The organism is Paenarthrobacter sp. CAP02, from assembly GCF_040137855.1.
In the GTDB taxonomy this organism is placed as follows: domain Bacteria; phylum Actinomycetota; class Actinomycetes; order Actinomycetales; family Micrococcaceae; genus Arthrobacter.
In genome coordinates, this window is the sequence record NZ_JBEEII010000005.1 from 115344 (window position 1) to 173014 (window position 57671).

41 protein-coding genes and 1 pseudogene (2 of these 42 cut by a window edge) are annotated in these 57671 nt (G+C 63.9%); 24 read left to right on the top strand and 18 right to left on the bottom strand.

Going from position 1 to position 57671, the window contains the following annotated elements; genetic code table 11:
• From ABHM97_RS10455 to ABHM97_RS10480, 6 genes are all read right to left on the bottom strand, one after another.
• Nucleotides 1-402, bottom strand: partial view of a DUF805 domain-containing protein gene (locus ABHM97_RS10455; protein WP_349470612.1) — the 5' portion only. It extends 159 nt beyond the left edge of the window; 402 of the gene's 561 nt are visible here — the first part of the coding sequence; its start codon is at nt 400-402; the stop codon falls past the left edge of the window.
• Nucleotides 403-675: 273 nt separating this feature from the next.
• Nucleotides 676-1026 carry a hypothetical protein gene (locus ABHM97_RS10460; protein WP_235519960.1) on the bottom strand — a complete coding sequence of 117 codons (351 nt, stop codon included), beginning with the start codon at nt 1024-1026 and terminating at the stop codon, nt 676-678.
• 79 nt (nt 1027-1105) lie between these two features.
• Nucleotides 1106-1483: a hypothetical protein gene (locus ABHM97_RS10465; RefSeq protein ID WP_235519959.1), complete on the bottom strand. Its 378-nt coding sequence runs from the start codon at nt 1481-1483 to the stop codon at nt 1106-1108.
• 889 nt (nt 1484-2372) lie between these two features.
• Nucleotides 2373-3107, bottom strand: coding sequence for a hypothetical protein (locus ABHM97_RS10470; protein WP_349470613.1), 735 nt, complete (start codon nt 3105-3107; stop codon nt 2373-2375).
• Nucleotides 3108-3183: 76 nt separating this feature from the next.
• The gene (locus tag ABHM97_RS10475) at nt 3184-8820 is read right to left on the bottom strand and encodes a DUF6531 domain-containing protein (RefSeq protein WP_349470614.1); all 5637 of its coding nucleotides are present in this window, start codon (nt 8818-8820) and stop codon (nt 3184-3186) included.
• Nucleotides 8821-8973: 153 nt separating this feature from the next.
• Complete coding sequence (locus ABHM97_RS10480) at nt 8974-9255, bottom strand: hypothetical protein (protein ID WP_026547649.1); 282 nt, start codon at nt 9253-9255, stop codon at nt 8974-8976.
• A 235-nt stretch (nt 9256-9490) separates the two neighbouring features.
• Between ABHM97_RS10480 and ABHM97_RS10485 the strand changes: the two genes are divergently transcribed.
• From ABHM97_RS10485 to ABHM97_RS10530, 10 genes are all read left to right on the top strand, one after another.
• The gene (locus ABHM97_RS10485; RefSeq protein WP_349470615.1) at nt 9491-12352 is read left to right on the top strand and encodes a hypothetical protein; all 2862 of its coding nucleotides are present in this window, start codon (nt 9491-9493) and stop codon (nt 12350-12352) included.
• Nucleotides 12349-13692 (top strand): type 1 periplasmic-binding domain-containing protein, encoded by a 1344-nt coding sequence (locus ABHM97_RS10490; RefSeq protein ID WP_349470616.1) that lies wholly within the window; start codon nt 12349-12351, stop codon nt 13690-13692. Before ABHM97_RS10485 ends, ABHM97_RS10490 begins: the two co-directional genes overlap by 4 nt.
• 25 nt (nt 13693-13717) lie before the next feature.
• Complete coding sequence (locus ABHM97_RS10495) at nt 13718-18010, top strand: type VII secretion EssC family protein (RefSeq protein ID WP_349470617.1); 4293 nt, start codon at nt 13718-13720, stop codon at nt 18008-18010.
• A 19-nt stretch (nt 18011-18029) separates the two neighbouring features.
• A complete protein-coding gene (locus ABHM97_RS10500; protein ID WP_349470618.1) occupies nt 18030-20009 on the top strand; it encodes a serine/threonine-protein kinase in 1980 nt (659 codons plus the stop codon).
• An 89-nt stretch (nt 20010-20098) separates the two neighbouring features.
• Nucleotides 20099-20656, top strand: a complete 558-nt coding sequence (locus ABHM97_RS10505) for an SRPBCC family protein (protein WP_235519949.1) — start codon at nt 20099-20101, stop codon at nt 20654-20656.
• 154 nt (nt 20657-20810) lie between these two features.
• Nucleotides 20811-21431 (top strand): hypothetical protein, encoded by a 621-nt coding sequence (locus tag ABHM97_RS10510; RefSeq protein WP_349470619.1) that lies wholly within the window; start codon nt 20811-20813, stop codon nt 21429-21431.
• A 104-nt stretch (nt 21432-21535) separates the two neighbouring features.
• Nucleotides 21536-22273: a YcnI family copper-binding membrane protein gene (locus ABHM97_RS10515; RefSeq protein ID WP_349470620.1), complete on the top strand. Its 738-nt coding sequence runs from the start codon at nt 21536-21538 to the stop codon at nt 22271-22273.
• A 105-nt stretch (nt 22274-22378) separates the two neighbouring features.
• Entirely contained in the window at nt 22379-23017 is a 639-nt protein-coding gene (locus tag ABHM97_RS10520) for a DUF4232 domain-containing protein (RefSeq protein ID WP_349470764.1), read from the top strand.
• A gap of 55 nt (nt 23018-23072) precedes the next feature.
• Nucleotides 23073-28046 carry an Lhr family helicase gene (locus tag ABHM97_RS10525; RefSeq protein ID WP_349470622.1) on the top strand — a complete coding sequence of 1658 codons (4974 nt, stop codon included), beginning with the start codon at nt 23073-23075 and terminating at the stop codon, nt 28044-28046.
• Nucleotides 28039-28869: a DNA-formamidopyrimidine glycosylase family protein gene (locus ABHM97_RS10530; protein WP_349470624.1), complete on the top strand. Its 831-nt coding sequence runs from the start codon at nt 28039-28041 to the stop codon at nt 28867-28869. Before ABHM97_RS10525 ends, ABHM97_RS10530 begins: the two co-directional genes overlap by 8 nt.
• A gap of 188 nt (nt 28870-29057) precedes the next feature.
• Here the strand turns inward: ABHM97_RS10530 and ABHM97_RS10535 are convergent, their stop codons facing one another.
• Nucleotides 29058-30320 (bottom strand): ricin-type beta-trefoil lectin domain protein, encoded by a 1263-nt coding sequence (locus ABHM97_RS10535; RefSeq protein WP_349470625.1) that lies wholly within the window; start codon nt 30318-30320, stop codon nt 29058-29060.
• 335 nt (nt 30321-30655) lie between these two features.
• Between ABHM97_RS10535 and ABHM97_RS10540 the strand changes: the two genes are divergently transcribed.
• The 3 genes from ABHM97_RS10540 to ABHM97_RS10550 are packed head-to-tail and all read left to right on the top strand — an operon-like array spanning nt 30656 to nt 34288.
• Nucleotides 30656-32551: a glycosyltransferase family 2 protein gene (locus tag ABHM97_RS10540; RefSeq protein WP_349470626.1), complete on the top strand. Its 1896-nt coding sequence runs from the start codon at nt 30656-30658 to the stop codon at nt 32549-32551.
• A 50-nt stretch (nt 32552-32601) separates the two neighbouring features.
• Nucleotides 32602-33027 carry an STAS domain-containing protein gene (locus tag ABHM97_RS10545; RefSeq protein ID WP_235519939.1) on the top strand — a complete coding sequence of 142 codons (426 nt, stop codon included), beginning with the start codon at nt 32602-32604 and terminating at the stop codon, nt 33025-33027.
• 1 nt (nt 33028) lies between these two features.
• The gene (locus ABHM97_RS10550) at nt 33029-34288 is read left to right on the top strand and encodes a glycoside hydrolase family 26 protein (RefSeq protein WP_349470627.1); all 1260 of its coding nucleotides are present in this window, start codon (nt 33029-33031) and stop codon (nt 34286-34288) included.
• Here ABHM97_RS10550 and yczE read toward each other — a convergent pair.
• Nucleotides 34285-34929, bottom strand: a complete 645-nt coding sequence (yczE, locus tag ABHM97_RS10555) for a membrane protein YczE (protein WP_349470628.1) — start codon at nt 34927-34929, stop codon at nt 34285-34287. The two genes, ABHM97_RS10550 and yczE, sit on opposite strands and share 4 nt — an antisense overlap.
• 61 nt (nt 34930-34990) lie before the next feature.
• On the opposite strand from yczE, the gene yczR reads away from it, so the two are divergent.
• A complete protein-coding gene (gene yczR, locus ABHM97_RS10560) occupies nt 34991-36445 on the top strand; it encodes a MocR-like transcription factor YczR (protein ID WP_349470629.1) in 1455 nt (484 codons plus the stop codon).
• Here yczR and ABHM97_RS10565 read toward each other — a convergent pair.
• Nucleotides 36442-36954, bottom strand: coding sequence for a DUF4188 domain-containing protein (locus tag ABHM97_RS10565; RefSeq protein ID WP_349470630.1), 513 nt, complete (start codon nt 36952-36954; stop codon nt 36442-36444). The genes yczR and ABHM97_RS10565 overlap by 4 nt on opposite strands.
• 100 nt (nt 36955-37054) lie before the next feature.
• Here ABHM97_RS10565 and ABHM97_RS10570 point away from each other — a divergent pair, with 100 nt between their 5' ends.
• Nucleotides 37055-37630: a TetR-like C-terminal domain-containing protein gene (locus tag ABHM97_RS10570; protein ID WP_349470631.1), complete on the top strand. Its 576-nt coding sequence runs from the start codon at nt 37055-37057 to the stop codon at nt 37628-37630.
• A 7-nt stretch (nt 37631-37637) separates the two neighbouring features.
• Here ABHM97_RS10570 and ABHM97_RS10575 read toward each other — a convergent pair whose 3' ends face one another.
• Together ABHM97_RS10575 and ABHM97_RS10580 are read right to left on the bottom strand one after the other, a co-directional pair.
• Complete coding sequence (locus ABHM97_RS10575) at nt 37638-38330, bottom strand: SRPBCC domain-containing protein (protein WP_349470632.1); 693 nt, start codon at nt 38328-38330, stop codon at nt 37638-37640.
• A 4-nt stretch (nt 38331-38334) separates the two neighbouring features.
• The gene (locus ABHM97_RS10580) at nt 38335-38973 is read right to left on the bottom strand and encodes an ArsR/SmtB family transcription factor (protein ID WP_349470633.1); all 639 of its coding nucleotides are present in this window, start codon (nt 38971-38973) and stop codon (nt 38335-38337) included.
• Between the two features lie 141 nt (nt 38974-39114).
• Here ABHM97_RS10580 and ABHM97_RS10585 point away from each other — a divergent pair, with 141 nt between their 5' ends.
• A complete protein-coding gene (locus ABHM97_RS10585) occupies nt 39115-40044 on the top strand; it encodes an RluA family pseudouridine synthase (protein WP_349470765.1) in 930 nt (309 codons plus the stop codon).
• A 1-nt stretch (nt 40045) separates the two neighbouring features.
• Here ABHM97_RS10585 and ABHM97_RS10590 read toward each other — a convergent pair whose 3' ends face one another.
• Complete coding sequence (locus ABHM97_RS10590) at nt 40046-40525, bottom strand: Lrp/AsnC family transcriptional regulator (RefSeq protein WP_349470634.1); 480 nt, start codon at nt 40523-40525, stop codon at nt 40046-40048.
• A 188-nt stretch (nt 40526-40713) separates the two neighbouring features.
• Between ABHM97_RS10590 and ABHM97_RS10595 the strand changes: the two are divergent.
• Nucleotides 40714-41916 (top strand): annotated as a pseudogene (locus tag ABHM97_RS10595) (amino acid permease); the annotation flags it as partial.
• A gap of 86 nt (nt 41917-42002) precedes the next feature.
• Here the strand turns inward: ABHM97_RS10595 and ABHM97_RS10600 are convergent.
• Complete coding sequence (locus tag ABHM97_RS10600) at nt 42003-42560, bottom strand: O-acetyl-ADP-ribose deacetylase (RefSeq protein ID WP_349470635.1); 558 nt, start codon at nt 42558-42560, stop codon at nt 42003-42005.
• A 53-nt stretch (nt 42561-42613) separates the two neighbouring features.
• Between ABHM97_RS10600 and ABHM97_RS10605 the strand changes: the two genes are divergently transcribed.
• Nucleotides 42614-43261 carry a DedA family protein gene (locus ABHM97_RS10605; protein WP_349470636.1) on the top strand — a complete coding sequence of 216 codons (648 nt, stop codon included), beginning with the start codon at nt 42614-42616 and terminating at the stop codon, nt 43259-43261.
• Nucleotides 43262-43271: 10 nt separating this feature from the next.
• On the opposite strand, the gene ABHM97_RS10610 is transcribed toward ABHM97_RS10605, so the two are convergent.
• The 3 genes from ABHM97_RS10610 to ABHM97_RS10620 all read right to left on the bottom strand — a co-directional run bounded on the left by ABHM97_RS10610 (nt 43272) and on the right by ABHM97_RS10620 (nt 48214).
• A complete protein-coding gene (locus ABHM97_RS10610; protein WP_211714153.1) occupies nt 43272-43577 on the bottom strand; it encodes a hypothetical protein in 306 nt (101 codons plus the stop codon).
• A gap of 106 nt (nt 43578-43683) precedes the next feature.
• Nucleotides 43684-46482: a phosphoenolpyruvate carboxylase gene (ppc, locus tag ABHM97_RS10615; protein WP_349470638.1), complete on the bottom strand. Its 2799-nt coding sequence runs from the start codon at nt 46480-46482 to the stop codon at nt 43684-43686.
• 169 nt (nt 46483-46651) lie between these two features.
• A complete protein-coding gene (locus tag ABHM97_RS10620; protein WP_235519924.1) occupies nt 46652-48214 on the bottom strand; it encodes a sigma-70 family RNA polymerase sigma factor in 1563 nt (520 codons plus the stop codon).
• A gap of 357 nt (nt 48215-48571) precedes the next feature.
• Between ABHM97_RS10620 and ABHM97_RS10625 the strand changes: the two genes are divergently transcribed.
• The 3 genes from ABHM97_RS10625 (at nt 48572) to ABHM97_RS10635 (ending at nt 51615) form a co-directional block, all read left to right on the top strand.
• A complete protein-coding gene (locus tag ABHM97_RS10625; protein ID WP_349470639.1) occupies nt 48572-49168 on the top strand; it encodes a hypothetical protein in 597 nt (198 codons plus the stop codon).
• 59 nt (nt 49169-49227) lie between these two features.
• Complete coding sequence (locus tag ABHM97_RS10630; protein ID WP_349470640.1) at nt 49228-50577, top strand: Ig-like domain-containing protein; 1350 nt, start codon at nt 49228-49230, stop codon at nt 50575-50577.
• 210 nt (nt 50578-50787) lie between these two features.
• Nucleotides 50788-51615 carry a DUF1684 domain-containing protein gene (locus ABHM97_RS10635; protein WP_235519920.1) on the top strand — a complete coding sequence of 276 codons (828 nt, stop codon included), beginning with the start codon at nt 50788-50790 and terminating at the stop codon, nt 51613-51615.
• A 30-nt stretch (nt 51616-51645) separates the two neighbouring features.
• Here the strand turns inward: ABHM97_RS10635 and ABHM97_RS10640 are convergent, their stop codons facing one another.
• Together ABHM97_RS10640 and ABHM97_RS10645 are read right to left on the bottom strand one after the other, a co-directional pair.
• Nucleotides 51646-52911 (bottom strand): acyl-CoA dehydrogenase family protein, encoded by a 1266-nt coding sequence (locus ABHM97_RS10640; protein ID WP_349470642.1) that lies wholly within the window; start codon nt 52909-52911, stop codon nt 51646-51648.
• Nucleotides 52911-53702 carry an SDR family NAD(P)-dependent oxidoreductase gene (locus ABHM97_RS10645; protein WP_349470643.1) on the bottom strand — a complete coding sequence of 264 codons (792 nt, stop codon included), beginning with the start codon at nt 53700-53702 and terminating at the stop codon, nt 52911-52913. The genes ABHM97_RS10640 and ABHM97_RS10645 overlap by 1 nt, the downstream gene beginning before the upstream one ends.
• A gap of 93 nt (nt 53703-53795) precedes the next feature.
• Between ABHM97_RS10645 and ABHM97_RS10650 the strand changes: the two genes are divergently transcribed.
• From ABHM97_RS10650 to ABHM97_RS10660, 3 genes are all read left to right on the top strand, one after another.
• Entirely contained in the window at nt 53796-54983 is a 1188-nt protein-coding gene (locus ABHM97_RS10650; RefSeq protein ID WP_349470644.1) for a glycoside hydrolase family 76 protein, read from the top strand.
• A gap of 153 nt (nt 54984-55136) precedes the next feature.
• Nucleotides 55137-56186, top strand: coding sequence for an iron ABC transporter substrate-binding protein (locus ABHM97_RS10655; protein WP_235519915.1), 1050 nt, complete (start codon nt 55137-55139; stop codon nt 56184-56186).
• 4 nt (nt 56187-56190) lie between these two features.
• Nucleotides 56191-57671, top strand: the 5' portion of a protein-coding gene (locus ABHM97_RS10660; RefSeq protein ID WP_349470645.1) for an ABC transporter permease. It continues 121 nt past the right edge of the window; 1481 of the gene's 1602 nt are visible here — the first part of the coding sequence; its start codon is at nt 56191-56193; its stop codon lies beyond the right edge, outside the window.

The window sequence follows — 57671 nt, forward strand, 5'->3', positions numbered from 1 at the left end:
CACAATGGCCAGCCCCAGAACGACGACGAGAATGAAACCTGCCACCATGAGGCCTCCAGTCGGGGCGTTCACAATACCAGGAGCGGCCTCATAGAACACTTCTTTCCCGGTGGCCGGATCGAAACCCATGGATTGCACCTTAGGGTTCTGCTGAGCCCAGGCAGTGCTCGCCACGAACCCGATGGTCATCATGAGGTATGGGACCACCATCACCAGAAAAACGAAAAGCTGACTCCACCAGAACTCACTCCGCGAGGCGCGACCAGCGAACTTCGCATACTTGGCAAAGAACCGCCTCACCGACTTACCAAACGATGCGCCATATAGAGGACCAACCAGCTCGCCCGAACCTGCAACCTCCGCTACGCCTCCGCCTGCAGAATCAGCAGTCTTAATATCCATCTGTCTTCATGTCCTTCCCAGAAACTATCTATAGAAACCAACAAACAACTATCTTCCACATGCAATCGTTCTGCGCCGCAATAATCTCATCCGTAGAAGATAATTTGAATGAGCAGAACGAATAACCACGGGTCGGAAGTGGAAACCTCACGCATCTTTAGAACTGCCCGGGTGCACCGGTTAGGCACGCCTTGACTCGAGCTATCCCAGCATCGCGTCAGTCGTCAAGGCAAGCCTCCCGACCCTCAAAACTGATGAGCAGCAGCGTGCTACTCACCTAAAATATCCACTCTCATCCAGCACTATCACGGCTAGAAATGCCTGGAAGGAAATACACACCAGAATGGTAGCCGGGCCCGAAATAGAAACCAGCGCACGCGCCTGGCCACGAGTAGGATGGGTCGTCAATAGCCGTTCAGAAATCCAAAACATTAGTATACCCAGTGCGCACAATAGTAGAAGTAGGACTGCGGGAATCGATCCGCCATGATAGGCCACTTCAGCACTCAACGGAGCATTCATGAAAACAAATGTAGTAATACCAGCGCTCACCAAGAAACCAAATAGACACATGATGTCCAGGTAGTTACTTGTCTTTTTCTCCAATCGAATGCTTCCTTCCATTAGACCTCCCCGCCGACCCTCCTTTTGGCAACTCAAGCCATTTGGAGCCCGGAACACAAGTACGGTCACCAGCTGAGCGCTAACGCTCTTCTCCGGCGGTCAGTGTCAGTCCAACCAATAGGCCAAGAGGACAGCCCGTCCACAGCGCGCCCCCCGTCAAGCCAATCACCGGGATAACATTAGAAAGAGCTGCGAAGGCTAAGCTGCCTAAGATGATGGTGGCAGCAAACGACAGCGTGGCGGCGAAGTTGGATTTCCAATACGTTACACATCCAATGCCAAGGGCGCTAGCGATAAGGACAATATTGTTAGCAATCCATACGGATATTCCAAACTCTTCAGTCCTTTTCACGCACAGAACCAGCATGAGAATTCCCGGTATAATGGCGCCGGTCCAGTAATACCATTCAGGAGCGACTCGCTTGCTGGGCACATACACCCTCAACTTCGGGATCATTTAGTTCGCTTCCACAACTTATCAACAACGACATTTGTGCTCAACCCCTCGCTCCCTTCAATACTTCAGTATTCACACCCGCAGCTGCTCCGACCAGGGCCATTCCAATTGGCCCCCACCTCCTGTGAACATCAGAACCACACCCACAGCGATGGCGGCCCCGCGGCGACGTATCCAAACCCGGAAAGCGACCTCAACGAGATGCCGTCTCCACCCAAGGCCGGAAATTCACGCCACCACAAACGAAAAGAAATACTAACTCCCTAAGTAGCCACCAGCAGTGAGGATGGACTGACCCATAACCCACTGGCCAGCAAGACATGCCATGATCATCGCTGTTCCTAGAATGTAGGTCCCGATGCGAGATCCTTTTCTCATCCGGTGCGCATCGGGCTTTCTACCGGACCGCCAAAAGAGGAAGAGCACAAGAAACACAATGAGCATGGCCATCTGCATTGGAATCCCATTGCCGGAGCGATCAAACCTGCCATTGTAGGGCATTCGCGTATCCCAAGAGACGTGAGTGAATACAAACACTGCAATACCTACACAAAGCAATGCGACAATCACGCAGAGAATGTCTATATATCTACAAGCTTTCCTTCCCAATCGCAGATCTTCCTCCGTCAAATCATCCTTTGCCTCCGAATTCCCCTTTGCACCATTCTCATCATCTACCACAGTGGCGCCCCTGTTCCTTGCTTTACGACTTCATTGCACGACAAGACCTGCGCCCCGTTCCCGGTTCCGGTCCCGGTTCCGGCGGACTATCGGTTGAGGAGGCCGCGGCGGCACGTAGAATGAAGTGAGCCGTCCGCGTAATCCTTGAGGATGCATCCCACGCAGCTCGCAAGACGCGGCGCGGACTCCGAGTTCGTTTTCCGCCTTTCTAAAGAAAGCGCAGCTCCTGAGCTTGAGGGCCCCCTTCCCACTCCCATCCGGCTAGAGCTTTTGCCCCTTGGGTCTCGAAGAATCCATCGAGAGCTTGTTCTGCCACCGACGTGGGGACGTTGACGCTCCGGGGCACCCATCCAACCAAGCCCTGCTTGTCCAAGGCCACAGGGATTTCTCCGTTCTGGTGGGGCACACGGGTCAGTACACGCATGGTTGATACATCACGTTCGTCGTCAATTACGTGGACAACATATCCTTCGCTGGCGTCACCCCAGGCCTCGAAGCGCCGGTGGCCCAGAATAACGAGGAATCGACCATCACTAAGACTCTTCCATTCTCCCAGGCGTGCAAGCGCGCTCCTCTTGGCAGCGTTCACATCGGAGATGGACTCGCCCGCAACAATCCACGTGGTCGGCGAAAATTTTTCCCTCATGCCTGCACACAGGAACGCGATCTCCCTGCCCATCGAGTACCCGATAGCCATCACAGGAACACTTACCAGAGCAAGACCCCGCCACGGATCAGGCATCGCGAGCAGAAGTCCCATAGCCAGCGCAATGAGTACATATATAGCCCACCCCGGACCTCTGGCCCCAGTGAAGATCCCAACCCCGCCACTCAACAACAAGCCCAGTGCCACTACCGAAGCCGACGCTGTCACGTTCTGGCCGGGCCAGTATCCGAACAACAAAACCAACAAAAGCACCAGTAGGACAGCGGGGATCGACATCCTCAACCAAAATTCACGGGGCCCACCAGCACCACGCACTTGAGCAGACTCTCCGTTGTTCATAGAACTCCGTCACCTAATTTCCCGTAACCACAAACTTGCCTATATCCAGCCCAGATCCTGTTGTAGCGCCAAATAATGATGAACGAACAAGCGCGAGGGAGTTCGGTCCGCCGCTCATCAGCCCGGTAACAGTACTGACGTTCGTCCGCGCTGCTTGTTGGAGTGTACTGGAGACCGAGGGCCCGCCTGGCAGATGAGTCAGAGCTCCGCCGGTGAGGCCGGACCAGCCGACGTCTCCCCAACTCACCGATTCCCCGGAAATGAACTTGTCGGTGACCGTACCAGCGATCGCGCCTCCGCTTCCGAGGAGTGTAATGGCCCCGGCGGCTTGAAGAGTCGGCCTCGCGCCAGCGGCAGTCAGAGTGTAGGCGCCGTAGCCACCTGCACGCGCCAGCGTTCCACCGGCCGGCCCTGCCAAGCCTCCCACGGCACCGCTAACGGTCCCTCCGACAACAGACCCGGCTAAACCCCTCCAGCTGTCGACTCGACCACCGTGTTTGATGAGATAGGTAGCCCCGCCTCCGACAGCACCGGCGGCACCATTGACACCAGCATTCACGGCAACATAACTTCCCAGCCTGGAAACAGAGGAAGCCGTGGCAGCGGCTGCTCGTCCGGCAGCCAGTGCTCCACCGCCCAGCAAGCCGACGGCCCCCATAGCAGCCGATTGGGCCCAGTTGACCTGGCCGGTGGTTGCTTTTTGGATGACGACGTCGGCGCCAAAGCTCATCAATCCCATGCCCGCGACTTGTCCGCCGGGGACGAACATCAACACGGCCCCACCCACCACAGCGGCACCGCCGACCACGTATTCCCAGTTATCTTTCCACCAGTCTCCTGCTGCGGCGAGGGCGCCGCGGGAGGAGCCGTCGTAGGCTTTCAGGTCCGCGTCCGTGAGGGGTCGCAGGCCGGTGGGGTCGGTGGTGTTGAGGGGGTTGTTTCCGGCGTAGGCGTAGGGGTTCCCGTCCCAGCCCGCGCCGAGGACAGGGGCGAGGGGGTCGGTGGAGAGGAATCCCCGGGTGGCCGGGTCATACGCCCTGGCGCCGAGCCATTCCAGTCCCGCGATGCCGATCCCGCCACCGGCGGTCAAGGAGATCCCGGCGGGCAACACACCACCCAGCCCGGCGCCAACACCGGCACCAGCCGGCCCGGCACCGTTTGTTACCGGGCTACCTGGGGTGGGGGTGGTGGGGGTGCCGAGGACGGCCCAGGGGTCGTGTTGGTCGGTGGGGCGGGCGGCACGCCACCCGGGCGCGGTGAAAGCGTCACCGATGCCGGTGACACCGCCGGGCAGGGACAACACCTGGGTGCTGTTGGCGGCGGCGAGGGTCGGGACGGGTGCTGCGGTGTCCCACCACAACCGGGTTCCGTCCACGGCGGCGAGTTCACCGAGCGCGTCTACGTGCAACCGGTGCCGGGATACCTCGGCCCCGTCACGGTTCTTTGCGAGGGTGCCGGTGAGGTAGCCGGTGGGGCCCCAGGCGTATTCGGTCCAGGACCCGTCCGGCCCGATCACCCTGACCCGGCGCCCCAACCCGTCATACACGTACTCGGTGACAGAACCGTCAGGTTCCGTCACCGCAAGAAGCTGGCCTGCGGCGTCGTACTCAAACGTGCGGGCCCCGGCGGGGGTGGTTTCGCTCAGCAGCCGCCCACCGGCATCGTACTCCCACCCCACCACCGCAGAAGTGGTTCCTGTTTCGGTGGTGGTGACGGTGGTGAGTTGCCCGGCGGTGTCGTACCCGTACCGGGTGGTGACCCCGCCCCGGGACAGGGCAGTGATCCTGCCGCCGTCCTCACGCCCGATCAGGGTCGCGTCCGCAGACCCAGGGTCATCGGTGGTGGTGCGGGTGTGCTCGATCAGTGCCCCGTCCCGGTACACCCACGACTGCGCGTACTTCCCGGCGGTCGCCGAAACGATGCGCCCGGAGGCATCGTGGGTGAACGTGGCATCCCCGAGCAACGGATTCGACACGGCCGTGACCCTGCCGGCGGGGTCACGGGTATAGCGGGTGGTCCCGGCACCGGTGGTGAAACCGGTCCGGTTCCCGTCCCCGTCGTACTCCCACGTCAGTGTCTGGTCACCGGTGGACTTGCGGGTGAGGTGCCCGCGGCGGTCGAAGCACAGTTCGTGTTCGACCGCGTACCCGGCCCCGCCCGTATGGTCGGTGATAACGAGCCTGCGGGCGGGAAGGTCGCGTTCGATGGCGGTGACCAGGGCACCGTCCACCGAGGTGGTCGCTTCCCGCCCGGCCGTGTCATAGGTCCAGGTGGTCGTGTGCCCGTCCGGGTCCGTTTGGGAGATCTGCCGCCCGGCCGGGTCATACCTGGCGGTCGTGACACGGCCGAGCGGGTCAGTGACCGTCTCGACCTGGTCCGTGGCCGTGTACGTCCGAGTGGTGACCCCACCGGTGGGGTCCGTGATTTTTGTGAGGCGGCCGCGGGTGTCGTACTCGAACAGGGTCCTGCCACCCACCCCGTTCGTCGTGGCCACCAGTTCCCCGGCGGTGTTGTAGGTGAAGCGGCGGGTCCCGTACCAGGGATCCTGGGAGAAGGTCAGCCGCCCGCACTTGTCGTACCCATACCGGGCCGTCCCCTCCCCCGGAGTATGCCTCGCGGTCAACCGCCCACACGCGTCGTAGGCGAAAGTTTCGACCTCACCGCCCGGCAGTCTCCTCGCCCTGAGCCGCTGATCGGGGTCGTAGGACAGTTCCGTGACCGCCCCGACCGGGTCAACACTGCGGAACGGCCGGCCGCAATGGTCGTACTCAAACCGGGTCACCGCCCCGGTCGGGGAGGTGATCGAGGTGATCTTCCCGGCAGCGTCGCGGCCCAGGACCGTCAACCCGCCCTCACCATCAACCAACTCGACCGGGTTCCCCGCCGCGTCATAGCTCACCAGCTCCGCGGACCCGTCCACGGACTCCTTCTTGGTGGGGCGGCCGTACTCATCAAAACTGTAGGTATTCGTGGCGAACGCGTCGGTCAGGGACGCCGTCCCGCTGGACCGGTCCGTGACCGCGCCGGTCCGGACCCCGGTCGGATCCACCACGGCGGTGAGGGCACCGACCGTGTCGTACTCCCGCACCCAATGATGCCCGCCCGGGTCCGTGACCGAGACGAGCCGGGAGAGGTTGTCATGGGTGAACCCCCACGACGCCCCGTCCGGCAACACCGCCGCGGTGAGGTTCCCGAGCTCATCAACCACCCGTTCGATACTGCGGCCCAGCGGGTCGGTGGTGCGGGACAGTTCCCCGTTGGGGGCGTACTCGAACACCGTCCTTCCCCCATCCGGGGCAACCATCGCGGTGGTCCGGCCCGCGGTGTCATGCTCGAACGAGACCACTGCCCCGTCCGGGTCCACCCGCCGCACCAACACCCCGGCAGCGTCATAACTGAACCGTGTCTCCGCCCCCGACGGGCTCACCGCGGTAACCGGGCGCCCGGCCTGGTCCCGGATAATCCGGGCCACATCGCCGGCGGCGTTGCGGGTCGCGGTCAGGTCCCCGAAGTCGTCGTACTCGAACCCGATCGTGACCCCGACCGGGTCCGTGACCTGGGTCAGGAGCCCGTCCCGCCACTGAAGCTCGGTCCGGCCACCCAACGGATCCACCACCACCGACGGGTCCCGGGACAACTCATCAGCGTACTCATACGTCACGGTCGCACCGGACGCGGTCACCAAGGTCGTCAGGCGGTCCTGGTCGTCCCACCCATAGCTCAGGTCCGCGCCTTCCGGGGTCACGGTGCGGATCTTCCGTCCGCGGGTGTCGTAGCCGTGGACCGTGACCGCGCCGTCACGTTCAGTCAAGGACACCAGATTCGAATGCGCGTCATAGGACATGGACTGGCGCCGGTCCTCCGCATCCAGCACCCCCACCAGACGGCCCTTGGAATCAGCAACCCAGGAGTTCGACCGGGACCCGTCCTCATCCGAGACCACCGTGACCCGGCCCGGTAAATACGCGAACCGCGTCCGCCGCCCATGCTGTGTGACCTGCATGATGACCCGGCCGTGCTCGTCATACGTGTTCTCGGCCTCCACCACACCCGCAGCAGACACCACCGAGGAGATCAGCCCAGCCTCATTCCACGCATACGTGCGCGTGCCCGTCTCCGTGCCCACACTGGTCAGGCGGCCCTCGGCGTCGTACCCGTACTGGACCCGGCGCCCGTCCGATGAACGCACCACACCAACAACACCGTCGACGTAATCAAACTCCACGAACCGGCCCCGCACATGCACCAACCGGACAACCACACCCGCCCCACCATCGAGACCTTCACCGCGGTCCGCAGCAGAACCTGATGATGTGTGCCGATGGGCGGAGATGGTCCGGCCGGGTCCGGCCCCGGTCCCAAGCCATACCCCGCCGGTCGTGTAAGCCCACCAGGTGCCCTGGTTATCGGTCACGACCAACACCTCGGACACACCCGCAGGGATGGAGGTCAGCTCCGCCAGGCGCGGCGCGCCGGCCGGTTCCCGGGTCAACCAAAAGTTCTCCCCGACCGCGCGGGCCCAGCCGGTCCCCTCGCGGGGGAAGTCCACCGCCCGGCCGTCAGCCAGCACCCACCGGCACCGTTCATCGGAGAAAAGCAGGTGCTGGTCCAGCACCGACACCCACCCCGGACCAAACACCCCCGGGGTCTCCAGGCCGGAGCCCAGGGAGTTATACATCCGGGTCACCGCCAGGTCAGCTCCCGCCCCAGCGAACCCCAAATCGGTTTCGGGTTCAATGAAGTTCCCCGTGGCCGTGTTCACCGGATCATTCGCATACCCGCTGGTGGGCATCGCCCCGGCCGCCGTGGGTGGGTCAATCACCAGCCCGGTCCGGGTCCCCGAAACCCCAGCCGCGGCCAACGCCTCACCCACCGCAGCGTCCGACAGGGTCGAAACCGCGCCCTCACCACCAGCAGCAGCGAACGCGTCCGCGACCACCACCGCCCACGCCGCGTCCGCCTCATTCAACCGCAAATACTCCCGGAACGCCGTCACCACACCCGCAGCATCAATCCGACCCCAGGAACACTGCGCCGCGAACGAAGACAACTCCCCCTCCAAGGACCCCGGCACCGACACGATCCCCTCATCCAGGCCACGCGAACCCGCAGCGAAAGAACGCAACGACTCCGGACGCGCCGAGGACACACCGCCCCCGTACCCGCCGCCCGGGCCCGGGGTGTCCCGGGACCCCGAACCCGGGGACTGAGAAGGGAACGACGGCGCGCTGCCGGGCTCCATGTTCGGCCGGGCTTCCTCACCCCAAAGGTTGTCCCAGCTCTCCTCGAACCAGTTCCGGTTGTTATGCCGACGCACCCACTCGTTGTTCTGCCGACGCCGGTCATCCTCGTCCCGCGCCGCCGAAATCATCGTCCCCACATACCCGGCCACCGTCCGCAACGCCGCGGCCAGGGACTCCGCGTCCCGTGACGCCGTGGCCGCATTGGCCGCGAACACCTCCGAAAAATGCCCCCGGAAATCCTCCCCCGCCCCTGTCACCAACGGGCCCCGCGAACCCGAGTGCTCCAAAACCCGCGACGCTGCGGACTCAAAAGCACCCTTCACCGACTCAGCAACCCCATACACAAACCGGCCACCATGACCAGCCCCGGAATCCGGCAACAACGGCATCTCAACGAACTCGGTCACAACCACAGCCCCCCACAGAACAAGAACGCGAACACAACCAACAAACCCACCAAAACCAGCACAACAACCACACAGCGCAACGGCCAGGTGACCGTGCCGCACCCTCAGCGCAGCACGATCACCCGGCCCCCACTCTCACACCAACAAGAACAGCTACGCCCCGCCACCAGCAGAGAAAATATCCTGCGAAATCTTCTGCAACTGACCCCGCAACTGCTCCAGCTCTTCCTTGGCCTTATCCAACGCAGCCTTCGTCTCCGGCCACGTCGAACCACGGAACTCAGCAGCCAACGGACCATCCCACACATTCGGATCCGACAACACACGACCCTGCGCATCCAACGCCGAAATCTGATCCGTAAAACCACCAGTAATAATCGACTGCACCTGACCAATAGCAGCCTTGGCCTGCTCAGTAGACAACACACGCGACATAGAACTTCCCTCCCAATAAGAACAATCGCAACACCCAAGCCAAAAAACCCAGGCAACCGAACGCCCCTTAAACTACCAACACCTTCCAATAAATCCAACAAACAGACAAACAACCTGTGGAAAACAACAGAGACCCGTGACCTGCAGTGATGACCAAAAAGCCCCATTACTCCATTCGTCAGCGCAACCCCGTATGATACTCAAGGCACCGTGAACGGAATGAGGGGGACGATCCATGCCCAGGCAGGCTAGTTTTAACCAGTACAACCCGGGGCGTCGCATCCCACCGGGTCGCGCTCTTGGCATCGCGTTGGTTGCCCTGGGAATGATCGCGACAACATCATGCACGCCGGCGCCCAAGCCGGAGCCGGTAGAGAACCCCGTCAAGCTCCTGCAGAGCGTCCGCGTAGGCCTGTCCTCGGCCGCCGGAGTGCACACGGTAGAAGGCACCACCATCTCGGTCTCTGCGACGGGGGAATCCTCCGCGGAGAACGCCACTTATGACGCCGCCCAAGTAGTGGGCGAACTGCCGGTCCGTGTGAGCCTGCAATACCGCGCCGGCGAGAAGTCGGGCTCCGACCTCGCCGAGCTCAAGGGCCACACCGGTCCGGTGGAGATCAATCTGACGCTCGAGAACCTCACCGTCAAGCCACAGACCATCCAGTACGACGCCGCAGGCCAGGCCCGTTCCGACACCGCCCTGGTGGGCGCTCCACTGACCGTCGCCGCATCGACGAAACTGCCGGGCCTCCGGGCGGATGACGTCACTCCGGGCTCTGCCGATGGCACCACAGGAACCAACGGTGTCCTGAGCAGCACCGAGGATGGCGCCACCGTCGTCCAATGGGCCACGGTCCTCGCTCCCCCACGCTCCGGTGCCAGCACCACGCTGCGTCTCGCCGCGGACGTGAAAGACTTCCAGGTTCCCGAAATCGACGTTGCCGTGCAGCCGGGCCTGAACACGGACCTCAGTGCCAACGGAGTACTTGCCAGCGCGTTTTCCTCGGGTTCGGGTTCGGAGATGGAACTTCAACGGCGCACCATCTCGGTGGTATCGGACGTCAACACGGTCCTGGCGAAGGCCGGATCCACCATCACCGAGGTCCGTCGCAACCTGCAGGCAACGTCCCAAACCCTCGGAGCCAAGACAGCGGGCGAGCTCCGCGACAACTCACAGGCCCTGGCCGGGACAATGAAGGACCTGAAGCAGCAACTGAAGGTTCTGGGCTCGGACCTTGAGGCATCAACAAACGCCACCCAGTCCACCACCATGTCCCAGCTGAAGCTGACGGTCTCTGCCGTGGACGCGATGCTTGGCGACACCTCCGCCACACCCCCGGTAGCTCCCATCACCGGTGACGGTTGCACCGCTGAAGTGGCCAAAGCGGCGCCCGCGGCCACGGTGTACTCCAGCGTCCTCACCATGTCTTCACAGCTGGATGCCTACGCAAAAGTCAGCGCAAGTTGCCGGGACACCGTAGCCAGCGCCCTCAAAGCCACCATGGGTCCCGAAAACCCGAGCCAAGCGGAGTGCGCAGCACAGGGTTCCATGACTTGTTCACTCTACGGTTCGGCCGTGACTGTTACCGGTGCGCTTCTGGGTTTGGTGCAGAAGGGCGACGAACTCGTTTCCGGCCTTCAGCCGCAGGTCATTGAAGGTGCGATCAAAGACCAGGCGAGTTCCGCCGTCGCACTTGAAAAGGTGCGCACCGACCTCGGTGCGATGCTTGACGGCTCTGGAACGTCCGAGGATTACAGCAAGGCACTCGCGGCGCTGGAGGCGGCGATCAAGTCGTCCACTGACTCTGCAACCGCGACCCGTAAAGCCGCCACAGCGGCCCAAAACAGCGTTGATACCCTCAGGCAAAAATTGCTCGCCATCGCCACGCGTGCCAAGGCGGCCAAGGGCGAATTGGGCCAGGGATCGTGGCTGAACGGCTCCATGCTCCAGCAGAACCAGAAACTGGCTGATGAACTCTGCAAGCTGTCTGACAACGGCCTCATCCCCGGCAAGGGCAAGCTCTCTGCCAAGGACGTTGAGCGCCTGCGCTCCTACCTGACTTCGGTTCCCTGCGAACCGACCGATGCAAACGGCAATCCTTCACCCCAGCTGAACACGCCCCCGGGCTTCAAGGAACCCCTTGACGTCCGGCTGGAGGGCCAGTCAGCTGCCTGGGACGAAGTCCTTGCAGCCACCGATACCACCGCTGCTGACCAGGCGATTGGCCAGGCATTCACAGCCCTGGGGACCACTTTCGACGATGCCGATACCAAGCTCGAAGCGGTTAGGTCAGCAGTCAAAACGCTCGACGGCGCCGCAACCGGAAGCGTCAACGGCACCAAAAAGGGACTTGAGTCCCTGGATGCTGCCCTCGCCAAAGCGATCGACTCCTCCGGCTCCGTGACAACGGCGCTTGCCAAGTTGAAAGAGCAGCAGGACATGCTCGGCGACAAGATCAAAGAGTCACTCCGCGACGTTTCGGCTGAAACCGCCGCAGAGGTCTACAAAACCGTGGGCGAACAAGTGCGCCAGGTTGCCGAAATCGGAGACGCCAGCTCCGAGGCCGTCACGACCGCCTTCAACCGGTCCATTTCAGGGCTGAAGACCACCTCGGATGACGTTGTGAAGGATGCCGAGGGAACCGTCAACAAACAGCGGGACGAGTTGTTGGGACAGAGCGGTGAACTCGCGGCCGCGGTGTCCAAGAGCACCCAGGCTTCCTTGGACAACATCGCCTCCAGCACGGCAGGCTCCACCCGGGACGTTGAAGGCGCCAGCGCCCTTCTGGCGTCCAGCCTCAACAAAGTGATGCTGGATCTTGGCGACCGCTCCGTGAACGGATCAGGTTTGCTCGGCTCCATGGCCACCAGTGCGGCGAAAGCGGACACCGCCGACTTCCAGTTGGCTTTGGCCTCCCAAAACGCAGAAGGCTACGCCAACATCCGTTCACGCGATGTCGCGGGCCTCCTGCTTCGGCAGGCACAGTTCAAAGCCTCTCTCACTGCCATGGACGAACTGCCACCGTTCAAGCTCGAAGTTCCCGAAGGTGCGACCTCCCAAACCCTGTACACACTGAAGATCGGCGGCGCGGCATGACCCCCCGGAACCGTCTCCTCGCCCTGATCGCTGCGGGAGTCGCCGTCGTGGTTGCTGCCGCCGTGGTCCTGGCCCTGACGCTGAACCGCCCGGCGGAGGCGCCGCGGCCCGATCCCGTTGCCGCCACGGTTCCCGTAGCGCTGAAGGCTGACGGCCTGCCGTCAGACTTTTCGATCGGCGTCGTCATGACCTTCGGCCAGTCCGGCGAGCCCGGCACCGAATACAACCGCGCAGCGCAGGGCGCGGTGGTTGCAGCTCAGCGTTTCGGCCAAAGTGGCGCAAAAGTCGTCCTTCCAACCCAGAATGACCGCGGCACGGAGGACGGCGCCCGCGCCGCCGTCGCGGCGTTGGCGGATCAGGGAGTATCCGGCGTCGTCGTGGCGGGCACAGGTCCGCAGGCCGTTGCGGCTGCAAAAGCGGCCGAGGAGCGGGGTGTCCCGGTGATCCTGCCGTACGCACAGCCGTCCGAACCGGGACAAACAACCTGGACCACCGCGCCGACAGCAGCCTCGGTGGAGGGCGCCCTCCAAAAAGCCCTGAACGGCAAGAACCGGGTGTTGTTGGTCAACGACGGCGGAGCGGCCCCCGCGTCCGTCGCCGTCGCCGACACACTGGCACTTGAGGGCTTCCCCGACGTGGCTGGCCTGGCCCAGGAAGCGGCGATCCGTACAGGTGACCAGCTCCGTCCGCCGTCGAAGGATGCGCCGGCAGGCGCTGAAGGCATCCGGACAGCCAACCCGGCAGACGCCGTCGTCGTGTCAGCGGCAACGCCGCAGCGTTTGGCGAAGCTGGTCCAGGCCCTGCAGTCACGTGATGTGTCAGTGCCGCTGGTGCTTCCCGACGGCGCCACCAGCCCCGCGTTCGCGTCCTCGCTTTCCGAGCTGGACGGCACAGCTTCCGGTCAGCTGATCGGCGTAGCTGCACCGACGGGCGACGCAATCGCCCTCCAGCAGGACGCGCAGGGACGCGGAATGTCCGCTTTCCTTTCCGGCATCAGGTTGGCCACAGGGAATCCGGAGATCAAGAACCTGACGGACGACAACCCGTTCTCTGCAGACGCCTGGGCCGCTGATGCGCGCAGCCATGACGCGATCGTGGCCCTGGTCCGGGCAGGTGCACTGGCCGGGAGCAAGGAACCGTCGAAGGTCGCAGCGTCGCTGCGCACCCTGTCCTTCGGTCCCGGGGAAGGCCTTGCCGGACCGGACCTGGACTTCACGCGATCGCAGGCGCTGGCCGCTGAAGCAACTCCGGTCTATGCCTCTCCTCAGGATCTGGGTCTTCGTCCGGCGGACGAGAAGGCGCCGCGGCTCGTCTGGGTACCGGCACCAGCCAACCCTTAACCAACCACTACAGTAGGAGCTCCCGGTGCGTGTGCTGATCGACCTGGACGACCGTCGATTCGAGTGCGAGGTTGCCCGTGCCGCGCCCGCCACCACGTTGTCCGACCTCGTGGAGGCCGCCGGCGGACCACGGGTTGCTCCTGATGAGCCGGTGTTTGTCAACGAAACAGAGGTGCGTGGGGCGACGCCGCTGTCCGAGCTGATTCTGCTGGAAGGCAGTCGGATCTCCCGTGCGCCGTGGCCGGTGCCGCAGCGTGTCCGCGGTTGGACCCTGACGCTGGCCGGCGGTCAGCGGACGGGAGGCGTGGTGGACGTTCCCCGGAACCGGGACATGCTGATCGGCAGGTCGCCCCACGCTGACCTGAGTCTCCCCACCGAAAGCGCGTCGTGGGATCACTTCCGGATCCACCGCGAGGAAGATGACGCGCTTCGTGTGCTGGATGGCGGCTCCACCAACGGCACATTGGTCAATGGGGAACCTGTAGGCGAGGACGGAGTCCTTGTCACGCAAACGGCCACGATCACGGCAGGCGGAACGGTCCTGCTCCTCCGCCCGGCGTTGGAAGAGACGCCTGCTCCCGCCCCCGGCAGCCTGCATAACCTGACACCCGCATCAACGGCCCCCTTCAACAGGCCACCGCGCCCCGGGCGCGCACCGGCCGGCGATCCGTTGGTTCCCCCGGCCCGCAAGGACGTACCGCCGGCGAACAAATTCAGTTACATCACTGTGCTGGCTCCGTTGGTCATGGCGGTCGCGATGGTCATGATCCTCAGGGACATGCGCTTCGCCATGTTTGCAATGCTCAGCCCGGTGATGGCGGTGGGCATGTGGTTTGAGCAAAAGCGCCGCCACGCCCGCGGCCTCAAGGACGAGGCAGAGCGTTTCGATGGTGCGCTCAAGGAATTTGATCAGCAGATCCGTAAAGCCGCAGAAGTGGAAACTGCACGACGCCACCGGATGGTCCCCGATCCTGCCACAGTGGTCCGGCGTCCGGCCCTTCCGGCCACGTCTCTGTGGCAGCGACGTGCCGACTCAGACGACTTCCTGGCCTTGCATGCAGGTACGGGTGATGTGCCGTGGAAGCCGGACGTTGATCGGGCCGCGGGCTCCCGCCCGGACGAAAAAGTCAAGGAAACTCTCTCGGCAGCAAGACTTTTGGCCGCCCCTGTCCTGGTGGACCTGACCGACGCCGGCGTGGTGGGCATTGTTGGTTCACGGGAGGGAGCATTGGCACTGGCCCGCTCCCTGGTGGCCCAGGCCGCGGTGCATGTTGGTCCGGCAGACCTGACCATAGGTGTGTTCTGCGACGCCGGGCGGGCCGATGAATGGGAATGGGCGTCCTGGCTCCCGCACACACGCCAAACAGGCAGCAGCACCGGCGAGCGCTGGATGTCAGCGCATCGTGAAACCAGCCTTGCCATGTTGCGGACACTCAAGGATTCCGTGGAGGAACTGCCCACCCCGGCGCTCATGGTGGTCCTGGATTCCGATGTGCTGACCGAGGGCAGGGATGCTCCGGCCCGTGCGTTGCTCGGCATGGGCCGCTCCGTTCCCGGCGGCCACGTCAACCCGCAGAAGCGCCCACCCCGCGTGGCTGGAATCGTCATCGCGACATCAGAGGAGCAACTGCCTGCCTCCTGCACCACCATCATCAGGGTAGGTGCCGACGCCGCCGCAACGGTGGACCAGCCCGAGGACCTGACCCGCGTGGAGGACGTCATCCTGGCGGGCCTCGACCAGGAAGAGGCCCTGCGATGCGCTACCCGCCTGGCACATTTTGACGACCCCGAGCTCAGCGTCCCCGGCGCCTCCCTGCCCTCGTTGGTTCGGCTGCCCGGGCTCTTGGGCTACGAACGCCCCGACGCAGCCACGGTGCGCCGTTTATGGCAGGCACCCTCGGGCGTTTCCACACCTATCGGCACCGGGGAAAACGGGCCCCTGACCCTGGACCTCGTCAAAGACGGCCCGCACGGTCTGGTGGGCGGCACCACCGGCTCCGGCAAATCCGAATTCCTGCGCTCCCTTGTAGCCGGTCTCGCCGCCCGCAACGATCCAACCCGATTGAACTTCATCCTGGTCGACTTCAAGGGTGGCGCCGCTTTCAAAGCCTGCGAACGCCTGCCCCACACCATCGGAACCATCTCCAACCTGGATGAGCAACTCGCAGACCGGGCCCTGATCGCCTTGGAAGCGGAGATGGAGCGCCGCCAACGGGTTTTTGCGGAGGCAGGCGAGGGGATCGATAACCTCAGTGCCTACCTGGCGACGAACCCGGCCGAGCCGATGCCCCGCCTACTGCTGGTAGTCGATGAGTTCGCGATGCTGGCCAAGGAATTCCCGGATGTGCTCACTGCGCTTGTCAGCATTGGCGCAGTGGGCCGCACCTTGGGCGTCCACATGATCCTGGCCACCCAGCGACCGGCCGGTGTGGTGAGCGATGACATCCTCGCCAACACCAACCTCCGCGTGGCGTTGCGTGTCCAGAGCCGCGATGACTCCAACAACGTCATCGGAGTACCCGCCGCGTCCGCCATTGGCCGGGCACAGATGGGGCGCGCCTTCGTGAAGCTTGGCCAGGACGACATCACGCCCGTCCAGACCGCACTGGTCACCGGACAGGCGCAGCTCGACGGCGGTCCCGCCGTCGACGTCCGGGACATCCGGCAGTTCGGCGTCCCCGCGCCCGCACCGGCACTTGCCCGGTCCGCTGCTGCGGACGAGAACGACCTGGACCTCCTCATCGACGCCGTTGTAGAAGCGAACGCTGAGGCCGGCTACGCCCCTCCCCGACAGGTCTGGCCGGAGGCATTGGGCGAACGCGTTGAGCTGGAAGGTTTTATGGCGGACACCGCTGCTGCAGGGACTGGAACCGTTGACCTTCCAAGGGTCGGCCAGGTGCAAGGGTCCAGCGTCCTGGTCACCCTTCTGGATGAGCCGGAGCTGCAGCGTCAGTCCGCGGCCGGGTGGGACATGTCCGTTGGGAATTTGATGCTGATGGGCGTTGCCGGCTCCGGGACCAGCACCACCCTCGCGTCCATCGCCCTTGCCCTTGCCAAGGACGCCGATCCGGCAGATCTCGACCTGATGATCCTGGACATGGGATCCGGGGACCTCGAATCACTGAAGCGCCTGCCCCACGCGGTGGCATATGTGGGAACCGGCGCCGGTGCCAAGGAGCAACAAGCGCGCTTCCTGCGGCACCTGAACACTGAATTGGAGAGCCGAAGGGCAGCGCCGGGTACGCATCGCCGGACCGTGGTGCTGATTGACGGCCTGGCATCCTTGCGCGATGAGTTCCAGGACTTTGAAGGGCAGCAGCTCCTGGGCCTGTTGTACCGGGCGTACGCGAACGGGCCGGCCCTGGGGTTGTCCTTTGCTGTGACCACTACCCGAGCCAAGGCTGTTCCCTCTGTCATGAACGAGGTCACCCTGCAGAAGTGGCTGTTCCGGCTCGCCGACAACTACGACTACTCCTCGCTGGGCGTCCGGACGAAGAACGTTCCCGCAGCGCTCCCCGGACGGTGCGTGGACCCTCGTACGTCCTTGCAAATGCATGTCGCAACGCCCGAAATCGGCCTGGAGGCGGCCGTGGACCGTGTGCGGCAGATCTGGGGGGACGCACCCGCCAAGACCACGGCCATCAGGAGCCTGCCCACCGACGTCACCATGGCCGATCTGGGCGTGAAACCACAACTCGAAACTGAGCCTTGGCACATCCCGGTGGGAATCCGCGAAACGGACCTGGCCCCTGCCTTCCTGGAAATCTACGAGGGAGAGCATGCCATGATCGCCGGACCGGCCCGTTCGGGAAAATCCACCCTGCTCCTCGCCTTGGCCGATGCTGTCCGAGGCGCGGCCACCTCCCGGGGACCCGCGCAGGTCTGGGCTATCTGCGACCGCCGCTCACCGTTGGCCAGTGCTGACCTGGACCGTACAGCCGTGGGGACGGACGAGATTCCGGCGTTGCTGGCTTCCCTGCGGATCGAGCGCGCCCCTGTGTTTTTGTTGATCGACGACGCCGAGCGGTTCGAGGACACCGATCAGTCCATCGCGGGAATCGTGGCCTCCGGACCTCCGGGACTCTGCATCATTGCTTCAGGTCGTGCCGCTGACCTCCGCGGACTGTACAGCCACTGGACCAAGTCCATCCGCAAGTCCCGGCTGGGCGTGCTTCTCCAGCCGGACGTCAATTACGACGGCGAACTGCTGGGTGCCACTCTTCCGCGAAAGGCGCCCGTAGCATTGACCGCCGGACGCGGGTACTTAGGGGTGGGCGGGCAGATGTCGCTGATCCAATCAATAAGCCCGGGCAGCTAGGGAGGGTACGGACATGCAGATGGCACAAACTGGTCAGGCGTTGGGGGCCTCCTACCGCTTCGGCGAGCGGGTGGGCTCCGGCGCGGTAGGCGAGGTCTGGACGGTCACCTCCACGGACGGCCGGACCTTGGCAGCCAAGGTCCTGCGTCCCGAGCACGCCGATGACCCCTCCCTGGTGGAGCGGTTCGTCCGCGAGCGATCGGTGTTGCTCGGCCTGCAGGACTCCCACATCGTCACGGTCCGCGACATGGTGGTTGAAGGTGAACGGCTTGCCATCGTCATGGACTACGTCGCCGGCGGCTCGCTGCGCGACGTGGTTAAGGACGCCGGACCGCTGCCTCCCCAAGACGCCGTGAACGTCGCAGCCGAGATCTTCGATGCCCTGGCGTTTGCCCACTCACGGGGTGTCACGCACCGGGATATCAAGCCTGACAATGTGCTTCTCACCAAGCCGTGGTCCGAGTGTGGGTCCGGGGATGTGCGGGTTTCCGACTTCGGCATCTCCGACGTCGTGGGCGAGAAGATCCGTCAAACGACCGGCCTGATCGGCACACCCCAATACATGCCGCCCGAACTCATCAGCCAAGGCCGTTCCGGGCCCTTGGGCGATGTGTACTCCACTGGGGTTCTGCTTTACGAACTCCTCGCCGGCCGGACTCCCTTCGCCGGTCCTGGTACAGACTTCAGCGTGGCATACCGTCACGTCTCGTCGCGGCCACCACGGATTCCGGTGGAGGACGCCCTGTGGAGTGTCCTTGAGCGGTTGTTGGCCAAGGATCCTGACCAGCGCCCCACAGCCCACGAAGCCGCGGCGACCCTCCGGCGCCTGGCGCCCCGCCTTGCCGGCATCAAACCGCTCCCCGTTGGGGAGGCACCCGAGGAATTCGACGACGTCGAACGTCACGCCACGGTGGTGCGTGGGGCATTTACCGACGACGATCTTGAAGCCTTGGCAACTGCGCCTCCCTCCAGCCTCGATGCCGCAACCCCGGATCTCGGCCAAGCGGGCAACGCCACGATCGTCCGGCCCATGCCACGCCGTGACGAGGTGCCGTCCACCGCCGTCGAACGGTCCGAAGCCCCTGACGCGACTCCTTTCTGGCGGACCCGCAAAGCGCTGCTTCTTGCAGGTGGTGCAGTCCTGTTGATCGTGGCGATGGTGGCTGGTTTCTTCCTCTTGTCCCCCACAACCCAGCAGGCAGCACCTGCGGTTCAAGGCCAACAGCTCTCCGCTCAACTGCAGGACCCGGCCCTGCCGACCGGTCTCACCATTTCACGAAGCGCCACGTATGAACCGTCCTCCGGGCTGGTCCGTTTGACGGTGTCCTACTCGGCGCAGAAAGCACCCCTGTCCGGTGAATTCCTTGAGGTCATCCCGGGGCTGGCGGAGGGAGATACCTGCCCGGCTGCCACGTGGGATGGTGCTGCCGTGAGCCGGAACCAGGCCTCCATCAGCGGCGTGGACTTTGAGTGCGGGTGGAAGCTTTCGGGGGTGGAGGTCCCCGCAGGTGGGTCCGTCCAGACAACTGCCAAGGTGCCGGTGGCACCCGCGGACCAAAAGTCACTCGATGCGTGGGTGCGCTCAGGTTCGGAGGCAACGAAGGCCGCGACCCAGGACCCGGCGGTCAAGGGTACGGCTTACCCCGTGCAACGCCTCAAGGGCGTAGAGGTTCGCACGCCTGCCCGGGTTGTGACGCCGAGCCCGTTGAAGATCACCCTGGTTCCCGTATGGGCGGGCGGTGCCGACGAGTTGAACCCGCTCTACGTGAGTCCTTCGTCGGGCAAACCGTCCCAAATGCTCGCATCGGTGACCGGCGGGGAGAAGGGCCTGCGGTTCGCCGATGGCTGCGGCGGCGCGCTGGCCGTAGACAGCTCGGGGCTCACGGTCACGGCCCTGCAGATCACCCCGCAGTGCACCGTGCGGGCCAGTGTTGGGAACTTCACGGAGCTTCAGTCAGCGCCGTTCGGCATTACGTCCCGGGAGAACGCCGGGGACTAGCTTGCGCGTGAGGGGTTGGCTCTCAAGACTTTCAAGCCAACTAAAGCCACGAGATCCAACCCCTCGCTACCATGGGAATGGAGGCAACCATGGGCAAGTCACCGCAACGAACAAGCAAAAGCACTGACTATGAGTTCGTCACAGTCTGGCGGGTGGCGGGGACCCGCGAGGAAGTACTGGACGTCCTCGGCAACGCTGCGACGCTCAAACAATGGTGGCCCGCTGTCTACCTCACGGTGACGCCGTTGACTCCGGGTGGACCCGACGGAGTTGGCGCCTCGTACGACCTCCACACCAAGGGATGGCTCCCCTACACGTTGCGTTGGCGGCTCACAGTCACTGAACCCGTCACAACCGACGGCTTCGCCCTTACCGCCGCAGGGGACCTCAATGGCACCGGCCGCTGGACCTTCGAGGCCGACGGACCGGAAGTTGTGATCACCTACGACTGGCGGGTCAGCGCGGCCAAGCCGCTTCTTCGCCGGCTCAGTTGGCTCCTCAAACCGGCTTTCTCGGCGAACCATCACTGGGCCATGGCGCGCGGCGAGGAGAGCCTGAAACTGGAGCTCCGCCGTCGGCGTTCCGGTTTGGCCACAGACATACCCGAACCTCCCCAACCCACGTTTGTTCGACGCGCGAGGGGTTAGCTCCCGCGGTTTTCAGAGCCCCTAAAGCCGCGAGATCCAACCCCTCGGCACCGTTGTCCACATAGCAACCCATCCGGTTCCAAGGTGGTTCCGAACTCCCGATAGAATCAAGACGCTGACAACGCCGGCGATCAGAGAATATGGAGGAGGACCCGTGCGCGCATCGCAGACCCGGGCGCCCTTCCATGCATTCCGGTCGGGCATCATCTCCTTGGTGATTGTCCTGTTGGCAGCCGGAGCGCACGTCGCAGGTGGCGGAGAACTCCCCACGGCCCCGGTCCTGATCGCGCTTATCGCGCTGACAGCATTGGCCACCACATTGGCCACGCGGTTCAAACTCAACGTCGTCACTCTGGTCACGCTTTTGGGCGCGGGCCAACTCGCGCTCCACGAGGCCTTCACGGCCCTCGGGCCGATCGTGGCGGCAGCCCCCGGGACCAGCCACCACCTCGGCGCGGAAACCCCGCCCCCGGCTTTGGACATTGCATCAGCCCACGTCCATGAACTCAGCGGCACGTTTGGTGTCCTGATGCTGCTGGCACACGCTGTTGCCGTCGTCGGCTCCGCGATCCTGCTGGCCAAGGGCGAGGATGCGCTTTGGCAGCTGGCTGCATGGTTGCGGCCACTGCTCGCGCTGCCCACTTTGGTGTTCAGGCCCGACGCCGGAGCGTCACCGATCGCCGTCGGCGCGCCTACCGTTTTCATTCCCCGCCCGTGGCGGAACCTCAGGCAAGACAGCAGACGCGGGCCGCCCGCCGTCGTCGCACTTGCCTAGTTCCGCCCGGCACCAACGCTGCACAGCGCGCACAAGCTTTGCATGGTGACGGGCCCCATACCCGTACCCCCGCGCCTTATACAGCGCACCCGAAAGGCAATCCCATGAAGACGTCCTCGCTCCGTCGTACCCTGTCCGCAACCGCCGTAGCCGGCGGAACCGCCGCCCTGATGATGGCTGGCCTCGCGGGAGCATCCGCACACGTTTCCGCCGATCCGAACAAGACCGCCGCCAATTCCTACGCGCTGGTGACGTTCGGCATTCCCCATGGCTGCGACACCTCCCCCACCACCAAGGTGACCATCAATCTGCCCCAGGAATTGACCGACGCCCAGCCCACTGTGAATCCCAACTGGACGGTCGAAAAGGTCAGCGAGACCCTCGCGGAGCCCAAGAAACTGGACGACGGCACCACCATCACCAAGCGCACAAGCCAGATCGTCTACACCGCCAAGACCCCCTTGGACCCACACCTGCGTGACGCCTTGGTTTTGTCAGTGAAGTTGCCGGATGCCGCAGGCAAGACGATCTACTTCCCCACGCTCCAGACCTGTGAGCAGGGGCAGACGGACTGGTCCGAAATCGCCAAGGAGGGCCAGGATGAGCACGAGCTCAAGGCTCCAGCGCCCTCTGTCACCATCACTGCCGCTGATGCCGCGGGAGACCACCACGCGGCACCCGCTGTCTCCACCGAACAAGCATCTGCAGTATCCGACGACGGTTCGCAGGCCCGCAGTTGGGCCGGCCTGATCGCAGGCATTGCCGGACTCGGCCTGGGCGGGGCTGCCTTCTTCCGCAGCCGTTCGGCGAAGCCTGCCGTGGTCAAGGCCGACACCAAGTAGTGCCCCCACGGATTGGCGTCCGGAATATCACGATCCGGACGCCAATCCGTGCTCTTGGCCGTGGCTGAATTGACTCACGTGACGGCCAAAGCAAGGCTGGTGCCCATGTGGACTCAGCGCATCAAAACCGGACTTGTGACGACGACGGCAGCCGCATCATTGCTGCTCCTTGCGGCCTGTGGGCCCAGCCCCAGCCCCTCGGGATCCAGCAGCGCCCCGCCCACCAGCGCAACACCATCGGCGTCGGCTTCGTCCACGCCTTCCCAGACAGCCACGATGTCACCGTCGCCCTCCCAAACAGCCACGTCCGCCGCGCCCGCAGCCCCCGCGCCGTGCAAGGCAGCGTCGCTCACTGCAACAACCGACGCAACCGGCGGCGGAGCAGCAGGCAGTATCTACGAAAAACTGATCCTGACGAACTCGGGCACGGCAAACTGCGTCCTGGAGGGTTTTGCCGGTGTTTCCCTGACCGCAGACGCCAATGGTGATCCAATCGGCGAGCCTGCGACGCGTGAAACCACCACCCCTGTCACCAGGATTGAGCTGGCTCCGGGCAAGTCTGCGTGGGCGGAAATCCGCTACACACAGGCCGGGAATTACGGTGACTGCACCCGGGTTCCGGCGGCAGGATTCCGTATCTACCCGCCCAACGACACTGCGTCCTTGTTCGTGGCCGAACCGCACGATGCGTGCAGCAACGCAGGTATCAAGCTCCTGACGGTCACCGCATTCCAAGCAGTCTGATCATCTTCCCGCGGCTCCGGCTTATTCTGTCGGAGCCGTGGGGCATGATGGAGGAATGCAGGAGCCGCAGGCGTCGCAGGGCGCCATCAGCCGTTTCAGCCAAGCAACCAGGGAATGGTTCTTTGGCGCCTTTTCCGAGCCCACGCCCGCGCAGGATGGCGCCTGGAATGCGATCTCCTCCGGCTCCCACGCTTTGGTGGTGGCACCTACTGGCTCCGGCAAAACCCTCGCCGCCTTCCTGTGGGCGTTGGACCGGCTGCATGCCAAGCCGACGGATACGCTGCCTGGGCTCGAAACGGTTCCAGCCAACGGCAAAGGCCGCGCCAAGCGCCCCAAAACCAAGACCCGCGTCCTCTACATCTCACCGCTGAAGGCCTTGGGCGTCGACGTCGAGCGCAACCTCCGGGCACCGTTGATCGGCATCACCCAGACTGCCAAGCGGCTCGGGCTCCCGGCACCGCTGGTGACTGTGGGAGTCCGCTCCGGAGATACGACGGCGGCAGATCGCCGAACGCTGCTGACCAACCCGCCGGACATCCTGATTACCACTCCGGAATCCCTCTTCCTGATGCTGACGTCCCGGGCCAGGGAAACCCTGAGCGAAGTGGACACCATCATCATCGATGAGGTTCACGCTGTTGCCGGAACCAAACGCGGTGCGCACTTGGCGGTATCGCTTGAACGGCTGGACGCGCAGCTGCCTAAGCCCGCGCAGCGCATCGGCCTGTCTGCGACGGTCCAACCCCGTGAGTTGGTTGCACAGTTCCTTGCGGGCCAGGCGCCCGTGGAAATCGTGGCACCTCCGTCCAAGAAAAACTGGAACCTGACGGTCACAGTGCCTGTTGAGGACATGTCGGACCTGCAGGGTGCGGCAGGGGCCTTCGATTCAGGTCCGGCCTCGGGCCTACAGCCGCAGGCCTCCATCTGGCCGCATGTGGAGGAACAGATCGTGGATCTGGTCCTGTCCAAACAGTCCACCATTGTCTTTGCCAATTCCCGCAGGCTCTCGGAGCGGCTAACGGCCAGGCTGAACGAGATCTACGCCGAACGCCAACTCATGGCAGTGGGAGGCGGAGCGTGGGCGGCACCGAACGACGCCCCAGCAGTGCCGGCATCCACAGCGACTCCCGCCCACATGATGGCGCAGGCAGGCAGCACCACCGGCGCGGACCCCGTCCTGGCCCGCGCACACCACGGCTCGGTATCCAAGGACCAGCGGGCCATGATCGAGGACGACCTCAAATCCGGGAGGCTGCGCTGCGTCGTGGCCACGTCATCGTTGGAGCTTGGCATCGACATGGGCGCCGTGGACTTGGTCATCCAGGTGGAATCGCCGCCCTCGGTGGCCAGCGGCCTCCAGCGTGTCGGCCGCGCCGGGCACCAGGTGGGCGAAATTTCGGAGGGCGTGCTCTTCCCCAAGCACCGCGCCGACCTCCTGCATACCAGCGTCACCGTGGAACGTATGCTCAGTGGCCAGATCGAGCGCTTGAGCATTCCCGCCAACCCCCTCGACATCCTTGCCCAGCAGACAGTTGCCGCCACCGCACTGGGCAGTATCGACGTGGAAGATTGGTTCAGCACAGTGCGTCGGTCTGCGCCGTTCGCGAGCCTACCCCGCTCCGCTTTTGAAGCAACGCTGGACCTGCTGGCCGGGCGTTATCCCTCCGACGAATTTGCCGAACTCCGGCCCCGCATCATTTGGGACCGTCACGCCGGAACCATCGAGGGACGGCCCGGCGCCCAGCGCCTTGCCGTCACTTCAGGTGGCACCATCCCGGACCGCGGGCTGTTCGGTGTGTACATCATCGGCACCGAGGCTGAGGGGTCCTCCTCCCCCCGCAGCGCGGACGGAAGTGAGCCCACCGCGTCGGCCCGTGCTGCGAAGGGCGGCCGCCGCGTCGGGGAACTCGACGAAGAAATGGTTTACGAATCCCGGGTGGGCGACGTCTTCGCCCTGGGTGCCACCAGTTGGAAGATCGAGGACATCACCCACGATCGCGTCCTGGTATCGCCCGCTTTCGGACAGCCCGGCAAGCTGCCCTTTTGGAAGGGTGACTCGCTGGGCCGCCCCGTGGACCTGGGCCGCGCACTGGGCGCGTTCATCCGCGAACTTTCAGCCGCCGACCAGGCGCCCGCCATGGAACGCTGCCAGGCCAGCGGGCTGGATGCCTTCGCTGCCAGCAACCTCCTGCAGTACTTGAGGGAACAAAAGGAAGCCACGGAAATCGTCCCCAGCGACCGCACGTTGGTGGTGGAACGCTTCCACGACGAACTTGGAGACTGGCGTGTAGTCCTCCATAGCCCATTCGGGATGCCCGTTCATGCGCCGTGGGCACTGGCCGTAGGTCAACGCCTGCAGCAGCGGTACGGCCTGGATGGTTCGGCCATGGCAGCGGATGACGGCATCGTGCTGCGCGTCCCCATGATGGAAGACGAACCACCCGGCGCGGACCTGTTCCTGTTCGACCCCGAAGAACTCGAGCAGATCGTCACCACCGAAGTGGGCGGCAGTGCGCTGTTCGCTTCCCGGTTCCGCGAATGCGCAGCCCGGGCTCTGCTGTTGCCGCGCCAGAACCCCGCCAAACGGCAACCACTATGGCAGCAGCGCCAGCGCTCTGCCCAGTTGCTGGATGTCGCCAAGAAATACCCTTCCTTCCCCATCGTGCTCGAAGCAGTCCGCGAGTGCCTCCAGGATGTTTACGATCTCCCAGCGCTCAAAGACATTGCGGCGTCGGTGGAACGTCGTGAGCTCAGGATCGTGGAAACCACCACACAGCAGCCTTCCCCGTTCGCCAAGTCCCTCCTGTTTGGCTACGTGGCCCAGTTCCTCTATGAGGGCGACTCCCCGCTGGCCGAGCGGCGGGCCGCTGCCTTGGCGCTGGACTCCACCCTCCTCAACGAACTCCTGGGGCGGGTTGAGCTTCGTGAACTCCTGGACGCGGCTGTCATTGACCGGACGGAGCTGGAGTTGCAACGGCTTCTGCCTGACAGGCGGGTTCGTGGCGTGGAAGGCGTCGCTGATCTGTTGCGCCTGCTTGGCCCGCTCAGCGTCGAGGAAGTGGCGGAACGGCTTCAAGGACAGGAACAGCCCGAACCCTCCCTGCAGACGGCTCTGGACCAAGCAACGGACCCCGAGGATCCTGACCACGTCGAGGAAGCCCCCGCGGCAGCGCCACACGGCACGGTTACTGACGCCGGCCATCACCTTGCTGCACTCCAGAAAGCTAATCGCGCGCTCAAGGTGACCATTGGCGGCGTCGAGCGCTTTGCTGCTGTTGAGGACGCTGCCCGGCTGCGTGACGCTATTGGCGTCCCATTGCCCATGGGTGTGCCCCTGGCGTTCATCGAGCCGGTCCACGATCCCCTGGGCGACCTCGTTTCACGGTATGCCCGCACCCACGGACCGTTTACTGCGGCCGAGGCTGCCACACGGCTGGGGCTGGGGGTCGCGGTCGTCAATGGCGCGCTGAAGCGACTGGCAGGCGATGGTCGCGTCGTGGAAGGCGAGTTCCGTCCGCATGCGGTGGCAGAACCGCAGGCCGCCGAAGCAACGGATCCCGAACTCATGTCCGTCGATGCACCTCCCGCGAGCGAATGGTGTGATGCCGAGGTCCTGCGGAAACTGCGCCGGCGGTCACTGGCTGCGCTGCGCGCCGAAGTGGAACCAGTGGACACGGCCGCGTATGGTCGGTTCCTTCCCGAGTGGCAAAACGTGACTACACCGGGCAAGTCCCGGAGCCAGGCGTTGCGCGGGCTGGATGGAATCATCACGGCAGTGGACCAGCTGTCCGGCGTGCCCATTCCGGCGTCGGCGTGGGAACCGTTGGTACTCGCGAGCCGGGTGGCGGATTACAAGCCTGCCATGCTGGACGAACTGATGGCCGCCGGGGAGCTCCTCTGGTCCGGAGCAGGGTCGCTGCCCGGGAACGACGGCTGGATCAGCCTCCACGTTGCCGACTCCGCGGAGCTGACCCTCAATCCTTCTCCCGACTTCGAACCGGGAGACGCCCAACAGCGACTCCTGGAGCATTTCAGCGCGGGCGGCGGCTACTTCTTCCGGCAACTCACGGACGTCGCTGGTGGCATGGATACGGTGCTCAGCGATGACGCCGTGGTGACCGCGCTGTGGGACCTCGTCTGGGCCGGGCGGGTAACTGGAGATACATTCGCCCCCGTCCGTGCCATGATCGCCGGCGGGAAGACAGCCCACCGCCAGGTCGCCAAGGCGCCGAGGGCTCGGGCACCACGCATGAGCAGGCTAGGCCGTTCCCACGGGACGGGACTGCTGGGATCTCCCGGCCTCACCGGGGGCCGCTACGGTTCGGTGACGGGCGGCATTGCGCCCGCGCCGCCTTCCGCGGTCGGACGCTGGTCCGCTTTGCCTGCGCCGGAGCTGGACCCCACCATCCATGCCCGGGGCACGGCTGAGCTGCTGCTGGACAGGTACGGCGTCGTAACCCGCGGTTCGGTGATGGCTGAGAACATCCTGGGCGGCTTTGGGCTTATGTACAAAGTCCTTGCACGGCTTGAGGAAGCCGGGCGATGCCGCCGAGGCTACTTCATCGAGCATTTGGGGGCTGCCCAGTTTGCGGTCCCCGCTACCGTGGACCGCCTGCGCTCGTTCACCGAAGACGCCCGCATTTCCAAGGCGGAACCGTCCGCGCTGGCACTGGCTGCCACCGACCCAGCCAACCCCTACGGTGCCGCGCTCCCCTGGCCGGCGCTGTCCGTCGACGCCGGATCGGGCCACCGCCCGGGGCGAAAAGCAGGGGCGCTGGTGGTCATGGTCGACGGCGCGCTGGTCCTTTACGTGGAACGCGGCGGTAAGACGCTGCTCACTTTCAGCCAGGACGAGGGAGTGCTGGCGGTTGCCGCCCAGGCGTTGGTGGACGTGGTGCGGCGGGGAGCCGTGGACAAACTCTTCATGGAGAAGGTCAATGGCCACGATCTCCTGGAAACCCCCATCGCGGTTGCCCTGGCGGCGGCAGGCGCGTACTCAACTCCGAAGGGACTGCGGATCCGTGCCTGAAGGCGATTCCATTTGGCGGGCCGCGTCACGGTTAAACGAAGCTTTGGCCGGGCATGTCATCATGGCGTCGGACTTCCGTGTGCCGCGCTTCGCCACCCTCAACCTGTCGGGTTGGACCATGAAGGAAGTGGTCCCCCGGGGCAAGCACCTGCTCATGCGTCTCGTTGGGCCCGCTGACGAGGCGCCCGGTGCCAGCAGGAGGCCCCGGGAACTGACCATCCATTCCCACCTCAAGATGGAGGGCAACTGGATGATCTACCCACCGGGTGGTCGGTGGACCAAACCCGGCCATACGGCACGCTGCGTCCTGCGCACAGCTGCAGCTGACGCGGTGGGGTTCTCGCTGGGCATCCTGGAAGTTGTGCCCACGGCAGAGGAAGAAAAGATCGTTGGACACCTCGGCCCGGATCTCCTTGGTCCGGATTGGGACGAAGAAGAAGCACTCCGCAGGCTCCGCGCCGAACCGGAGGTCACAGTAGGTTTTGCTTTGTTGGACCAGAGGAAGCTTGCAGGCATCGGCAACATTTACCGCTGCGAAGCGTGCTTTCTCTCCGGTATCCACCCCGCGCTGACGGTGGGTGAGGTGCCCGACCTCGCCAAAACGGTGAAGGACGCCAAACGTCTTTTGGGTGAAAACCTTGGACCTGGCCGCCGGACGACCTTGGGACCGCGCGCCCTGCGGCCCGGCTACTGGGTTTACGGCAGGGAACGCCAGGCTTGCAGGCGTTGCGGCGCCACGGTTCGACGCGGCCTCCTGGCAGGTCCCGACGGAACAGAGGAACGGGACATCTACTTCTGTCCGCGCTGCCAGCCCGCGCCGTAGCCAGCCCAGCCCCTGAGACCGAGGCCCGGCCGGACACCGTATCTCCGTCCCGGCCGGGCGCATCGGTAACCGCCGCGACGACGGCGCACTACGCGCAAGGCCCCGCCGACTACTCCAGGAAGCTCCCCAGCCGCCCCAGCAATAGTCGCCGGACCCGCGCTGCCTGCGCGCCGCCGTCGGACGTTTTTCTACACCGCCCGCCACCATTTCTGGTTGGCGGAACCGGCGCAATCCCATAATTGCAAGCGTGAACCATTCGTAGCAGACCAGTCCGCGACGTCAACGCATTTGTTGGCCTGCGGGTTCACCAAATCCCCCGCGGAGTTGAGTACGAACTGCTGCGCCGCGCTTCCGTTGCAGGCAGTCAGCTGGATCTGGGCGCCGTTGGCGGTGGAGCCCCATGCCACGTCCATGCACTTGTCCAACGTCCGAACGGTCCCGTTGCCCGCAAAAGTCCATTGTTCTGACGCGGCAGTGTCGCAGTCCCACAATTGGAGTGGGGAACCGTCGATGGCCTGGCGTCCGGCGACGTCGATGCATTTGCCCGCGTAACCCTGGATCCGGACACTGGGCGCGGCCGCCGGTGGCGCCGAAGCGGGTGCGAGGTCGTAAACGCGGACGTAGTCCACCAGCATGGTTTGCGGTAACGCCGTGTCCGGATCCGGCGCTCCAGGCCACGTGCCGCCGACGGCGAGGTTGAGCAGGAGGAAGAAATTGTGGTCGAAAGCCCAAGGCCCCGGAACGCTGGCTTTGGTCTTGTGTGAGTAGGCAATGCCGTCGATGTACCAGGTGATGGAATCCGGCCCCCAGTCCACGGTGAAGGTGTGGAACGCGTCTCCCAAAGCTTGGCCGCGGGGCAGGGTATAGCTGGCGTTGACGGAGTTGGCGCCCGAATAGCCTGGACCATGGATGCTGCCCCAGGTGGTTCCGGGTTCCTTGCCGACGTTTTCCATGACGTCGAGCTCGCCGCTGTTGGGCCAGCCATCTGTGAAGACGTTGTCGCCCAGCATCCAAAACGCAGGCCACATTCCTTGTCCTTTAGGCAGCTTCATCCGTGCTTCAAAGCGTCCTTGGTTGCGGCTGAACTTCCCCGCGGTCAATAGCCGGGCCGAGGTGTACTGGCACGTTCCGTAGTGGCAGGTGTAATTGTCCGGGTTTTCTCGGCGAGCAGTGATGGCCATGTTTCCGTTCCCGTCCATGGCTGCGTTGCGGGTGCTGTCCGTGTAGTACTGCAGTTCGCTGTTGCCCCATCCCGACCCGCCCGTATCGTGGAGCCATTTGCTGTTGTCCGGGGCGGTGCCGGCGGGCCCGTTGAACTCGTCGCTCCACACCAGCGCACCGGGAGCCGGCATGCCGGCGGCCGCCAGCGCCGGAGGCTCAGGAGCGATGAGGGTCGCCAGGAGCGTAAATCCGACGATGACCATCACCATAGGTGTGAGTCGTCGCTTCATGACAGCAACTCTGACTGCCTTGCCATTGGGCGCGCAAGGCCTTGGTGCGGCGACACGCCAAATGTCACCCCCAGGAAATAATCAACGCGAAAGTACTTATCAATCCCGTAACGGCGACGAAATGCAGGCGGGAGAAAGTGGAAAGAGGAACCATCGGCTTGGCCCAACAAGTCCATGGCTTAGGGAAATTCCGTTCGCACCTGAATTCCTTCCTCTGAGCATCGACGATGCATGCTCCAGGCGCGTCAGCCGTGTCCTCCCAACTTCGCCCTCAAAGCGTATGGACAGCCTGTCGCGCCTTTGCCTTTTCCCCAGCAGTTACCCGGAGGCTAAACATGGGCATTCACAAGCAGATATTGGTGAGGACCCTTGCGGTCCTCGTGGTTTCCTTTGGATTGATCTACATCAGTTGGCGTTGGTCAGGAACCGTTGCATGGGACGCGTGGTGGATTTCCCTGCCGCTCGTGGCCGCGGAAACGTACAGCCTGGGCGAGTCAACGCTGTACGCCGTCACCATGTGGAATGCACGACGGCGGCCACCGCCCCCGCCTGCCCTGCCGGGCCGGACCGTGGACGTTTTCATCGCCACATACAACGAGCCGCTTGAGCTTGTCCTCAAGACGGCGATTGCGGCCAGGGACATGGACTACCCGCACGAAACGTGGATCCTGGACGACGGGAACCGCAGCGGGTTTGCGAGCGCAGCCCGGCAGATCGGCGTCGGATACATTACCCGTGGTCCCGAGTGGGACGGCCGGCAGCGGTTCGCCAAGGCAGGCAACGTCAACAACGCATTGTCCGTGACCACGGGCGAGTTCGTGGCCATCCTGGACGCGGACCAGGTCCCCGAAGCACGGTTTTTGGACCGGGTCCTGGGCTACTTCGACGCCGAGGAAGTGGCGTTCGTCCAGACGCCGCAACACTTCTGGAATGTTCCGGACCGTGACCCCCTGGGCAGCCAAGCCGAACTGTTCTACGGCCCCATCCAGCAGGGCAAGGACGGTTGGGATGCAGCGTTTTTCTGCGGTTCGAATGCTGTCCTGCGCAGGGAAGCCCTCATGGCCCTCGGCCTGACGCGCTACACCCGGACCGCCACCGAGCACACCTGGAGCGCTTTGCGCAGGGGCCGGTCCCGGCTGCAGGACCTGCACGGGGAACTCGGCCGTCGCCATCCAGCCGCCATGCCGGTGGTGGAGCAGGCCATGGCAGCGGTTACCCAAGCCGAACAACAGCTTCGCCGCGGCGACGTATTGGCTGAGATCACGTTCGAGCTCCGGGTCTCCTTCCATGCCGCAGCGTTGGCTGTTCCGGAGGCCATGGAGGACGTCGTGCCCGAACTCGACGCAGTCCTGGAGTCGGTGGATGTTGCCCACACCGACCAGGCGTTGGCCATCCACCCGATGGACACCACCACCATCACGGAGGACATGGCTACGGCCATGCACCTTCACGCCATGGGCTGGGGCAGCGTTTACCACCACGAGGTCCTGGTGCATGGGTTGGCCCCGGAGGATGTGTCCACCATGCTGTCCCAGCGCCACCGCTGGGCAGCCGGGACCATGCAGGTGTTTTTCAACGACAATCCGCTGTTCCTGCGGGGGCTCACCTTGGCCCAGCGCCTCATGTATCTGAGCACGATGACCAGTTACCTGAACGGGTTTGCCGCATTGAGCTACATCGCGGCGCCGGTGGTGTTCCTGGTGGCCGGCACGTACCCGCTCACTGCGAGTCCGGTGGTGTTCTTCTGCCTGTTCCTGCCGTTTTTCCTTTCCTGCCAGCTCCTGTTCCAGGTGGCAGGCAACGGGTCCAAGGGATTGTGGCGCGGCCAGCAGTGGTCGTTCGCGCTCTTTCCCACATGGATCGCGGCGACCTGTTCCGGCGCTGCCGCGGTCTTCCTGGGCAAGCACCTGACGTTCTCCGTGACGGCCAAAAGCAAGCAGGCGGCAGGACGCGGCTTCCAGCACGTCCGGCTTCAACTGGTGGCGATGGCCGTCCTGGTGGTCTCGTCGGGTATCGGCATAGCGCGCGCAGCTACCGGCGAGGCGCCCCTGTACCCCACGCTCATCACCCTCGCTTGGGTGGCATTGGACCTTGCCTTGCTCAGCGTGGTCATCGGCGCCGCCAGGTACCGGGGCCCTGGAGAGGAACAGGTGGATCCCATGCCCACACCCGATGAACTCCCCAGCGTCCTCAATCCGGCGACGCTCACCCCTCCGCCTGCCAGGCGCTGATCCACACATCCCCATAACGCCGTTCCAACCCCCAGCCAGGAGCGACCATCATGTCCACACTTTCCCGTGTTTCAAACACCCTTTCCTGCATTGACCTGACCGTCACCGGCGCCTTAGACGCAACAACGGTCCTGGGCATTCGCCAGGAATCCGCAAAGGCCGCAACTGACGGGCCCATCCTGGTCCTGCTGGATGTGGCGGCGGTGACGACCGTGGGCGCTTCCGGCGTCGTTGGCCTCCTGGAGGTGTTGCACCTCCTGCGCGCCCGCGGTGGAGACTTGCGTCTTTTCGGCAGCTCCGCAGCCTTGGAAACTACCCGGCTCCAGGCCCATCTGGGGCAAGTCACCCGCATCTATGGAACCCGGGAGGAAGCCGTCGACGGCGGCCTGGGACCAGGGCGCGCACGCCACCTGGCGCCCGGGTTCCGATGGCACAGGCTCTTCCCAAGACGGCGTCGCACCCTGGGGTGGAGCTGACATGGCCCGCGCCACCGCGGTAGCGCCCAGGCCACCACGGCTGAAGCCCGCTCCCCCAGCCTTCGCCGGCCACCCGGACCGCAGACGCAGGAGGGCCAGCCTGGTTGTTCCCTTGCTGGTGACCTCACTGGTGGCTACCGGCCTGGGTTTCGCTTCCAAGGAGGTGGTCCCCGTTGTCCAGGCGTTGTCTCTGTGCAAGGCCGGAGATGCGGCCTCGATTATCCCCAAAGACGGCGTGCTCCTCGGGGTGAACCTGGATTGGAACACCGAAACCCTTGCCGAGCACCGGGCCAATCTGGGGCACGATCCCGCGGTTGTGGTGCAGTTCTCCGACATTCCCTACGACGACCAAACGTGGGCGCACACCACCAACGCCGTGACTCAGGTCCGGGCCGCGGGTGGGGTGCTGCTCCTGACCCTGGAGCCGCACGGCGGCCTGGCGACGATGAGTGACGAGGTGATCGCCAAGTTGGCCACCGACTTACGCGCCATCAACGATCAGGGGACGCCCGTCGTCGTACGTTTTGCCCATGAGATGAACGGCTCCTGGTATTCGTGGGGCCAGCAGCCCACCCGCTACGTGGAGGTCTTCCGCAAGGTGGCGGCGGCGGTGCACGCGCAGGCGCCGGGCACCTCCATGATGTGGGCGCCGAACTACGGGGGTGGCTATCCGTTCACGGGTGGCCAGTACGCGGCCCGTCCGGGCACCCCGGACTTTGCAGCGCTTGATACCAACCATGACGGCATACTCACCATGGCCGACGACACGTATGCCCCCTACTATCCGGGGGATGACGCGGTGGACTGGGTGGGAGTCTCGCTGTACCACTGGGGCAACCAGCGCCCGTGGGGAAACAACGACATTGCTGAACCGGGCAAGTTCCTGGCCATGCTCACCGGAACCTACAGCGGCACGGCTGGCGACGACAGTTCCGTGCCGGATTTCTACCAGGTGTACGGCGTGGACCATAACCGGCCCGTGGCCGTCCCTGAGACCGCTGCGATCTTCACGCCTGCGCGCAGCGGCGCATCGGAGCTGGACGTCAAGCGTGCCTGGTGGCGCCAGGTCTTCTCCGCCGAAACGCACCAAAAGTATCCGCAGTTGAAGATGATCAATTGGTTCGAGTGGAAGAAGTACGAGATCGAGATTAACGACGACGTCGACTGGCGGAGCGCCGGGTCCCCCGCCATCCGCGACGCACTGACCCAAGACTTGCCGGACTGGTTGCGGTACGGCGAGGACGTGCCGGCGTGCCGCTAGGCTGCAGGCGAGGCTTCCGCGGTGGCTGTTTCCCTGCCAGGATCCGAGCCCGGCTCCGGGACTGGCTCGGGCACCATGAACCTGGGCAGCAACACTTGGACGATCGGCCCGATAGCCAGGGCGTAGACCACGGTACCTACGCCCACGGACCCGCCCAGCAGGAGGCCCACAGCCAGGACAGTCACTTCGATGCCGGTGCGGACCAGGCGCACCGACCATCCGGTACGGCGAACCAGCCCGGTCATCAGGCCATCACGGGCACCGGGACCCAAACGTGCGCCGATGTAGCAGGCAGAAGCGATGCCGTTTAGGATCACGGCTCCGGCCAGCATGGCAATCTGCCCGCCCAGGTGTGAGACCGGCGGGATGAGCCAGAGCCCCAGGTCAGCGAACAGGCCCACCAAAACGGCGTTGGCAACGGTACCAATCCCGGGCATCTGCCGCAGCGGGATCCAGAGGAGGAGGACAATAAAGCTGACCGCGATGACCACCACGCCAATGCTGAAACCGGTCTTGGTGGCCACGCCCTGATGGAAAACATCCCAGGGGTCCAAGCCAAGGCCAGCCCGGATGAAAACGGCCAAGGAGATGCCGTACATCGCGAGCCCGATCAGGAGTTGAGTGAGTCTTCGGGTCATCATGGAATCCATCGTCGCCGAAAACTGGCCTTGTATTCCATAGCCAGTTTGCAATACTGGTCTTATGTCCGGCTCTTTGAATCCCACCGCACTCGTTAGACTCCTCGGCTCCTGGAACTCCGGCTCCCTGCCCGCCTACCGCGAGCTGGCCGACGTCGTGCGCTTGCTGGTGATGGACGGGCGCATACCGCTGGACGTAGCGCTGCCCAGCGAGCGGGCCCTGGCCCAGACCCTTGACCTGAGCCGGACCACCATCACGGCCGCGTACTCCAACCTCCGCGAACAGGGCTTCCTCACCTCGGGCCAGGGCAGCCGGGCCCGGACGTGCATCCCCCACCGGACCGTACCCGTGAGTGCGCCCGGCCTGGCCGTGCCGGATGGCCTCCTGGACCTCGCCTACGCATCCCTTCCGGCTGCCGGGGAAGTGGTGCACCGGGCGTTCGCGGACGCCCTGACCGAACTGCCCGCCCTCCTGCCCGGCTTTGGGTACGACGCCGTGGGGGTCCCGGCACTCCGCGAAGCCATTGCGGACAAGTACACCGCCGACGGCGTGCCCACCACGCCGGGCCAGATCCTCGTCACGTCCGGCGCCCAGCACGCCCTCAACATCGTGCTTCGCACCCTGGCCGGCAAGCAGGACCGGGTGTTGGTGGAACACCCCACCTACCCCAACGCCCTGGACGCCATCCGGGCCGCCGGCTGCAAACCGCTTCCCGTCGCATTGCCCTCCGGGACCTCGCCTGCATGGGACATCGATGCCATGGTGTCCACCATGAACCAGCAGCGTCCCGCGATGGCGTACCTCGTCCCGGATTTCCACAATCCGACGGGCCGCATCATGTCCGATCTGCAGCGTCGGCGCCTGGTGCGGGCTGCAGCGGCGTCGGGGACAGTCCTGGTGGTGGACGAAACGCTCCGGGGATTAAACCTCGACGGCGTCCGCACCGCGCCGATGTCCGCCTTCGGTCCCGCGGTGGTGTCCATCGGGTCGCTGAGCAAGTCCCATTGGGCGGGCCTCAGGACCGGGTGGATCCGCGCCGACGAGGGCCTGATTTCCCGTTTCGTGGCAACGAGGACCGTCATGGATCTGGGCGGTCCCGTTGTGGAGCAATTGGCGGCGGCCCGGCTGGTGCGGTCCTTCGCCGAGCCCCTGGATGCCAGGTTGGATGAGCTGCGGCACAACCGGGAATCACTCCTCGGCTTGCTGGCTGAACACCTGCCGGCCTGGGAAGTGGAGCGGCCGCGGGGCGGACTCACCGTTTGGTGCCGCCTGCCCAGCCCCTGCAGCACGGCGCTGACGATCCTTGCCCCGGACTTCGGGGTTCGCTTGGCAGCGGGTCCCAGGTTTGGGGTGGGCGGAGCCTTTGAACACTTCCTTCGCGTGCCGTACACCTTGCGGCCTGAGCAGTTGGAGGTCGCCGTCCTGGCCCTGCGCGGAGCCCAGGACAAGCTGGACTCCTCGCCCCACCTCCGCCGGTCCCTCAAGTCGGAGCGACCAGCGGCGGCGGCAGTGGCCTAGCCTTCCGTTTGCGCGGCCCCTGTCCGGACGGCCCCCGCGCCCATGCGCTGCTTGGCGGTGCTGCTGCCGGGGCCCACGGGGATGTGCGAGGTAGCTTTGGCCAGGCCGAACCGTGGCATGCCGTTGTAAACCACTTCAATGCCTGACGCCGGAACCTGGTAGGTCTCATGCCACACGCCCACGTCGCCGCTGCCGGACATTTCCTTCATGAACCTCCGCCAGGGAGCAAGGTGCGGAGATTCCCGGTCGGCAGCAAAACGCCGCAGGTGCTCGGGGCTTTCCCAATAGCTGAGGAGCATGGTGGTCCGTCCGAGCCACTGTTCCGTGCTGAGCAAGCCTGCCTCGGGATTCTTGGCCAGGTGCTGCAGCATGGCGGTCATGGCTGAGGCCACCTGGGCGACACGGCCCACCTTCCACCACCTGTTGGCGCGCATCCCGATCAGGAACACGGTGACCGTATCGCGCCCTACGTCAGCGGTGAATCGGCCGGGGAAGATTTCCTGTGCCATGTGAAGTCCTTCGTTTGAGGAACCCCGCTATCAGATTCCTGTTCTCACAACATCGTTTAATAACGTCGTTATGAAACAATGTTATGAAACACTGGAAGGCATGGCAAGACCTATCGTTCATGATCTCCAGGTCCGGCAACGGCTCCTGGCGGTCACCGCAGAACTCGTGGACCGCGAAGGCCCGGCCCGCGTGACCCTCCGGGACGTCGCCGCCGCCGCAGACACGTCAACCACCGCGATCTACTCGCTCTTCGGCGGAAAGGCCCAATTGCTGACGGCCGCCGTCGACGACGGTTTCCGCACTTTCGGGGAGTCCCAACGCGAAGCCGCCCACGGCGGTCTTTTGGCGCTCGGCAGGGCCTACCGCGTTTGGGCCCTTGAGCACCCGGCCCTTTACCGGCTCATGTTCGGTGGCGCGCTGGCCGCCTATGTGGAGTGCAAGCCGACGCCGGATGTCGCCTCGGATTCGATGCTGCCCCTGGTAGAGGCGGTCACCGAGGCGCAGGCCGCAGGGAGGCTCCGCGCGGAAGAGCCCATAGTGGTAGCGATGGGGATCTGGGGACAGGTCCATGGGCTGGTCAGCCTGGAGCTGGCCCAGATGAACGATCCCGCCACCGACTGGCCCGGAATTTACGAAGCCGCCCTCGCGTCCGTAGCCCGCGCCTGGGCCCCCTAGCCGATCCTTAGGCGTATACCTTTTCCAGGAATCCGCCCCATGCCTTTGCCGTCAGTTCGGAATCTCCGGAGCCGCTGAAGTCGTGCACGGTCATGCCGACGGGAGCACCAAAGGCGTTCCGGCCGAAGAAGCGATACATTACATCCGCGGTCCGCAGGCCCAGGAAGTTCTGGTTGGCGAAGTCCACCTCGCCGCTCAACCGGCCAACGCCGTCGACCTCAACATCAAAGCGCGACCCGGCGGCAGCACTTTCCACCCCGAGCGCCTTCTTCAGCTGCACAAAGCCGTCGGGGGCCTGCGAAGTCGCGGGGCCTTGGATGTCCGTGAACACCACCGGCCGCCCGTCGAAGTGCTGGAGGTACTGGCCCAGGGTGTGCAGGTAGAACTCCGTGTGCTTGCTGGCGCCGTCGTACTGCTCATCCCAGTTGTCCGCGAAAATGCCGCTGTGGACGTAGTGCAGCTTGGCGCGCCCACCCTCGAGGGGTTCGAGGACGTGCTCCAACTGGTTGAACCAGCCGTCCGGGCCGTCCATCCGCGACACGAGATGCGTGGGGTATTCCTCCACCGTTTTCACTGCGGGCCACTGATCGGTGGGGAACATCCAGGCCGCGGTGTCTGCAGTAACGGCGTTCCATACGCGTGCAGGCGTGCCGGGCAGCTCGGTGTCCGCCACGATTTCGAATTCCCGGTTCTCAGTCATTGCCTTAGTCCTTTTCTGCTGTATGCCCGGAGGCTGCTTGTTCCGTTGAAGGGGTCTTGAGTGCTGGATGGAGGACGACGACGAGCCGGTGCTTGCGTCCGCCACCCGCCGGGGTGGCAGAACCGCCGTCGTGGTATTTATCGACGAGCCGCGTCACCGCCACGCCGAGCTCCTCCGCGAATGCCGCGCGATCGGCGGCCGAGCGGAAAGTAATCTCGCCGTCGATGGCGAAGCTGGCCAGCTTCTTCCTGGCCACGGCAGCGCCGGAGATGAGCTTTCCCATTTCCTGAACGGTGCGCGCGGCAAGCGAGAGCAGCCAGAAGGCCGAGAACCTGTCAGCGAAACGCCGTGGATCCGGCGCCACGGAGGCCAGTGCGGCCGGCGAAATGACGTAGGAGGCGGCGGTGGCGCACAACACGCGCTCGGTGACGTTGCCTTTACGGCGCTCCTCCACCAACTCCACCAGCCCGTGCCGCTCGAGGGCTTTGAGGTGGTAGTTGATCTTCTGCCTCGGTAATCCAACCCTGCCAGCAAGCTGCGTGGCCGACGCCGGCTCGGCGAGCTCCTGGAGGATGCGCGTACGGATTGGGTCCAGTGACGCTTCCGCCGCGGCCGGGTCTTCGATCACTTCGATGTCCAACATGCTTCAAGTATGCTTACCGACAACTTTTATTGTCAAGAACTTTTTTATGTTCGGAGTTGTGGGGCCTGCTCTGCGCGCCTCCGGCAGGAATTACCCCGCAGAACAGGCCCCACAACGAGCTCCCGGTAGAATTGTCCAGTGATGCAATCCCCCCTCCCTGTGCGCGACGGCGTGAACGCAACCCGCCTCCGCCTCCCGGACGACGGGCCCTGGGACACTGCGATGGACTACATGATGCATCGCTGGGGGCACATCGACCCCCAAGGCATCGAGGACCGATTCGACGCCGGCGAGATCGTGGGCGAGGGCGGCGTCCCCCTCGATCGCAGCACCAGGCTCGAGGACCACACCTTCATCTGGTACTACCGCACGCTCCCCCCGGAGACCCGCATTCCAGTGGAAATCAACATCCTCCACCAGGACGAGCACATCCTCGTGGTCGACAAACCGCACTTCCTGCCCACCACCCCGGGCGGTACCTACATCCAGGAATCGGCACTGGTCCGTCTCCGCAACCAGCTGGACCTCCCGGACCTCATCCCCATGCACCGCCTGGACCGCATGACCGCCGGGCTCCTGCTGCTCTCCACCAACCCGGAGACACGGGGCAAGTACCAGGTGCTCTTCGAGAAGCGCCAGGTCCAGAAGGAATACGAGTGCGTGTCCGCCGCGACACCCGCCCCCGGTTTTCCCGCCGTCGAGTTCCCCGCAGTAGTCCGCAACCGCATGACCAAGTCCCGCAGCTACCTCCTCGCCGAAGTAATCGACGGCGAACCGAACGCGGAAACGCGGATCGAAAAAACAAGGACGTTCGACGCCGGCAACCACCAGCGCGCGCTGTACCGGCTGGAACCCCACACCGGGAAGACCCACCAACTGCGCGTGCACATGGCCTCGCTCGGACTCGGAATCGTCAACGACGCCTTCTACCCGGACCTGCTGGACAAAGCCCCGGACGACTACGCGAAGCCACTTCAACTACTGGCCCGCGGCATCACTTTCGTGGACCCCATCAGCAAGAAGCCCGTGGAATACCGAAGCCGGTTGGAGCTCAGCGAAGCCCACGATTGAACTACTCCCCCGGCGTCAAATGGTCGAACACCAGGTTGGTTTGCGTGTTGGCGATGGCCGGATCCGATGCGAGGTGGACAGCAATGAAGTCGCGCAACTCCGTCGGCGTCCCGCAGGCCACATGCACTAAAAAGTCCTGGTCGCCGGCCAGAAGGAACACACTCTGGACATTCGGCAGCGACTTGAGCCGCTGCGCGATGGCCAGCATCTTGTTGCGGGCCTGCGGGTTCACCCTGATGGAGATCAGCGCATAGACCAGCAAGCCCAACGCCTCAAGATCCACGGATGCATGGAAACCCCGGATGACTCCGGCATCCTTGAGCGCCCGGACCCTGCCAAGGCACGTTGAGGGCGCAATCCCCGCCTTGGACGCGAGCACGTTGTTGGGAATCCTGGCGTCGGCCATGAGTTCCCGAAGAATCAGACGGTCTGTGTCATCCAGCCGAACGGGATTCGGAACGGCACCCGCCGTTCGGTTCACGGTTGAATCCGACACGAAATGGCCCCTGTTCTTTTTGTGATTCTTCAGAATCCTTGGCAGGACGTAGGACTGGATTCTATCTTGAATCGATTTGCAGAATCGACGAGGAGGTCGTGATGGGCAGTTTCGACAAGATCCAAGAACGTGAAGGCGGGCTCAAAAAGCAACTCACCTCGCGTCAGATGACCATGATCGCCTTGGGCGGCGCAATCGGCACCGGGCTGTTCCTGGGCAGCAAATTCGCCATAGGCTTGGCCGGCCCCAGCGTCATCATCAGCTACGCCATCGGCGGCCTGATCGCCCTGCTCCTGATGGGCAGCCTGTCAGAGATGACGGTGGCACACCCCACGTCCGGTTCGTTCGGTGCCTTCGCCGAGCATTACGTCAGTCCACTGGCCGGGTTCCTGGTCAAGTACATGTACTGGTCCTGCATCGTGCTGGCTGTGGGGACCGAGGTCACTGCGGTGGGTGAATACATGAAGCTCTGGTTCCCGGACGTCCCGTCCCTGCTGTGGGTGGTCTTCTTCTCTGCCGTACTCATCGGCGTGAACACCATGAACGTGAAGGTGTTCGGCGCCTTGGAATACTGGTTCTCCAGCATCAAGGTCTTCGCGATCATCGCTTTCATAGTGCTCGGCGCATACATTGTCTTCGGGGCCAGAACCAATGGCACCGGCTTCCAGAACTACTCGGCAGACGGCGGATTCTTCCCCAACGGTTTGTCCGGTACCTGGTTCGCCGTGATCGTCTCCATCTTCAGCTACCTCAGCATCGAAATGATCGCCATCGCCGCCGGGGAGGCCAAGGATCCCGCCACAGCAGTGAAGAAGGCCTTCCGCACCACTATCGTCCGGCTCCTGCTGTTCTACATCGTTACCCTGGCACTGATCCTGGCCATCGCGCCGGTCAGCCAGATCCTGTCGGGCGGCAGCCCCTTCGTGACCGTGATGCAGAACCTTGGCGTCCCTTTCGCTGACAGCTTGCTCACGTTTGTGGTGATCATCGCTGCGCTTTCAGCCATGAACAGCCAGCTCTACATCTCCACCCGGATGATCTTCAGCCTCTCCCGCAGCGGCGACGCACCCGCCATCTTCGGCAGGCTGCGCGGTAACGGTGCCCCAGTGAATGCCCTGATCCTCTCAACCACTGGTATTGCGATCGCCACCGTGGTCTACGCCATGTTCCCCGAGACTGCCTTCACGTTCATGATGGCGATCTCCATGTTCGGCGCAATGTTCACCTGGTTCATGATCTTCGTGACCCACTGGTTCTTCCGCAGGAGCATGAAACGCACGGGCACAACACTCTCCTACAAGACACGCTTCTACCCGGCGGGAACCGTCCTGGGTGCGATCCTCATGTTCGCCATAGCCGTCAGCACCTTGGGAACAGAAGCATTCAACATGACCCTGATCTTTGGCATCCCGTCTCTGGCCCTCGTGACGGTCCTGTACTTTGTGGTGCAGCGACGCAAACGTCAGGTCCACGGACCAGGCGAGGCTTCAAATGCGGCCCGGAAGACCGCCGTCGTCTCTTCTGAGAACAGCACGAATTCCACCAACTCCAGCGGGCTGCCCGACGCGGCACCCGCTGACGGCGACGACCAGAAGGACCTGACGGCGTCGAACGCCGCTTCGGCGACCTGACGGGCATCCCAACCATAAATTCCGGCGCTGACCGCAGGGAGGGCAACCGACCGGGCACCCAGTCCCGTCGCCACCTTCAGGCTTTCGTTAAAGCACGATGCGAGCAGCGCCGGATCCGTCTGCCCGGCATGCCGGTTAGGCCCCACAGTGTGGACCACCCAACGGGCCGGAAGGCGGAAACCCGGAGTTGCGACAGCCGCGCCCACAGGCAAACCATCGGGCAATTCCGAACGCCTAAGCCTCCGGCACGCCTCAAGAAGTTCCGGCCCGGCAGCCCTGTGGATAGCACCGTCCACTCCCCCTCCACCGAGTAGGGACGAGTTGGCGGCGTTGACGATAACGTCCACGGGGCGCGTCGTGATGTCGCCATGCAGGATGTCGATTCGCATGGCGCCAGTCTCGCCCAGAGCGGCAGCGGCAGCAAGTGCGGTACCTTGTGGCCATGGACATCACCGCCCCTGAGACGTGGGGATCCGCGATCTACCTGTGGATCGTACCCATCGTGGTGGGCGACGCCATTTTTCCACCGATCCCGTCCGAAATGGTGGTCATCACCGGCGGGGCGCTCGCGGCCGACGGCCACACCAACGTTTGGCTGATCCTGTTTCTGGCCGCCTTCGCGTCATGGCTGGGCGACATGGCGGTGTATTTGCTGTTCAAGCGGCGCATCAGCCACGTTCTCGACCGTTGGTCATGGGGCCGCCACGTCCACCGCGGAATTCACGCAGCGATCGCCAAAGCGGGCCGCTCGTCCACATACGGCGCAATCATCGGCGGGCGATTCGTCCCGGGCGGCCGGCTCGCGACTTCCGCTGCATCGGGCATCGCCAACGTGTCCGTCCGCGGGTTCAGCCTATGTGCCGCCTTGGGCGCCATGCTCTGGGCCGTCTGGCAGGTGGGCCTGGGCTACTTCACCGGTTCCACCACCAAGCTGCCGTTCTGGGCCAGCTCGTTGATCGGCGTCGGCGTTGGGTTGGTCATCGGAGTGGTGGTGGGGCTGATCGTCACCCGTCGCCGCGGCAACCGTTCCCCCGTCGAGGAACCGTTCGACGGCGATCCGGTCGACGGCGAAACTCCCCAACCCGAGTAGCGCTCGCCTGTTAGATCGGCGACCAGCGCCCGCGGCTGCGGCGCAACACGTACAGGCTTCCGGTCAGGGCAACGCGTTCGACGGCGTCACGCATCATGGCAGCCGACGTCCGGGCTTCGTCGTTCTCGCCTGCGTAATCGCGGTCGCCAACGGTAAAGCGGAGGCTGAGTTGGGGCACGCCGCCCACAATGTCCAGCTGGTTCGATTCCACGTGGTGGCGGGTTTCCAGGGCCTCGACTGCCGCAGCCATGACGGACTCGGGCGCGTTACCCGGTTTGAGGCCTGTAATCTTCAGCTTGGTCTGGAACGAAGGCATCCCATAACCCTAACGCTCTCCCACATCCCACCCCCTTGAACGAATCCCTCCTGCAGCGGGTGCAGGAGGGATCCGTTGAATCGGTAGGGATGTGGAGGAGGGTCTGCTAGCCGGTGTTGCGGAGTCCGGCAGCCACACCATTAACGGTAATGAGCATGGCCCGCTGTAGCCGCTCGTCAATCTCGGCGCCGGACACCGACTCTTCACGCACACGGCGCAGGAGTTCCACCTGGAGGTAGCTGATGGGGTCCAGGTACTGATCACGGATTTCGAGTGACCGCTTCAGGGTCGGCTGGGCATCCAGCAGCTCGGTCTCGCCGGTGAGCCTTTCGATTTCAGCCACCGTGAGCTCGTATTCATCACGGATCATGTGGAACAAACGGTGCAATTCGGTGGGGACCAGCGATGAAACGTAGTGGCCCGCGATTTCCATGTCCGTCTTGGCCAACGTCATTTCCACGTTGGAGATCACCGAGCGGAAGAAGTGCCAACGGTCCATCATCTCCACGAGCTGATCCGTGTTCCCGGCCTCGCGGGCAGCCTTCAGGCCTGATCCGACCCCGAACCAACCCGGGACGATCTGGCGCGACTGAGTCCATCCGAAAACCCACGGGATGGCACGAAGTCCACCGAGGCCGGCACCGGAATCCGGGCGCTTGGAGGGACGCGATCCAATGTTCAACGACCCCAGCTGCTCCACCGGGGTGGAGGCCAGGAAATACGCCGGCAGTTGGGGGTCGTCGATCAACGTGCGGTACCGGGCGAAGGCGGCGTCGGAAATGGTTTCCATGACGTTCCCGTAACGCTCGCGTTCGTCCTCCGACGTACGCGGAGTCCGGTGCAGGGCCGAACCCTGCATCACAGCAGCCAGTGACAACTCAAGGTTTTCCCGGGCAAGTTCGGGCAGGGAGTACTTGTCCGAAATGACCTCGCCCTGCTCCGTGAACTTGATTTCGCCTTCGAGCACTCCATTCGGCTGGGCCATGATGGCGTCGTACGTCGGTCCGCCACCGCGGCCAACGGAACCACCACGGCCGTGGAAAAGACGCACCCGGACGCCGTGCTTCGCCGCAACATCCCGCAGTTTGCGTTGGGTCTTGTGGATTTCCCATTGGCTGGTCATCACGCCGGATTCCTTGTTGGAATCGGAGTAGCCCAGCATGATCTCCTGGATGTCGCCACGGAGTCGGACGAGTTCACGGTAGGAGGGATCGGAGAGGAGCTGATCCACGATCTCGGCAGATGCCCGGAGCTCCTCAACGGTCTCCAGGAGGGGAGCGAAACCGATCTTGGCATGGGGTTTGCTGCCAAAAAGATCGATCAACCCGGCTTCGCGGGCAAGGACCGCCGCCGCCAGCACGTCATCGGCGCCACGGGTCATGGAGATGATGTACGTCTCCACCACATCAGGACCATAGGTGTGGAGGGCCTGTCGGATGCTCCGGAAGACATCGTAGGTTCCGTCGGCGGTACCTTCGAGCTTGATGGGGTGGCCGGACAGCGGACGGCGTGAAGCAAGTTCGGCGCCAAGGAAGGCAAAGCGCTCCTCCCGGGTCAACTCTCCGTAAGGCTTCGCGGCACCCAGCCTGTCCACAAGCTGCCCGACAGCATCATGGTGGTAGTCGGCGTGTTCGCGGATATCCAAGGTGGCAAGGTGCAGGCCGAACGCGGCAAGAGCGCGCCGAACGCGGGCCAAGGCACCATCAGCCACCAAGGCTGCTGAATGGTTGCGCAGCGAATTCTCCAGCAGGCCGAACTCTGCCAGCAGTTCAGGCGTCGTCGCGTAGTCGCGGCCGGGCTCGTGGTGCGTCGAGGCAGCAATACGACGTCCGGTGTTGATGAGTTTGGCCTTGATACAGGTGAGCTTGAGCCTGTATGGCTCCTGCGCGTTCAATTCCAGGATGCGCTTGTCCAGTCCCGGAAGATTCTTCAAGTCCACGTCGATGGAATCCAGCAACTCCTGGTCCGCACCAAACAGGGCGGTGGAGTTCGAGAGGACCGAGATCAGTTCGTCGATCAACACGATGCCGATACGAACTGCGTTCTGGTTCTGTAGCTGCAGGATTTCCCGGGTGACAGCGGCGGTCACATTGGGATTGCCGTCCCTGTCCCCACCGATCCAGGAACCAAAGCGGATGGGCGCCGACTTCGTCGGCAGTGTCACGCCGTGCTCGGCCAGGAGCTCCGAGAGATCCGTCAGCATTTCCGGCATGGCATCGGTCAGGATGCTGTTCAGGTAGTAGATAGCGTTCCGGGCCTCGTCCACCGGGGTGGGGCGCACCTGTCGAAGCTCGTCCGTTTGCCACATCTGGTCGATGATCTCTGCCAGTTGGCGGTCCTGGCGTCGGCGGGAAGAGGTCCCCTCCCGGGTCGGTTCCGCGAGGACATCCGAGAGCTTACGGACTTTGTCCAGCACGGAACGCCGCGACGCTTCAGTCGGGTGGGCCGTGAAGATAGGCCTTACATCGAGTTCATTGATTACATCCTGCAGGACCTGAGGGCCGGCCTGGCCGGCGATCTCGGAAACGGCCTTGGCGAGCCAGCCGTCCTTCTCCTGCCGGGTTCGGAGACCCCGGACACGATGGACCTGCTCGGCCGCGTTGCTGAGGTGGAAGTAGAAGGCAAAGGCGCGGACAAGGTCGGTGGCCTGCTCAAGTGGCAGGGAGGCGAGCAGTTCACGGACCTGGACAACGACGTCGTGCGCGCTCCACGGACCGGTGGCATCAGCGCCGCCGCGGGCGGCTTCCTTGGATTCCTTGGTCAACAGGCGCACCTGCTCCACGAGCTGGAGCAGTTCGGGACCGTGTTGCCGGACCAAGGACTCGCCCAGCAGGGTGGAAACCCGGCGAACGTCGGCCCGCAGTTCAGCGGCGAGATCAGTGTCTAGATGGGCAGTGTGAACCATAGATACATACCTTCGGGATCTATTGAGGCCCGTACACTGCGCTGGATACTGTGAGCCGGATTACTGGTGTTTCCTAGGGATCTTACCCGCACCAAACTTCCCTGACGGAATGTGTCTCAGATTATGGTTTTATATGCAGCGACGTCCGGACGTCCCTAAAGAAACGGCCTCAGTAGCTGTAGGAAAACTGGTTCGGGGCGATTCCGGCCCCACTGAGCGAGTACGTCAGGACATGCTCTGCCCATCCCCGCTTGGAGACAGCCTGAAGATCAAATTGGAGCCGATCGCGCCGTATTGACTGAGTGGAGCAAGTAACGACGCTCCTGCTCTCCAGGGCGCACGTCCACCCTTCCGGCGCACGGACCGTACCTGCCTCTATCCAGGCATTCTGCCCCACGGAAAAGACTGCCTTTCCGCTGCCCAAGGGGTCGGACCCGGAAGCCTCGAAGTCGACATGCAACGCTGTGCTGTTGGGCCCACGGTCCCTGCTGCGTTCCGCGGACCCTTTGACCTTCACGGGCGGTGCGTCGGAAGGAACCGGCGCAGGTGAAGGCGCAGGCGTGACAACCGGTAGGGGTACCGGAGCGACGGGCTCCGTGGGCTCTTGCGTGGGTTCCGGCTCGGGTGCAACGGGAGCCGGCGCCGGCGGTGCTGCAACAACGGCCGGCGGGATGGCGGCTGCCGGGGAACTTGGAGCCGATGGCGCGGGGGTGGTCACGAGGGGTTGCGCTTCCGATGGAAGGCCCCTGGTTTCAACGGCCCGCTGCTCCATGTAGGCGTCCGGGGTCAGGTGGTCGACAATGCCCACCGCGCCCAGGACGAGTCCCACCCCGGCCGCTGCGATAACGGCCATCACAGCCGGCTGGGCAAGTGCAGGGACGGCGAGAGCCGCTTTTGCCGGCAGCATGCCGCCCAAAACTCCCAGTCCGGCCCCCTTTCCGGCCCACATCGCCAAGGGAACTCCGGTTACCAAGGGCAGGAGAACGGCCCTCATGCTCCCTTGGACGTCCTTCAGTTCTGCCAAGGCAGCGGTGCATTTGGCGCAACCACGCAAGTGCTCCCGGACCTTCCTTTCGGCCGCGGTGGAAAGTCCACCCCGGACGTAACTGCCGAGTTTGGAGGCAAACTCTGCACACCTGCTGTCAGGCTCTTCGGCTATATGGAACTGGAGGTAGTGCCGCCTCAGTCCCTCACGCGCACGCAGGGCGAGCGCGGAAACAGCATTGGGAGACAGCCCGAGGATTGGCGCGACAGCTGCCGGTTTCATGCGTTCCACGTCCAAATACCAGAGCACAGCCTGCCAACGCTCCGGAAGGGCGCGGAAGGCTTTGGACACTGTGTGGGATTCGAAAGCACTGATGGCGGAGTCGGCGTCACCCATCGTCTGGTCCAGAACGGCGTCGTCTCCGCTGGGGAGGACCTTGCCGTTCTTCCGATTCCGCTGGTGGGACAGCCGCGTCACAGTGGAAAGGAGATATGCCCGAAAGAAGGTATCCGGTCCCTTCCCCGCCACCAAGCTCTGCAGGACCGATTGGAAGGCCTCCGCCACGACATCCTCGACATCGCTCGGGTTGTCCACGTTGCGCTTGGCAACGGTCGATGCGATGGAAATATGCCGCTCGTACAAAGCGTCAAACGCAGCCATGTCTCCACTGCGAACCAATTCGATCAGGTGACCGTCGCTATCGATCCCATCCTGCGAAATACTGTCCATGCTTGTCTTGGCGGCCACTTACTGCCCCCTGACAACGTCATAAATCGTGCCCATATTTAAGAAGTGGTGGCACCGTCCTACTCATGACGCAATTTGTCCAAAGTCTTTAGCTTAAGAGAATCGGCTATCGCTTCGTCATGAACGACCGTCTCGCCGCACTATCCGGTTATGACATCGTTTCGGACAAAATCATTCGCAGAATGCGCGTTTTCGCGCCACCTTTTGCTGCGTAGATGGCAGACGACCAGTTACCGGACAGGTTGGCGCTTCCACGCAGACTGGTTCCTGCCCGAAGTCCGAACAGTTGTCAGATGCCTCGCCACAAGCTCCATCGTCCCGGCACCGGCAGCCAAGTCGTTGGGTGCGGCGCGCGCCATGAACGGTGTCAGCATCGGCGAGACCATGACCGATTTCCGCGCCCTGTTTGAAGCTGCGGAACAATCCCTCGACGTCGACGCGCTTCAGTCGTTGGCGGAAGGGTGGGCCGAGGTCGCCGAGCTGGCCCCGGCCCTCTCGTGCACGGATGTCTATACCGGCTTGGCCACTCAGGCGCACTTCCAGCGCCGTTTGCATGAGGTATCAACCTTCGGAGACGAGAGCTCGCGGCAGAACGCCGTCGCAAGAATCTTGCTGCCCGGACCCAGCCAAAGCCGGACACATTGCTGGACCCTCCTGGCCAGGCTGGGTGAAGCCGTCAAAGGGCAGCTCCGTGGAACAGGGGCTGTGGCCATGTACCAGGACTGCGCCGTCCATGTGCTTTTTCCACTCAGCGAGGGCAACTTATCCAGGCTGGCCGAATGCAAAACGGCGATTGAAGCCCTGGAAGACGGCGCCCTGAGCCCAGCACGCATGAAGTTGTACCCGTTGTCCTCAGCGCTGGCAGCAACCGCATCCACACCAATGACCCCTTATAAGTCGTCAGACAAACACGGCATGCCGGGCACCGGACCGAAGGCGTCACGAACCACCTGACACCAACACTCATTGTCTGACGGAACATTTTCACCACGGATTTAAGGACCATCCAGCACATGAATAACCAGCTCCATCTAAGAACCGTGTCGATGGTGGCCGCTTTGCTGGCCATCGCCACGGCTGTCCTGGGACTGGGATTGACGGCGTTGCCAGCCAACGCCGCAACCCTGCCGGACGCGCACATCAACCTCACAACCGAATCAGTCGTGTCCAGCCAATGGGACCAGGTGGACCTGAGCTGTGGGTGGTCCGTCCCGGACCACTCACAGCCCGGCGATACCTTCAGTGTCCAACTGCCTTCCCAGCTCCGTTGGTTTGGCAAGGCCTCTTTTGACCTGAATAACGCAAACGGGGACACCGTGGCCACGGCGGTCGCAAATGATGCCGGATTGGTGGTCTTCACACTCAGCGATTTTGTAAAAGCCCATCCCCTCAACGTGGGCGGAACCTGTTCGTTCAGCACGCAGTATGCGTTGGTACCCACGGGTGGCGAAACGAAAGAACTGACGTTCACTGTTGGATCCAGCGTCGTCCGGGTGCCGGTAGCCGTTGAACCGTGCCAGAAAGACTGTGATCCGCAAGCGCCTACAGCCGCAGGCAAATCCATGAGCTGGGTCGATCCAGCCCAAACTGAACTCAGGTCTGTTTTCACCATGCCTGCCATGCCTGCCGACAGCAATGATGTTGTTGTCACCGATACCCCCGCGGCTGGAATGGATATCGACTGCGCCCGGGTCACGCCCCGCATCGGTCAAGTGGTGGGAAGCAACGGCTCCATCGTGGAACCCTACGATGACGACCAGTACCCGGCAGCCATCGACTGCACCCCCGGGAAAGTCACGGTTACGTGGAACGGACTTCCCAAGGGCGAGCACGTTGAGCTCTTCGTTGTGACCCGGGTGACTGATCCGTCCCTGGCTGTCTACGAGAACACGGGCACAGTGACCATTGCCGGCACGGAAAGCCCGGTGGTCGCTCAGCTTCGGCGAACCGAAGCCAGCGGCACGGGTGACGGAACTGCGGTACCTACGCCTACTCCCACCGCGACAACGGCAACACCCACCCCCAGCGCAACGCCGACACCGAGCGCCACGCCGACGGCCACGCCGAGCGAAACCCCAAGCGCAACGGCAACACCGAGCGCCACGCCCACACCCACGGCGACAACGGCTACGCCTCGCGCAACACCCACGGTGACTTCGGAACCCGTTGTCACTACGTCCAGTCCAGTACTCGTAGTGCCAACGGAGCAGCCATCGAAGGCCGCCGCGAGTGATGGTTCGGAGCAGCTGGCCAGCACGGGCGCCCAGGGATCAGCGTTCGTCTTCGTCGCCGCAGCCTTGCTGGCCGTGGGATCCTTGCTGGCCTTCGCCAGTGCCCGATGGAAGGGGCGGCGGACCAACTAATTGAAGGTTCGCAATGCCCTTCGGGGCGAGACCACGTCGGTGGGCTGGCACACGGTGCGGCCCGCCTGCGTGGTCCTTTATTCGCGGCTCGCGCTGGCATGGGTTGGGGGCCAGCGCGAGCCGTTCCAGTGGCGGTCTATTCCGGGAATGCCGACGCTCAGCGCATAGTTGATGGAAGTGCAACCGATGCGAATCCAGCCGAGGAGAACAATGAGCTCGCCCACCACCGCCACCGATGCCCAACTTGCCCGTTGGGAGCGGTTTCGTTCGGGCCGAAATGCGGCGCTGGCAACAGACCATGGCTGGCTGACGCTGACGTCATTCCAGTGGCTGCAGCCAGAGCCGTCCGAACTCGAACTGGTGCCAGGTCTTTGGTCCACGGACGGCACCACAGCATTCCTTACGGCGAGCGCGGCTGACGGCCTCACGTTTGTCGAAACCGGTGATCCTGTTGATGGCACTGTCAGCGCGGTATTGCAGGATGAAGATTCACTGATGTGGGTTCAATGGGGCGGGGTGGATGGCCGGCAGGTGGTGGTGGAACTTGCCATGCGTGCGGACAAGTACGCGATCCGCACACGGGACAACAGTTCGCCGGTGCTGACGGAGTTCAAGGGTGTTCCTACTTTCAGCTATAACCCGGATTGGGTTATTGAGGGCAGGTTCGAGGCCTACCCGGAGCCCGTGGATGTGCCCATCGGCACTGCCAACCCGTTGGTCGATGGTGTCCACCGGTCCGTGGGCGAGGTGGTCTTCCGGGTGCCGGGCGTCCCCCACGAGATCCGCCTTCATGCCGAGGAAGAGAAGCTTGGCGCCCTGAACGTGACCTTCCACGATGAGACCAACGGGGACTCCACGGATGAGTGGCGGAAAGTTTTCATTCCGCGTCCCCGCCCGGACGGGTCGGTTGTCATCGATTTCAACCGCACCATCAACTACCCCAGCGCCTTTTCGCCCTATGGCACTTGCCCGATGCCCGTCCGCGGTAATTCGATCGATGTCCGCGTGGAGGCAGGCGAAAAACTTCCCCAGGAATGAACACGCAGCAGCAATGACCAGGTGTGGCGCCTAGGCGATAGCGGATACCCCCGTCACAGCACGGCCCACGATGAGGGAGTTGATTTCGTAGGATCCCTCGTAGGTGTAGATGGCTTCGGCATCCGCGAAGATCTTTGCCATCCGATAGTCAGTGACGATGCCGTTCCCGCCAAGGATGGACCGCCCCAAGGCTACCGTTTCGCGCATTCGGGCACTGCAGTAGGCCTTCGCGAGTGCTACCTGGGCCATGTCCGCGCCTCCGTGGCGAATTCCGTGCGCATCCGTGGAGATGCCCTCCTGCAGCTGGGCTATGCGGACCATCATTCCCATGCTGGCCACCGCGTTTCCGAGCATGTCCACCAGATGCTGTTGGATCAGCTGGAACTTTGCCAGGGGCTTGCCGAACTGGAGACGTTCGACGGCGTACTTCCGGGCGACGTCGAACGCCGCCAGTTGCTGGCCTACTGCCTGCCAGGCGACCATGATGCGGGAGCCACGGAGCAAGTGGTTGGTGTCCGCGAAACTGCTGATCCCGGCAAACCTGTCCGCCTCCGCCACGTGGACGTCCCGGAGCACGATGTCCGCGTTCTGGACTGTTCGCAGGGCGATCTTGTTTTCGATGCGACTGCGGGTGATACCAGGCAGTGTCGCGTCCACGATGAAGGCGAGCACAGAGCCATCGGCTTCGTCTTTGGCCCACACCAGCATGTAATCGCAGAACGTCCCGTTCCCGATCCAGCGCTTGGTGCCGTTGATCACCCAGTAGGTGCCGCCGTCGGACTCTGGACGCTGGACTTTCCGCGCAGTCGTCTGCATGCCGCCGGCGACGTCGGAGCCGTGGTCTGGTTCAGTGAGGGCGAAGGCGCCTGTGGTCCGGAGGTTGGACGCATCGTCAAGGTAGCGGTCTTGTTGTGCGTCGCTGCCGAAGTCGTACAGCGATTCGACGAACAGATCGTGGTGGACCATGAAGAAGGTCGCGATGGACGTGTCCACCCGTGTCATCTCGGCGATCACCAGGCCCGCGAAGAGGTGCGTGTAGCCGCGCTGCGCAGGTGCGCTCAGGCGTAGTGCAGCGAGTTTGGGCAGGATCTGTTCCGGGAATTCGGCTTTTTCCCACCACTGCCCTGCGTAGGGCGCTATTTCGGATTCGAGGAAGGCCCTCAGTTCGTTTAGTTTCCGCTGTTCCTGGACGCTCAACAGCGATTCGAAGTCGAAAAAGTCGGCGGTGGGCAGGTCTGCTACGGACGCTGGGAGGCTGCCCGTGGATGTCGCAGCGGCAGCGCTGTAGTCGCCCATTACTTGAGTCCCATGCGGATGGCGCCGTCCAACCGGATGGTTTCGCCGTTGAGCATCGCATTATCCACGATGTGGGCGGCCAGGTTGGCGTATTCTGCTGCGCGGCCCAGGCGGGCCGGGTGCGGAACCTGCTGTCCCAGGGAGTCCTGCGCCGACTGGGGCAGTCCGGCCATCATGGGTGTTTCAAAAATGCCGGGCGCGATGGTCGCTACCCGGATCAGGGAGCGGGCGAACTCTCGGGCCAGTGGCAAGGTCATGGCTGCTACGGCGCCTTTGGAGGCCGCGTAGGCCGGCTGTCCGATCTGGCCTTCGAAGGCGGCAACGGAAGCGGTGTTGATGATGACCCCGCGTTCCGGTCCTCCGAGTTCGGTGGAGACCGGCTCGGTTTCCACCATGGCTGCGGCGGCCAGCCGGATCACGTTGAAGGTGCCGATCAGGTTGATCTGGATGACTTTGTTGAAGGTCTCCAGGGGCAGCACGCCATCGCGGCCGAGGACTTTCCCGGGCGTGGCTATGCCCGCGCAATTGACGACGATGCGCAGTGGTCCCAGGGACATCGCAGCATCGACGGCGGCCTGGACCTGGGATTCGTTGGTGACGTCAGCGGGAGCGAAGACGGCCCTGGCCCCCGCTCCACCGGCATTGAGTTGTGCCGCATAGTCCTCGCCGGCCGACTGTGGCAGGTCCACCAGCACTACCGACGCTCCGGCGTCGAACAAGCGCTTCGCGCTGGCGGCCCCCAACCCTGATGCGCCGCCGGTGACCAGCGCGACCGTGCCCTTGATGTCCATCCATCCTCCTTGATGCAGAACCTGAATCCGTTAATGCATGTTAACTGGAATTGTGATCCAGCGCACCTTGGGCCGTCCCGCTAGGCTGGTGGCATGCCAACGCACGAGACCCCGGACAGCCCTGCTGCTTCCACCGCGGACGCAACGGAGTGGGCTGCTCGCGCAGACCAGGCGGCACGATCGGTCACTCACGGTTTCGGCCGCCGGCTGCTCTTCCTGCCCGGCACCCACATCGCGGCGGTAAGCCTTCCCACTGCCGGCCTGAAGCGCAGCCTGAAGAGCCGCCTGGGGCCATGGCATTACTGGTGGCAGGCACATTACGTCGACTGCCTGGTGGATGCCGGTCGCCGCGAGTTGGCCACCAAGGTGAAGTTCGACGGCGCGTCCCGCCCGAGCGCCGGAAGGTTGGCTTCGCGGCTGGTCACCACCATCCGATTGAGGAACCTGCTGCGTTTCGAGAACCACTACTACGACGACATGGCGTGGCTGGCACTTGCCACCCTCCGACTCGACAAGCTCGCGGAAGAGTCAGCAAATTCGGGGCGGCGCCGCAACGCCGTAGTCCGCAAGCGACTGACCCCGCAGTTCGATTCCGCATCCACCGACGACTTTGGGGGCGGCACCTTCTGGAGCACCAAGCGGGACTTCAAGAACACCCCTGCCACGGCGCCGGTTGCCCTTTACTACTCCCGGACCGGCCACCGCAGCAAAGCCCAAGCCCTGGTGGACTGGCTCGACGGCAAACTGCTCCATCCCGAACGCGGCATCTTCCTGGATGGCCTGCGGCCTGCGAACGGCGGGATTCAGATCGATGACGCCGTGTACACCTACAACCAAGGCCCGGTGCTGGGCGCTTTGCTGGAGCTCGGTGGCGAGCACAACCTCGGCAGGGCCACCGCACTGGTGGCCGCTGTCGCCCGCGAACTGACCCTGCCGGGCACCAGCGTGGTCCGCGGCGACGGAACCGGCGACGGCGGCTTGTTCACCGGCATCCTGCTGCGTTATCTCGCCTTGGCTGCCCGCGATGAACGGCTGCCGGAACCCACCAGGACGGCCGCGGCATACTTGGTCCGGGATACGGCAGAGGCGTTCTGGACAGGCCGAACCGAGGGGCGGGAACACCCTCTATCCCCACTGTTCTCCTTCGATCCCCTGCGGCCGGCGGGTGAAACATATCCCCCAGGTACCGCCGTCGAGCTTTCCACGCAACTGCAGGCGTGGATGGCTTTTGAGGCCGCCGCCACGCTTCCCCAACAATTACGGCACGCAATACTTCCGTAATTGTGGTGACCCCTGTCACATTTACCGCTCTGGATGGTGTTAAGAAGGGTTGGCTAACCTACCCTTTTTAGAGCAGGAACCCCAACCTTCCTGCCAGCACGGGCCAAACCCCACTCCATTGACTCCGTGTCGTGTTCCAAGAAAGAAGCCCTCATGAACTTTCCCAAGAAAGCCCTGGCGGGAATCGCGCTCCTCGCGTCGGCCGCACTTGGCCTCAGCGCCTGCGGCTCCAACGCCAGCACAGCTCCGAACTCCTCCGAACCAGCCGCTGCTGGCGACGGGATCACGGTCTATAACGCCCAGCACGAAAGCCTCACCAAGGAATGGATTGACGCTTTCACCAAGGAAACCGGCATCAAGGTCACCGTCCGCCAGGGCGACGACACCGAAATGTCCAACCAGATTGTCCAGGAAGGCGCAGCCTCACCGGCCGACGTGTTCCTCACCGAGAACTCCCCTGCAATGGCGCAGGTTGAGAACGCGGGCCTGTTCGCCGACGTAGACAAGGCCACCCTGGACCAGGTTCCCGCAGAATTCCGCCCCTCCACGGGCAAGTGGACAGGCATCGCCGCCCGTTCCACCGTGCTGGTGTACGACAAGAACAAGATCAGCGAAGACAAGCTGCCCAAGTCCATGCTGGACCTGGCCAAGCCTGAGTGGAAGGGCAAGTGGGCCGCATCGCCTTCCGGTGCCGACTTCCAGGCGATCGTCTCCGCCCTGCTGGAACTCAAGGGCGAAGCCGCCACTGAGGAATGGCTCAAGGGCATGAAGGAGAACTTCAAGGCTTACAAGGGCAACAGCACCGCCATGAAGGCCGTCAACGCCGGCGAAGTGGATGCTGCGCTGATCTACCACTACTACTACTACGGTGACCAGGCCAAGACCGGCGAGAACTCCAAGAATGTCACGCCGTTCTACTTCAAGAACCAGGACCCGGGCGCGTTCGTTTCCGTGTCCGGCGGCGGCGTCCTCAAGTCCTCCAAGAAGGCCGCCGACGCACAGGCGTTCCTGAAGTTCATTACCGGCAAGAAGGGCCAGGAAATCCTCAAGGATGGCACGTCCTTCGAGTACGCCGTTGCCTCGCAGGTTGATTCCAACGCCAAGCTGGTTCCCATCAAGGAACTGCAGGCTCCGACCGTGGACCCGGCCAAGCTGAACTCCACCAAGGTCACCGACCTGATGACCAAGGCAGGACTCCTCTAGTTCTGTGACCACTGATCTATCGGCTTCCAACGTTCCACGTTCCCAGGGAAGCACGACGACGGCGGGCAGGGGCAAGCGCCCCCGCCCGCCTTTCGGCGTTTCAACAGTGTCCCTGTTGGCCGTGCTCATCGCCCTGTTTTCCCTGATTCCGCTGGGCTATGTGGTGTACATGACGGCCACCACCGGATGGGAGACGGCGGTCAGCCTCATCGTGCGTCCGAGGGTGGGTGAGCTGCTGCTGAACACTGTCCTGCTGACGGTGTTCACGGTGCCGCTGTGCTTGGTCCTGGGCGTGGGCGGGGCCTGGTTGGTGGAACGGACCCAGCTGCGCGGACACCGTTGGTGGGCAGTTGCATTGGCGGCACCCCTGGCCATTCCGGCGTTCGTGAACAGCTACTCGTGGGTGTCCGCTGTTCCGTCGATGGGGGGCCTCGGGTCCGGTGTCCTGATTGCCACGCTCTCCTATTTCCCGTTGGTCTACATCCCCGCAGCAGCCACCTTGGGCCGCTTGGATCCGGCCATTGAACAATCCGCGGCCTCGTTGGGGCTGGGCTCGTGGGCCGTCTTTTTCCGGGTGGTGCTGCCGCAACTGCGTATCGCCATGACCGGCGGCGCTTTGCTGGTTTCCTTGCATTTGCTGGCTGAATACGGTGCCTTTGCCATGATCCGCTTCGACACCTTCACCACCGCCATCATGGTCCAGTTCCAGTCAACGTTCAACGGGACTGCGGGAAACATGTTGGCCAGCGTCCTCGTGTTCCTTTGCCTGATCCTGCTGCTGGCCGAAGTCAGGAGCCGCGGCAACGCCCGTTACGCGCGCATCGGATCCGGTGCACAAGCCAAAGCCACCAGGCTGCCCCTTGGCGTTTCCCAGGTCCCCGCGCAGCTGGCACTCCTGGCCCTGACAGCCTTGGCGTTCGGCCTGCCCCTGTGGTTCGTGCTGAAGTGGCTGTTTGCCGGGGGCACGGAGGTGTGGGCAGCTGAGGAGTTCATGCCGGCACTCGTCCAGACCCTTCTGTACGGGGCGGCGGGCGCTGTGGTCACCACTGTGGTGGCGTTCCCCATGGCGTACCTCGCGGTGAGGCGACCCAGCTGGTTCAGCAAGATGTTGGAACTCTCCAACTACGTCACCAGTTCGCTCCCCGGCATCGTGGTGGGGCTGGCCTTCGTTACCGTCAGCATTCGGGTGGTCCCCGGTGTTTACCAGACGGCCGGTGTGCTGATCGCAGCCTATGTCCTGCTCTTCCTTCCGCGGGCGTTGGTCAACATCCGCTCTGGTCTGGCCCAGGCGCCCAAGGAACTCGACGAGGCCGCCCAATCACTGGGCAAGGCCCCATTGACCTCCTTCTTCCGGGTCACGTTGCGGCTGACAGCTCCGGCCGCGGCAGGTGGTGCGGCGCTGGTATTCCTTGCCATCGTCAACGAACTCACCGCCACGCTGCTGCTCTCGCCGAACGGCACCCGGACGCTGGCCACGGAGTTCTG

Bases quoted from the DNA above. Each gene is read 5' to 3' on its own strand.
- ABHM97_RS10460 (WP_235519960.1), bottom strand. From the start codon at position 1,026: ATGGAAGGAAGCATTCGATTGGAGAAAAAGACAAGTAACTACCTGGAC.
- ABHM97_RS10465 (WP_235519959.1), bottom strand. From the start codon at position 1,483: ATGATCCCGAAGTTGAGGGTGTATGTGCCCAGCAAGCGAGTCGCTCCT.
- ABHM97_RS10470 (WP_349470613.1), bottom strand. From the start codon at position 3,107: ATGTCGATCCCCGCTGTCCTACTGGTGCTTTTGTTGGTTTTGTTGTTC.
- ABHM97_RS10480 (WP_026547649.1), bottom strand. From the start codon at position 9,255: ATGTCGCGTGTGTTGTCTACTGAGCAGGCCAAGGCTGCTATTGGTCAG.
- ABHM97_RS10485 (WP_349470615.1), top strand. From the start codon at position 9,491: ATGCCCAGGCAGGCTAGTTTTAACCAGTACAACCCGGGGCGTCGCATC.
- ABHM97_RS10490 (WP_349470616.1), top strand. From the start codon at position 12,349: ATGACCCCCCGGAACCGTCTCCTCGCCCTGATCGCTGCGGGAGTCGCC.
- ABHM97_RS10500 (WP_349470618.1), top strand. From the start codon at position 18,030: ATGGCACAAACTGGTCAGGCGTTGGGGGCCTCCTACCGCTTCGGCGAG.
- ABHM97_RS10505 (WP_235519949.1), top strand. From the start codon at position 20,099: ATGGGCAAGTCACCGCAACGAACAAGCAAAAGCACTGACTATGAGTTC.
- ABHM97_RS10515 (WP_349470620.1), top strand. From the start codon at position 21,536: ATGAAGACGTCCTCGCTCCGTCGTACCCTGTCCGCAACCGCCGTAGCC.
- ABHM97_RS10520 (WP_349470764.1), top strand. From the start codon at position 22,379: ATGTGGACTCAGCGCATCAAAACCGGACTTGTGACGACGACGGCAGCC.
- ABHM97_RS10525 (WP_349470622.1), top strand. From the start codon at position 23,073: ATGCAGGAGCCGCAGGCGTCGCAGGGCGCCATCAGCCGTTTCAGCCAA.
- ABHM97_RS10535 (WP_349470625.1), bottom strand. From the start codon at position 30,320: ATGAAGCGACGACTCACACCTATGGTGATGGTCATCGTCGGATTTACG.
- ABHM97_RS10540 (WP_349470626.1), top strand. From the start codon at position 30,656: ATGGGCATTCACAAGCAGATATTGGTGAGGACCCTTGCGGTCCTCGTG.
- ABHM97_RS10545 (WP_235519939.1), top strand. From the start codon at position 32,602: ATGTCCACACTTTCCCGTGTTTCAAACACCCTTTCCTGCATTGACCTG.
- ABHM97_RS10550 (WP_349470627.1), top strand. From the start codon at position 33,029: ATGGCCCGCGCCACCGCGGTAGCGCCCAGGCCACCACGGCTGAAGCCC.
- yczE (WP_349470628.1), bottom strand. From the start codon at position 34,929: ATGATGACCCGAAGACTCACTCAACTCCTGATCGGGCTCGCGATGTAC.
- yczR (WP_349470629.1), top strand. From the start codon at position 34,991: ATGTCCGGCTCTTTGAATCCCACCGCACTCGTTAGACTCCTCGGCTCC.
- ABHM97_RS10565 (WP_349470630.1), bottom strand. From the start codon at position 36,954: ATGGCACAGGAAATCTTCCCCGGCCGATTCACCGCTGACGTAGGGCGC.
- ABHM97_RS10570 (WP_349470631.1), top strand. From the start codon at position 37,055: ATGGCAAGACCTATCGTTCATGATCTCCAGGTCCGGCAACGGCTCCTG.
- ABHM97_RS10575 (WP_349470632.1), bottom strand. From the start codon at position 38,330: ATGACTGAGAACCGGGAATTCGAAATCGTGGCGGACACCGAGCTGCCC.
- ABHM97_RS10580 (WP_349470633.1), bottom strand. From the start codon at position 38,973: ATGTTGGACATCGAAGTGATCGAAGACCCGGCCGCGGCGGAAGCGTCA.
- ABHM97_RS10585 (WP_349470765.1), top strand. From the start codon at position 39,115: ATGCAATCCCCCCTCCCTGTGCGCGACGGCGTGAACGCAACCCGCCTC.
- ABHM97_RS10600 (WP_349470635.1), bottom strand. From the start codon at position 42,560: ATGCGAATCGACATCCTGCATGGCGACATCACGACGCGCCCCGTGGAC.
- ABHM97_RS10605 (WP_349470636.1), top strand. From the start codon at position 42,614: ATGGACATCACCGCCCCTGAGACGTGGGGATCCGCGATCTACCTGTGG.
- ABHM97_RS10610 (WP_211714153.1), bottom strand. From the start codon at position 43,577: ATGCCTTCGTTCCAGACCAAGCTGAAGATTACAGGCCTCAAACCGGGT.
- ppc (WP_349470638.1), bottom strand. From the start codon at position 46,482: ATGGTTCACACTGCCCATCTAGACACTGATCTCGCCGCTGAACTGCGG.
- ABHM97_RS10625 (WP_349470639.1), top strand. From the start codon at position 48,572: ATGAACGGTGTCAGCATCGGCGAGACCATGACCGATTTCCGCGCCCTG.
- ABHM97_RS10630 (WP_349470640.1), top strand. From the start codon at position 49,228: ATGAATAACCAGCTCCATCTAAGAACCGTGTCGATGGTGGCCGCTTTG.
- ABHM97_RS10635 (WP_235519920.1), top strand. From the start codon at position 50,788: ATGAGCTCGCCCACCACCGCCACCGATGCCCAACTTGCCCGTTGGGAG.
- ABHM97_RS10640 (WP_349470642.1), bottom strand. From the start codon at position 52,911: ATGGGCGACTACAGCGCTGCCGCTGCGACATCCACGGGCAGCCTCCCA.
- ABHM97_RS10645 (WP_349470643.1), bottom strand. From the start codon at position 53,702: ATGGACATCAAGGGCACGGTCGCGCTGGTCACCGGCGGCGCATCAGGG.
- ABHM97_RS10650 (WP_349470644.1), top strand. From the start codon at position 53,796: ATGCCAACGCACGAGACCCCGGACAGCCCTGCTGCTTCCACCGCGGAC.
- ABHM97_RS10655 (WP_235519915.1), top strand. From the start codon at position 55,137: ATGAACTTTCCCAAGAAAGCCCTGGCGGGAATCGCGCTCCTCGCGTCG.